Source organism: Bacteroides sp. AM16-24, assembly GCF_003471885.1.
Classification (GTDB): Bacteria; Bacteroidota; Bacteroidia; order Bacteroidales; family Bacteroidaceae; genus Bacteroides.
The window spans coordinates 1-57,671 of the sequence record NZ_QRKI01000023.1 but is presented as its reverse complement, the minus strand read 5'-3'; the positions used below and the strand labels follow the sequence as shown (position 1 = coordinate 57,671).

The window sequence follows — 57,671 nt, the reverse complement described above, 5'->3', positions numbered from 1 at the left end:
TAGTGTAATTCCTAAATATCGTGACTCCAATTATGGAATACCTTATTTAGGTGCATTTGGTGTTACTTTTCTTGTAAAGGACGATGCGCAAGCCGAAGCGTTGCGTGCCGAAATTCAGGAAATTGTCCGTAAGGAAAATCTGTTGCATGCGGATGAATGGCAGGTGAATCTTTGGGAGCAACCTACTTCCCATTTGCAGCGATTGTTTAAACCTTATCCTAGTATGACAACCGGTGCATGGGCACAGATACGTTATCTCCTTTTAATATTGCTGGTGCTCCTGCTGGTTCCTGCCTTGAATTTGAGCGGAATGATAGCGAGTCGTATGGAAAGCCGCTTGTCGGAGATGGGAGTGCGTAAGTCATTCGGTGCCGACCGTGGCGGATTACTTTCACAAGTGATGTGGGAGAACCTCTTATTGACATTGTTGGGTGGTGTATTGGGATTATTGTTGGCGTGGTTCGCCCTGTATACTTGTCGTGAGTGGGTATTTATGATATTGGAAGACTGGGCCGAACCGGTTCCGGAAGGAGTGAATGTGCTGGTTTCCGGTGAGGTGCTGTTTGCCCCGGCGGTATTTGTTGTTGCTCTTTTGTTCTGTATCTTGCTGAATTTATTATCAGCATTGATTCCGGCATGGTATGCACTGCGGAAGCCGATTGTGTATTCATTGAATGAAAAAAGATAAAGAATATGCTGAAACTTATATTAAAGAACCTGTGGGCACGCCGTCGCCGTAATGGCTGGTTACTGGCGGAATTGATTCTGGTCAGTATTGTTACGTGGATTATCCTTGACCCGGTTATCGTGACGACGTATGACCGCAGTATTCCTTTAGGCTATGACACCGACCGCCTTTGTCTTGTTACTCTCAGTACCTTGCAGCCACAAGCGCCCGGTTATGATGAAGAGGCTGAGGATTCGGCCATGATTATGAAATCTTACTTCAATCTGACGCGACTGGTTAAGGACTATCCCGGCGTAGAATCGGCTACTCCGGTATTGGGTTTCGCTTATCCCAATTCTACGGGGAATGCCAATACATCTATTCGTGCGGAAGGTGACACATTGGATTTGCCGGTAATGATTATGGAATTTATACCTCATACGAATTTCTTCGAAACTTATGGTTTTCGTTCCGGACGAGGCAGGACACCGACCGAATTATCGGACTATGACTATACGGAAAATGACATCGTAATGACTGAAAATACGGCTGAACATTTGTTCCACACTAAAAATGCGGGTAATAAGCGTTGTTGGTCCAGAGAGGGGAATGATACAATTTATTCGCCGGTTATTGGTGTAGTGGGAAACTTTAAGGCAACCAGTGATTCCCGTCCGGCTCCTGTCATTTTTCGTCCTTTGATATCTATCGATATGGAAGATGCTTACGATGATATGCGGATATTGCTTTGTCTGAAAGAGAATGTGAGTATGAAGCGTTTCTTGCATGATTTTCAACCGTGGATGGTGAAAGAGTTGCGGGCCGGTAATCTTTTTGCTCGTAACGTCCGGTCTTATGAAGCATTGATAACGAAAAATGAGTCTTATGATGTTACGCCGATGTATCGGCGTAATCTGGCAATGGCGGCATTCTTTTTAATTAATCTTTGCTTGGGTGTTATCGGTACTTTTTGGTTACAGACACGTACTCGCCGCGAAGAAGTGGGAGTGATGCTTTCCTTTGGCGGTACGCCGGGATATATTGTCCGCTTGTTGATGGGTGAAGGAGCGGTGTTGACGTTTGTAGCTGCACTGACGGGCTGCTTGCTTTATTTGCAATATGCTGTCAAAGAAGGACTGGAGAGGGGGAACAATTGGAGGCAGATTATTAATGAATGTTGGGTTACGGATTTCACGCAGCATTTTCTTATCGTGTCGTTCATAGTTTTCTTTATTCTGTTGGCGGTGGTATTGATCGGGATCTATATTCCTGCTCGTAAGATTGGTCGTATTCCACCGACAGAAGCATTACGTGATGAATAAATAAAACACAATATTATGATTAAACTTTATCTGAAACAAGCTTGGACGCTGATAAAGCAGCATCGTCTCTTTACCGGCATCTATGTGGTGGGTACAGGGCTTTCAATAGCTCTTGTCATGACAATGTTCATCATCTTTTATGTGAAGTTTGCGCCTATATATCCCGAATATAATCGCAATCGGATGATCGTATTGAAAATGATGAAATCTTATCCTAAGGATGATGATAAGAGTTGGAATTGCTCCAGCGTCAGTTACGATGTGGTGAAAATGTTACAAGAATTGCCGCACTTGGACGCTATCGGTGCCGCATCAGGCAGCTATCGAGAATATTACGTGGAAGTTCCTGACAATAATGAGCCTATTGGCATTACTCCGCTTTATGCCGATGCAGGATTTTGGCAGGTCTTTACCTTTCGTTTTCTGTATGGAAAGCCTTTCACACAAGCGGATATCGATGCGAAACGCAGGGAAGTGGTAGTTCCGGTAAGTCTGGCAAGGAGGCTGTTTGCTGCAGATGATGTGGTGGGCAGACGCTTTAAGATGGATGCGCAGGAATACCGGGTTTGCGGTGTGGTAGAGGATGTTTCTGCCGCTACGCCTTCTACCGTAGGAGATTTGTGGATACCAATAACGCTTAACTCTTGGATTAATTCGGACAATTCCGAAAAGTTGGTTGGTAGTGCGGATATATATATGACGGCTCCCACTGCTACCGACAAAGAAGCTTTGAAGGAAGAAGTGCGTGAGGTTTTTCGGAAATTTAATCTTGCTGCTCCTAAATATATGAATGACCTTATGGGACAACCCGATGACTACTGGGCCAGCACATTCCGTGTAAATTCTTGCGGAGCCCCTGACCTGGCATCCGAGTTGAGGGGATATCTTTATATGTTGCTTGCTCTGCTTTTCATCCCTGCCATGAACCTGAGCGGCATGATGTCTTCGCGCATGGACGAACGCCTTTCCGAGTTGGGAGTACGCAAAACATACGGTGCTACCAACGGAAGCCTCATAAGGCAAGTGTTGTGGGAGAATCTTCTGCTCACCTGTATCGGTGGTTTGCTTGGCTTGCTAATTTCTTATCTGATAGTGCTGACGGCAAGCGATTGGATACTGACCCTGTTCGACAGTTATACGGATGCCGGGAAGACGCCTTTCCTCTCGTTTGAGATGCTATTTAATCCGATGGTTTTCTGTACGGCATTCGGACTTTGTGTGCTGTTGAACCTCATTTCTGCACTTATTCCTGCAATATGGGCATTGCGCCGCAACATTATTCAATCGTTGAACTCTAAACGTTAAGATGCTATGATAAAGATAATAAGACACCAGTTATGGAATCAGCGCCGGCAAAATGGGTGGATATTTGTGGAATTAGTCATCGTGAGCTTTTTCCTCTGGACGGTAATTGATCCTATCTATGTGCTGACTTCCAATCTTGCCCTTGACCCCGGTTATGATGAAGAACGAGCATACGCGCTTTATATGGATTATTATGATGAACTGCATGGTAAATTTGACCAGACACAAGATAGTGTTGCCATCAGGCAGGAAAATCTTTATCGCATTACCCGCTTGGTAAAGAATTGTCCCGAAGTGGAAAGTTTTGCCTTGGTGACTAATGCTAGTTTCCCAAATTGTAATTCGTGGAATGGCGGACAATACTTCAATGATACACTGAAGGTGCATTCGCAGTATTACCAGTTTGTGCAGGCAGAGGGTGGCGATGTATTCCGTACATTCGGCATGAAAGATGCCAAGAACGGGCAGATCATGTCTTTGCCCGAAGACTGTGCCGCCCGTGAGGGAGTGTTTGTATCCGAACGTATGGCAAAGGAGCTTTTTGGCACTGCAGATGCAGTGGGCAAGAGGGTGCGATATGGCGACAGTACTTTCCATGAGGTGATGGGGGTGTTGCAGGACTATAAACATCGGATTAATGAACAGCCGGGTAACCTGTTGATACAGGTGAATGGCAAGATTCCAAACCATAACTGGATTCAACGGATGTATATGGTCACTTTCCGGTTAAAGCAGAATGTGGATGTTGCTGCTTTTGAGAAGCGCTTCAAGGCGGAAGTGGTTCCACAACTCAACGTCGGTAATTTCTATTTCACGAAGTTGGGACGCTTCGCTGATATTCGTCGTCAATATGAAAATGAGAGTGGGGTGACGAATACCTTGCGCCTGCAATATTCATTGGCGGGATTTGCCTTGCTGTGCGTGTTCCTCGGTATGGTGGGCACGTTCTGGATACGTTGCAATGCACGGAGACAAGACATCGGGCTGATGCGAAGTATGGGAGCTACCCGGAAAGGAATCTGCAATCAGTTCCTTACGGAGGCATGGCTGCTGGTGACGGTGGCATTTATTGTTTCCCTGCCATTGACAATACACCGTGTCTATGCATCCGGTTTTGCCAATCCTACTATGGATGGAAACCCCGATTACTGGCAAAATCAGCCGTATACGCATTTCTTTATTGTCAGCCTGCTGGCTTATGTGGTATTGCTCATAATTGCTTTATTGGGTACTTATGCACCCGTCACCCGGGCAGCGAAGATATTGCCTGCTGAGGCTTTGCGTGATGAATAGGACAGAAGCGGACAATTGAAAACGAACAGGGTGTTCATTTTCGGACACATGCTTGTGAACTTAATTGGCTGATAATGAGTATGTGTCTTTTTTGGCATATCATTTGATTAATATATGTGAAGAACAAATAAATAGCGAATTGAATCAATTAATAACAATTAAATACTTACCATTATGATTAAATTGACTGAGATAAACAAGATTTATCGTACGAATGAGATTGAAACCGTGGCATTGGAAAATGTAAACCTTGAAGTAGAGAAAGGTGAGTTCCTCAGTATTATGGGACCTTCCGGTTGCGGAAAATCTACGTTGCTGAATATTATAGGCTTGCTGGATGCCCCTACAAGTGGTATTATTGAGATCGACGGTACCCGTACGGATGGCATGAAAGATAAGGAACTGGCTGCTTTCCGTAACAAGAAATTGGGTTTTGTATTCCAGTCTTTCCACTTGATTAACTCATTGAATGTGCTCGATAATGTAGAACTTCCTTTATTATATAGAAAGGTGTCCGCAAAAGAACGCCGCCGTTTGGCAGAAGAAGTGCTGGCAAAGGTAGGTTTGAGTCACCGTATGCGTCACATGCCGACACAACTCTCCGGTGGTCAGTGCCAGCGTGTGGCTGTGGCCCGTGCCATTATTGGTAATCCGGAGATAATCCTCGCCGATGAGCCGACCGGTAACCTGGACTCTAAGATGGGTGCTGAAGTAATGGAACTACTGCATCAGTTGAATAAGGAGGACGGACGTACCATCGTGATGGTAACCCACAATGAAGAACAGGCAAAACAGACAAGTCGCACGGTACGCTTCTTCGATGGTCGCCAGGTGGAATGACGGGGCAAATGAAAAAATGAAGGAATGAAAGGAAGGATATAATGATGCAAACTATTCGTCAGGCCTTTACGATTCTGAAGCAGAATCCATTATTGAGCACTATATCCATACTGGGTACGGCTTTCGCCATTACCATGATTATGGCTATCGTGATTACCTGGCAAACGAAATATGCCGATCTGGAACCGGAAGTGAACCGGAGCCGTTGTCTTTATTTCTCTGCTATGCATGTACAGGGAAAGGAGAATAAGGATTGGAACAACTTTGGCAAGCCTTCGGCTGCATTTATGAAGGAGTGTATACAGCCGCTTCCGGAAGTGGAAGCCTGTACGGCTTTCAGTACGGCAGATGTGGCGCTGGTATCTCTGACTGATGGGAACAACCGTTTGAAAGTGGATGCCATGAGTACTGATCTCGATTTCTGGAAAATCTTCAAACTACAGTTTCTTGATGGAAGAAGTTTCACGGAGGCGGAACGGGGAGGAGATATGCAGTCAGTGGTTATTTCCGCTTCTGTTGCCCGTAAGCTGTTTGGAACGACGGAGGCTGCGGGACGGCAGATGTTGCTGAATAGGGAGGTAGTACGCATCATCGGAGTCGTGAAAGATATTTCTGTCACTGCCAAAGATGCTTATGCACAGGTGTGGAGTATGTACCATCCGGGTGAACTGGACGTAACAGGTTGGTGGAGCTATAGCGGAACCAGAACTATTGCCGTATTGGCGCGTACTCCTGATGATTTCCCTGCTATCAAACAAGGAGTCGAGAAACGGGTGAAAGACGTCAATGCTGGTTTGGAGCAGAGGCAGATAGACATTATGGAGCAACCCGATAATATTGTAGCACACGTAAACCACGTATGGTCTAATATAGGACCCAACTTGCCGATGCTTTATCTGCAATATGGAATTGCCTTGTTCATTATCCTGCTGGTACCCTCGCTCAATCTGTGCGGGCTGAGTAATAGCCGCATGCAACAACGTGTCAGTGAGTTGGGTGTGCGCAAAGCTTTTGGAGCTACGGATGGTACACTTGTCCGTCAGATATTGAATGAAAATCTGGTATTGACATTGATAGGAGGTGTGGTAGGTTTGATATTCAGCTACCTTGCTGTTTACGCCATGCGTACGTGGTTGTTTACCAACAGCGATAACATTGGTACGGCGGGCGATTTCAGTCTGAGTATGGGTGCATTGTTTAGTCCGGCGGTGTTTGTGCTGGCCTTTGTCTTTTGCCTGTTGATAAATCTGCTGAGTGCAGGACTGCCTGCCTGGCTTGCCACTCGCCGCACGATTGTGGACTCATTGAACGATAAATAAGAAAAGGAGATCTTATGAAATTTATATTACATAATTTACACATGATTTGGTCGCGCCTGCGCAGTAATGGATGGGTGTTGGCTGAACTCTTCCTGGTATTCATCGTGATGTGGTTCCTTTGCGATTCTCTGGGCTGTCTCAAGTATACTTTCTACCGCCCTTTGGGCTATAGCATAGACCACGTTTACCAGCTAAACACAATTATAGGAGGTGTCACCAGTGACACCACCTTGACGAATGCCGACAGATACTTGCGTGCATTGCGGAAATTGGAGCAGGAACCCAGCGTTGAGGCGGCTGCCCTGTGTTATTGGAGCCTGCCGATGAGCGGAAACAACAGCGGCAACTCACTGGCCGCGCAGGACACCATCGGAGTGAATGCACGCATTATCCTGACTACCGGCGGATATATTGACGTCTTCCGCATGAGTGACGACCCGCAACGCCCCTTTGCCAAGACTCCTGCGGGGGAGAACAACGTGATGCTGAGCCAGGCAGCTGTGGACCGTTTCAAGAAGAGAATGCCGACCTTCTCACTGGATACACCGCTGAGTTACTATGGCGATACCACGTCGGTCGTTACGCAAGGCGGAAAGATAGAAGCCTTCCGCAGCTATCGTTACGGAAGCGATGCCTCGTGGTTTTTCTTTCGTCTGGACGAAAACCTGATTAAAACGCGGTTTGCCGACAATTGGGCGCAAATCGTTTTTCGTGTGAAAGCTGTTGCCGATGGCTCGGACTACCGTGCGAAGTTTATTCGTGAGATTGCACCACGGCTGGATGTAGACGATTTGTTTGTGGCTGATGCCGTGCCTTATACCGAACAACAGTTACAATTTGAAGTCATGAACGGAGATACGGACAAGGTGAACAGTCAGGCAATTGTAGTGCTTTTCCTGTTGGTAAATGTATTCTTGGGATTGATCGGAACGTTTTGGTTCCGTACCCGTCGCCGCCGTGGTGAGATAGCTTTGCGCTTGGCTATGGGTAGCACAAAGAATCAGGTATTCCGCCTCCTGACAGGCGAGGGACTGTTGCTGCTTGCACTGGTGACGTTGCCCGCAATGATTATTTGCTATAATATAGGTATAGCGGAGTTTACCGTCGGACGGTCGGAACTGATTTCCACATGGCCTGTAGAGTGGAGTTTTCTGCGCTTTCTGCTCGGTTCTTTGGGAGCATGGCTACTGATAGCATTGATGGTGACGATCGGTATTTGGTTTCCGGCACGGCAGGCGATGAAGATACAGCCGGCTGAAGCGCTGCATGAAGAATAAAAAGTGTTTGTATAAAGAACGGAAATTTGCAGATTCGTCAGTCTTATTTACTATAGCTACCTCGTTTTGCAATTACTTGATAATCAGTGATGATAAGGTGTGCTATAATCAGTATACGACTGAATCCTATTCAGTATACGAGTGAACCCTATTCAGTGTCGGACTGAATTAGGTTCAATGACGGCCTGAATCGGAATCTTATTTTATTGTAATGAATAAATATCAAATATTAATAGAAACGAAATTAAAGGAGAAAATTCTATGAGAGCTTTATTTATAACCCTGAGTTTATTATTTGCCGCAGTAGCCGGCACAGTATATGCAGCTAACGAAAAAGACCCGCAGGTTAGCGAAATTCGTAAAGTTGAGGCTTTCTCCTCCGTTGAGGTGACGTCCGTAGCGACAGTGTACTTCACGCAGAGCAACAACTACTCTCTGAAAATAGAAGGCAGGGAAGAATATGTGACTACCACGACTACCGAAGTGAAGAACGACCGTCTCATCATCGGCTTCAAGAATAAGAAGGATGGCAACAACAACCGCAACAAAGGTGTGACTATCTACCTGACCGCTCCCGACCTGAAGAACGTGGAATTCAGTGGTGTCGGCTCATTCAATTGCAATGAAGCGTTGAAACTGAGCGATGTGAAGTTTGAAATAGAAGGCGTGGGCAAAGTAAATGTGGAAGACCTGACGTGCAATTCATTGGTAGTGAAGATGGAAGGCGTGGGCAAGGCGGATATCCATGTGAATTGTGACCGTTTGCGTGCCAGTATGGAAGGTGTAGGCAGCGTTACGCTGAGCGGACGTGCGGGGCAAGCCGACATTTCAAAAGGAGGCATCGGTGGTGTGAATACACGTAACCTGAAAGTAGGAGAGTGACTATTGTCATTATAAACCGTAAGTAAATGATATGATTAAACAATATTTTACGCAAGCGTGGGCGCAACTACGCCAACAGCCGATAATCAGTGCTGTCAGCATAGCCGGTACGGCACTTGCCATCTTCCTCATTATGTTGGTGGTGATGATGCAGCAAGTAAAAGTGGCGCCTTTTGCTCCCGAAAGTAATCGTGACCGCTTTCTGCATGCGCACTATATGAGTATTACAAATCAAAATTGGGGTGGCGGAAGCAGTAACGGCCCTATGAGCGCAAAGACTGCACGAGAGTGTTTCCAGACGCTGAAGACACCTGAGGCAGTGACTATTTATACTTGTATGGTAATCTCCACTCCGGTCAACCTTCCGGGACAACCTTCCATAGGTATCGACCTGTTGCAGACGGATGATATTTTCTGGCGTGTGTTCGATTTCTCGTTTATCGGCGGGAAGCCTTATGATAAGGCAACGTTCGATGCTGGGCTACCGGTGGCGGTTATTACGGAAAGTGTGGCAAAGAAACTGTTTCAAAGTACGGATGTTGAAGGACGTGAGTTCCTGCTAAATCATGCACCTTATAAGGTGGTGGGAATAGTGCAAGATGTTTCTACGTTGGCCACATCTGCGTATGGACAAGTATGGGTGCCTTATACTTCAACAGAGATAACAAAGGATACATGGAGTGATGACCACATGGGCATGATGAGTTGTACCATCCTAGCACACGACCGCGATGACTTCGATGCGATCCGTGAGGAAGCCGAGAGGCGCAGACAGGAGTATAATGTGTTGATTGGCGCCGATGGCTACGAGTTGATTTACCGTAACCGCCCGTACGATCAGGAGAAAAGTGCAATAGCCTTTGCTGCCAATCTGGAACCGGACGTGGATCAGGCACGCAGGCAGAGACTGATAATCTTTGTTATCCTGCTGATAGTGCCTGCTATCAATCTAAGTAGTATGACGCAGAGCCGCCTTCGTCAGCGTGTGGCCGAAATAGGCGTGCGACGTGCATTCGGCAGTACACGGTTGGAACTGATGGGACAAATCATTGCCGAGAATTTTGTAGTGACCCTGATGGCTGGTGTACTGGGACTATTGTTCAGTGTGGCATTTGCTTATTTAGGTAATACATTATTGTTTGCGCAGGAGTTCAGTCAGACTCTAAGCCCTCCGGCAGTGGATACCAGCATATTGCTGCATGCCTCCACCTTTGGCTGGGCATTGTTGTTCTGTTTTATACTGAACTTATTGAGTTCCGGTATTCCGGCATGGCGTGCATCGAGAGTAGGAATTGTAAATGCATTGGGCGGACGCCTGCATTAATCACTCATCACTAAACATTAATCACTGAAAGAAATGACTAAGAAACTTCTTACACAGATAAAAAATGAATGGCTCTCAAACCTATGGTTGGCGTTGGAGCTGCTGGTGGTGAGCGTAGTGATGTGGTATGTGGTGGACTACCTCTATACCCGTGCTGCCACTTACCTGGAACCGCGAGGCTTCAACATAGAGCACTGCTATCTCATTGAATTGGGAGAACTGACACCCAAGAGTCCTGATTATACGCCTAATAAGACCAGGGATGATACTCATGCGGATATCACCGAACTGCTGGAACGCTTGCGCCGCCGGCCGGAGGTGGAGGCTGTCAGTCTTTCGCAAAACTCCTATCCTTATAATGGAAGCAATAGTACCGACCTGGTACGTTATGATACGCTCCAGTCACCCGGCTGGACCATCCGTAGAATGGTTACTCCAGACTTTGTGCGTGTCTTCCGCTATCAGGGCACGCAGGGTGAAACGCCCGAACAATTGGCGGAGATGCTGGAACGCGGTGAATTTCTTGCTTCTGATAATCTTTATAGAAAGTACGACCGTAAGTTGACGGAGTTTGTAGGCAAACGTTTCCAGCTTTTCGGTGATACGACCAAGACGTATCAACTGGGAGCTGCCTTGCAGAATGTACGCTATCATGACTACGACCAGGCTCGTTCTTCGTATTGCTTCCTGGCCAAACAGTCTTTCTATTATGCAGATTTGGAACTCTGTGTCCGCGTCCGCGAGGGGCAGGATAACAATTTCATTACAAAATTGAAGGAGGACAGTGAAAGCCAGTTCCGTATAGGCAACCTCTTTATTTCGGAGATTCGCTCGTTCCACGATATACGCCGCAACTTCCAGCAAGCATGGACAAATGATATCCGTAACTACGTGATGGGTATGGGATTTCTGCTGCTGAACATCTTCCTCGGACTGCTTGGAACATTCTGGTTCCGTACGCAGCAACGCCGTTCGGAGATTGCATTGCATAAAGCACATGGGGCAACGGACCGTGCTATTTTCCGCCGACTGCTCAGTGAAGGCTTGTTGTTGCTGGCGGTTGTTACGCCTATTGCACTGGTCATTGACTGGAATCTGGCGCACATGGAACTGAATTCATGGCGTAACGGTACGACGCTGGAGTGGGACAGATTATTGCTCTGCGCAGGTATTAGTTTTGTATTGATGGCGTTGATGATTGCCATCGGTATCGGTATTCCGGCACGTAAGGCAATGAAGGTACAGCCGGCTGAAGCCTTGCATGACGAATAAGTTTTTAAGATAAAACGAAATATTATGATACGACTCTACTTTCTTCAGGCATTTTACCATTTGCGCGAGAACCCAATCATTACCTGGGTGTCCATATTAGGTACGGCAATGGCAATCTGCATGATTATGGTGCTTGTTATTACTTTTCAGGTGCGACTCGTGGATTGTGAACCTGAAGTGAATCGCTCGCGTACACTTTATGTTCCTTATATGTCTGTAAAGCAAAAAGGCAAATCAGACAATGAGTCCGCCAATGCTTCCATGTCTGTGCGCACCGGGAGAGAGTGTTTCCGCGCATTGAGTATGCCCGAAGCTGTAACTTTGGCCAGTGGTGTCTATAGAGTTCGTGCTTCTGTCCCTTCCGGATCGAAAGCGACGGCGGATATGGTGCAAACCGACGAAGCATTCTGGACAATTTTCAGTTTTCATTTTCTGAGTGGCAAGGCGTTTACCAAGGCTGACTGTGATGCCGGATTAACGCGTGCGGTGCTGGATGCTACTACAGCCCGCAGGCTGTTTGGCACTACGGATGCTGTGGGACGTACAGTGCAACTGGATTATGTTGATTATACCGTTGCCGGAGTGGTTGCTGATGTCTCTATGCTTGCTACGGCTGCTTATGCACAGATATGGGTGCCTTATACTGCTGCGGGCGCAGAAGCTATGTCCTGGCAGAATGACACGATGGGGCCTATGCATGCTATTATCCTTGCACGCTCGTCTGCGGACTTCGATGCCATTCGTGAGGAAACTGAGCTGCTGCGCAAAAAGTATAATGACGGGTTGCAGGATGTAGAAGTCTTTTATCGCGGTCAGCCCGATACGCAACTGGCTTATCTTTATCGCCGCTGGTATGCAGAACCTGATGTCCCGGGAGTGATGTTGCGCTATGCTATTGTTGTCATCATATTACTTCTTGTTCCGGCGGTTAACCTGTCCGGCATGACCCTTTCGCGTATGCGTCGCCGTATGGCTGAAATTGGGGTACGCAAGGCTTTCGGTGCTACGGGCGGTGAATTGATGCGGCAAGTCTTTTTTGAGAATCTGGTGTTGACGTTGCTGGCAGGTATCGTTGGTTTGGCTTTAAGCTACGTTGCTACTTTTGCGCTGAACGGTTTTCTTTTCAGCAATTCGATGAATGCTTCTCTGAGTGGTGAGACTGCATTGACACCGGGGATGTTGCTGTCACCGTGGGCATTTATTGCAGCATTTGCATTCTGTCTCCTGATGAACATACTTTCCGCAGGTATTCCTGCATGGCGTGCTTCCCGGATGAATATTACTGATGCTATTAATCAAAGATAGATATGAAGAACCTGCTAACACAAATAAAGAATGAATGGCGGAGCAACCTTTTCCTGCTCGTGGAGTTATTGTTGGTTTTCGCTGTGTTGTGGTATATCGTTGACTGGGTTACGGTTACTGCACGTGTTTATCATACTCCGATGGGGTTCGATACAGAGCATTGCTACAATTTGTCTTTTAATAGCCTGACTCCCAAATCTGCATTATATAATCCGGCTTTTACAGCCGAAGACGATGTGGATGCCCTGCTTGAGATTGCTGAACGTTTACGTCACCGTCCCGGCGTGGAGGGTGTTACTGTTTCACAGAATTGTTACCCATATAATGAGGGGAGTAGTGGAGCATTTTTTTATTTACAGGATACTATCTGTGTCACTGCTCATCAGATTTGGTCCGATCCGGATTTCTATCGCGTTTTTCGTTACCACACTGTTGATGGTGGTGGTCCGGATAAACTCGCTGCTGCTATTTCCGACCAAACTTTAGTTGTTACTTCCAATGTCACCGACAGGTATCCCCAACTGAATATGTCCGATGCCCGTTCTTTGCTGAACAAGGAAGTTTCTTTGACTTATCCCGACCGTGGTTATCATCGGCGTATTGCCGCCATTGCCGCCCCTGTGCGCAGTTCTCATTTTGAAACATCAAATGAGTGGGGTGGAGCATTTATCGGTCATAATCTAAATAGGGATGCCCTTATCAATGATTTGGGCAATGTGCGTTATGCCCAGGTCAGCCTGCGCGTTTCACCCGATGCGGACCATGACTTTGTGGATGCGCTTATGGAGGATGTGGACCGTCTTTATCGGGTAGGCAATGTTTACTTGCTTGATGCGCTTCCTTTCAGTGACATTCGCTACGTCCGGGAACTTGAAGATGTGAATGAGGTGAAGACACAACTTTGCATCCTCTTCTTCCTGATGCTGAATATATTTCTGGGGGTTATCGGTACTTTCTGGTTTCGTACACAGCACCGGTGCCGTGAAGTGGCGTTGCGTATGGCAATGGGATCCAGTCGTCGAGGTGTGTTCTTACGCCTGATGGGTGAGGGGTTGTTGCTATTATCGGTCGCTGCCGTTCCTGCTCTGCTGATTGCTTTCAATGTGGGTATTGCCGAGTTGGTAGACATCAGCAAGATGCAGTTTACATTTGAGCGCTTCTTGATTGCGGCTGTGTTTACGTGGTTGCTTATGGCATTGATGATTGTTGTCGGCATTTGGTATCCGGCTTACAAGGCCATGCGGTTACAACCTGCTGAGGCACTTCATGACGAATAGTATTGTTTTATCAGAAAAAATAGAACTATGATAATCAGACAGGCATTTACACTTTTGCGACAAAATCCGTTTTTCAGCGTCGTTTCCATTATCGGTACGGCGGTAAGTATTGCTTTTGCTATGGTAGTCTACATGGTTTATGACATTCAGACTGCCAATATTCGTCCCGAATCGCATCGTGATCGGATGGTTTATTCTTCTTATGGCTATAGTTATCGTAAGGCAGATCATAGTAATGCGAACACGGGTATGTCTTATCAGGCTGCCAGCCGTGTTTTTGAAAATTTGCCTGGTGCGGAACTTGTTACTTATACCAGTTATTTCACCATGGAGTATTGTGGGGTTTCACCGGAGAAAGGTTGTCGCCGCCAGAAGCGTCGTGTCGATCTGAACTTCTGGCGTCTTTATGATATTCGTTTCGTAGCAGGTCGTTCGTTCGATCAACAAGAGTTTGATGCTTGTGCAGATGTTGTAGTCATTGCCGAGCGGTTGGCACGCGAAGCTTTCGGTTCGGCTGAAGAAGCTATTGGCAAGAGTTATTTTGTTGATTTTCGTCCCAAACGTGTAGTAGGGGTTACGGAAGATGTAAGTTCTCTTTTCACCTTTGCTTATGGCGAGGTGTGGGTGCCTTACTATACTAAAGACCCTGCATGGGGAAGTGAAGGATTACGTGGTGGTTTTGAAGCGATGGTGTTGTGTAAACCAGATGTCAGTCCCAATGAAATGAAACAACAGATAGAGAGTTCGCTGGATAGTCTGAATGCATCACTTACCGAATATGAATTGGTACTTCCTGATTTGAGCACCTATGCTGAGCGCCAGTTCTTCCGTGATGATTTCCTTAACCCTATGGCTACCTGTATCATTTTGGGGCTTATCCTACTCATTGTGCCGGCAATCAATGTTAGTGGACTTATCTCCTCTCAAATGTCTCGTCGTCTGTCGGAACTTGCGGTGCGTAAAGCTTATGGTGCAAGTCGTCTGACCTTGATGACACAGCTGCTAATTGAGAACTTGCTGATGGCATTCATTGGTGCATTGCTGGGATTTCTGCTTTCATGCCTGCTGTTATGGTTGGGGAAAGATTGGATGCTCGCAGGTGGATATACCGATACGAACTTCGAGGTAAGTATCTGGCTTTTCCTACGACCCACCGTATTTCTGACGGTATTGGGCGTATGCCTGCTTTTTAATTTTCTGTCCGTATTTATTCCGGCATGGAATGCTACTCGCCGTCCGATAGCAGAAGTTATCAGTGGAGAATAATTGTTTAAAAACTAAAGAGAAACCATTATGATAAAGTCTATCCTGACCCAAATCTGGAACCAGCGCCGTTCGAACAGTTGGCTCTTTGCAGAACTTCTGATTGTTTTCGTATTGTTATGGTATTGTCTTGATATGCTCTATGCTTTTGCTTATGCAGAACGTCAGCCTAAAGGGTATGATTTGGAACATGTATATAAAGTCAGTATATCCACGAACCCCATGCAGTTGGTACTTTGTTCTTCCGAAGATAGTTTGCAAAATTTCTGGTTTAAGCCTATGGAGGAAGTATTCCGCCGGATCAAACAAAATCCGGATGTGGAGAGTGCTAGTATCTGGCTTGGTTCTGATGCTTATACTCGAAACACTGTATTTCAGGGATACACCACAGATAGCATAAGTGTGAAGGATGCTAATATTCGTTATGTATCTCCTGAATACTTTGATGTAATGCGTATTCCAATACAAGAAGGCACAGGAATGTTTTCTGCTGATATGAATGCCTTTGAAAGTACTTCCGGCTCTTCGCTGTCATTTGCTTCAGCCGAGTGGAATCCTGCTGTCACTCCATTGCCCGCTGTCATTACATTAGAGCTGGCTGACAGCCTTTTTCACGCTCATAACGGAGTATTGGGGAAGGAATTTTTCGATTATTATACAGGTAGCAGTCTCCGTTACCGGGTGACTGCCGTATGCGACCATCAGAAGACAGATGATTATGCCCGCTATGAATCTTTCATTTTAACCCCTCTTCCGAATTGGTTTTACAGAATGCAAGCTATTCCTTTTATTTCCATTCGCGTGCGCCCCGAAGCTGATACGAATGATTTTGCTACCCGCTTCTCCCGTGAAATGACTTCACGGTTGCAGGTTGCACCGTTCTATCTGTTTGAAGTCCGTAGCTATGATGAACAGAAAGCGGAGCGTGATGCATCCGAAGGGATTACTCCGTATATTCGCAGTGCACGGCTTATTGCTATATTCTTTAGCTTCAATGTTTTTATCGGGTTGATGGGGACTTTCTGGTTCCGTACCCGCCATCGCCGTAGTGAAATTGCTTTGCGTATGGCGATGGGAAGCAGTCGTTCCAGAATACGTTCCCAATTGTTGGGAGAAGGTTTGTTATTGTTGATACTGGCAGCTATTCCGGCTTTGATTATTTGTGGTAATCTGGTTATGGCGGAAGCTGTAATGACGGAACAGGCTGACGCTACCGGACTTCGCTTTGTGTTAGTCTCATTATTCACTTTCTTTCTTATGACCTTGATGGTAATTGCCGGTATCTGGTTCCCTGCTGCACAGGCGATGCGGGTGAAACCGGCGGATGCCTTGCACGACGAATAGTCAGATTTTCTTCTATATGGTGCACCTTTTCTTTTGCATAAGGTAAAAGAAAAGGTGCATTCTGTTCTGTATTTCAATATAATCCGTATATTTGCGTGGAAAATTCATAGCACATTTATTCATAAACAGAAGAAAATCGAGATATGAAGAGACGCTTATTCCTCGTGATGCTGATAGGCCTGTTTCCTTGCATTGTTTTTGCCGGACACTTTTATGCTGCAGAACGTACATACAACGTGCTTTTCATCCAGTCATATAATCATCGTACTCCCTGGAATGAACGTTTGACGGAAGGGGTACGTGATGGTCTGTCACGTGGAGGTATAAAAGCGAAAGTTACAACAGAATATTTGGATGCCGATTACTGGACTTTTTCATCAGAGTGTGTCATTATGCGGCGCATTTGCGAACGGGCCCGTCAACGAAATACCGATATTATTGTTACAAGCAGTGATGAAGCTTTCTATACTTTGATGCATTGTGGAGATTCCCTGCCTTATAAGTTACCGGTTGTTGTATCGGGTATTAAATATCCTAATGAAAAACTGATGTCGAAGTTGCCCAATGTCTGCGGGTATACATCTAAGATCGATTTCATACACTTGCTTGAAAATGCACATCGTATATTTCCTAATCGAACAGAAGTCGTTTGTGTTTCAGACAGTAGCCTTTTGGGGCTTAGAGGTGTTTCTGAATTAGAACGTATGTGGCCTGTTTATCAAAAACTTCATCCTGAGTATAAGTTGAAGGTCATGAATGTGCAGGCACAGGCTCCCAATCCTGTTATCGCTTCTATCTGTTATGATTATAACGCATATAACCGTATTGTCATTGCTCCCAAATGGACCCCTTTCCTCTCTTTTATTGGAAAAAATTCTAAAGCTCCGGTTTTTGCCGGACAGAGTCTGGCTTTGACAAACGGCGTATTTTGTGTGCACGATATGGAGCCTTATGAAGGGGCCAGTGCAGCAGGTAAATGTGCTGCACAAGTTTTGCAAGGTGCCACACCTTCTGTAATCGGAGTTATGGATCTTCCGGGTAAAATGCTTTACGACTTCAAGCAGTTGGAATATTTCAGAGTAAATGCGGATAAAGTAAGTGATAGTGGTGTTATCATGAATGCACCTTTGATGGAACGTTACCGCATCTGGTTCGTACTGTTCTATTCTATTATTGTAGGTGCATTAGTTTTCCTCGTAATCTGGCTCTATCGTTTGAATCGCCATGAATCACGTCGTCGTATGCATGCTCAAACACGTTTACTGATACAGAATCGTCTGGTGGAGCAGCGTGATGAATTTGATAATATTTTCTGTTCTATTCGCGATGGGTTAATTACTTATGATACGGATTTCCGTATACATTTTGTTAATCGTGCTCTGATGTTGATGCTCGAACTGGATCCTGATACTCATACGGCACGTTATTACGAAGGTCAGATGGCTGGTTCCATTTTCCATATCTATTCGAATGGGGAGGATATTCTACAGTCTTTACTGAAACAGGTGAGAGCTGAGCGTCGTGTAATACCTATTCCGGAGAAGGCTTTTATGCAGGAAGTTCATAAAGGAACTTATTTTCCGGTTTCTGGTGAGATTGTACCGATTTACTCCAAGAATAAGATGACAGGTATGGCTATTTGTTGCCGCAATATTTCGGAGGAAGAAATGCATAAGCGTTTTTTCGATCTGGCTGTGGATGCAAGTTCCGTATATCCCTGGCAATATGACATACGCACGCATAGTTTCCACTTCTCGGGTGCATTGCTCGATTACTTCGGGCTTCCCGGCAAGCAGACTATCTTGCGGAAAGAATTGGAGCTTTTTATCCATGCGGATGATTTGGAAGAGGCTCACCGACATTTCACGGCCATTTTCAAAGGTGAGGAAATGGATACCCGTATGAGTTTCCGTATGCGTAGCGGAGAAGGTAAATATGAATGGTGGGAATTCCGTAGTGCCTCTTATAACGGTCTGGATTCTGAGGCGCCTTATATGGTATTGGGTGTTTGTCAAAGTATACAGCGCTATAAAACTACCGAAGAAGAATTGATTGCAGCCCGTGACAAAGCTTTGCAGGCTGATACTCTGAAATCGGCTTTCCTGGCCAATATGAGTCATGAAATTCGTACTCCATTGAATTCTATTGTCGGTTTCTCCGATTTACTGAAAGATATTGATGCATTCAGTCCTGAAGAAGTAAAACAGTTTGTAGATACAATCAATACGAACTGTACTTTATTGTTGGCATTGATTAATGACATTCTTGATCTGTCTCGCATTGAGTCCGGTTCAATGGACTTCCGTTTTGCCGGATACAACCTTACGTTTGTAATGCAGCAGATCTATGATTCTCAGCGTCTGAGTATGCCTCCGGGTGTAGAGCTGGTCATGAAATTGCCCGAAGAAAGTAAATCCATAGTAACGGATTCTGTCCGCCTGAAACAGGTGATCAATAACTTCATTAACAATGCCAAGAAATTTACGACTCAAGGTTCTATAACCTTCGGTTTCTTTACGGAAGAACCGGGTTATACGGTCTTCTTTGTAGAAGACACCGGAAGCGGTATTTCGGAAGAAAACCAGCGACGCATATTTGAGCGTTTCTATAAAGTGGATAGCTTTACGCAGGGTGCTGGTCTGGGACTAAGTATCTGCCAAACCATTGTAGAGCGTTTCAGAGGGGAGATAAACGTATCTTCTGAATTAGGAAAAGGTACACGCTTTACAGTACGTGTACCCGATTTTAATGAATAATACGAATCAGTTTCAACCACTGATTTGCATGAATAGTATTATTCAACTCTTTTGCATCCGTTGGCTTGTAGGAATTCATCCAGCAATATTTCGTAATTCCCCTGTATCAGGATATGGTGGTTTCCCAATGGATTTTTGAGGAAATACTCTGCGGGTGTATCCATTTTAATGCGTACCTGTGTGCGACACATATTGATGTAGTTAGTATTCTCGGTTAGTGTACCTGTACTCAGGTAATACTCGTCCAGACATTCTCCGCCACATTTTACCAAAGTTACGTGTCCTGTAGGCAGGATTCCCTGAATACCGATACCCGTCTCTGTTTCAAAGTGGTTGCGGATAATGTATTGTTCGGTTTGTGCAATACCCACGGTGCAGTGTGCAAGTACGATTTCGTTGGTGCGTGCATTGATCATCGAAGGGTTTGCCATGAAAGAAGCTTTGCCAGTCAGCACTTTTACGGCAAGCTGGGTAAAGACAGATTGCAGGTCACCTTCGCAGCCGGCAATGATACCATCATCGTTCAATAGGGAGAGAGCGAGGCATCCGGTGGTTCCGGTTTGTTCTATCAGCTTGAAGCAGCTCAGAGTGAGTGCGCTCAGTTTTTCTTCTTCCACAATCCGCTTAATGGTACGATACAGGCGCATGGCTTTTATCAGATCCTCCGGTGTTGCTTCACGGCAGGCAAGCGCTTTACTGGCAAAAGCGGCGCAGGCTTCGCCCACTTCATCATTTGTGATCTGATTGTAATACTCATAAACGCGTTCCAGTGAGATGTCGGTGTATTCAATTCCCCAACGACGTTTGGAGAGCAGGTAATCTACATTGCTGGCAACAAGCCAGGAAGAGGGGGAACCTATTACGCCGATACGCGATCCGGAGAGCGCCCGTTGAGCTTTGAAGTTACTATGAAGTACGAAGATACGTTTGATGATTTCAGGTAGTTCTCCGTGGAGGATTTCACTTTTCATACCCCTGCCACGTAGCCAGGACGAGATTTCAAGCGCGGCAGCCAGTGAGTTTTGCATACCGTCCGCCAGTAAGATTGCAGGGCGGGGCAGAGACTCAAAGTGCTGGATAACCAACCGTTCTACACCGCCGGTAGCAATGAAAAGCAGACTGAAATCGTCTTTTGTGAGTTTGTTGATGTTTTGATATTCTACAATATTTACAGTGAAATATTTCTCCAGTTCGTTTAATATAAGTTCGTGTGAGCCGAGAATGGATGCTTGTTTATGAAGCAACGATGCAAATGTTATCAGGTTTAATACCATGGCATTGTATATGATTTACGATTTGACAATCAAAGGTACAATTTCTTTTGAAACCATCACTATCTTTTAAGTCATAGCTAGTGTTTTTAAACTTTTTTGCCAATGCTTTCCTGTCATTTCAAATAAAGTGTTACTTTTGCACCTTTGATTGCATATATATGAAAGTGTATCGCCAATCGTTAACATTTATTTGTCAAATTGTAAATACTTAGACATGCCAGCAATATCTATTCGCGGAACGGAGATGCCCGCGTCTCCTATCAGAAAACTGGCTCCTCTGGCTGATGCAGCCAAGCAAAGGGGAGTGCACGTATTCCATCTGAACATCGGACAACCCGACCTGCCCACACCGCAAGTCGCGATTGATGCTATACGCAATATCGACCGGAAAGTTCTGGAATATAGCCCCAGTGCCGGATATCGTAGTTACCGTGAAAAACTGGTGGGCTATTATGATAAGTTCAACATCAAGCTGACGGCAGATGATATCATCATTACTTCCGGTGGTTCAGAAGCTGTATTGTTTTCTTTCTTAGCGTGCCTTAATCCGGGTGACGAGATTATTGTTCCCGAACCGGCTTATGCCAATTATATGGCGTTTGCCATTTCTGCCGGTGCTAAGATACGCACCATTGCCACTACGATAGAAGAAGGTTTCTCACTTCCTAAAGTAGAAAAGTTTGAAGAACTGATTAATGAGCGCACCAGAGCTATCCTGATCTGTAATCCTAATAATCCGACTGGTTACCTGTATACCCGTCGCGAAATGAATCAGATACGTGACCTTGTGAAGAAGTATGATTTGTTCCTCTTCTCCGATGAGGTGTATCGTGAATTCATTTATACAGGTTCTCCTTATATTTCTGCCTGCCATCTGGAAGGTATCGAAGATAACGTAGTATTAATAGACTCCGTATCCAAACGTTACTCGGAGTGTGGTATCCGTATCGGAGCTTTGATTACGAAGAATGCGGAAATTCGTAGTGCTGTAATGAAGTTCTGCCAGGCACGTCTCAGTCCTCCGTTGATTGGCCAGATTGCTGCTGAAGCTTCTTTGGATGCTGATGAAGATTACCTGCGTGATACGTATGATGAATATGTAGAACGCCGTAAATGCCTGATAGACGGACTAAATCGCATTCCCGGTGTGTATTCACCTATTCCTATGGGAGCATTCTATACAGTGGCGAAACTTCCGGTGGATGACTCCGATAAGTTCTGTGCCTGGTGCCTTTCCGACTTTGAGTATGAGGGACAAACCGTATTCATGGCACCCGCTTCCGGCTTCTATACTACTCTCGGTTCTGGTCGGAATGAAGTGCGTATAGCTTATGTACTGAAGAAGGAAGACCTGACCCGTGCGCTCTTTGTGCTTTCAAAGGCATTGGAGGCATATCCGGGAAGAACGGAATAAAGTGATAAGGTGATAGAGTGATAAGGTGGTAAAGTAATAAAGTTATATCATTTTACCATCTTATCACCCTATCACTCTATTGCTCTATCACCCCCTATTACTCTATCGCTTTATTATTTAATTAATTAACCCTATGAGCCTGCCGTTGTTTTTGGCCCGACGTATTTACCGCGACAGAGATGCTGGAAAGCAAGTTTCACGTCCTGCCGTGCTCATTGCCCTGATAGGTGTTGCTATCGGTCTGGCGGTGATGATTATTACGGTGTCGGTGATTGTGGGGTTCAAGAGCGAAGTGCGTGGTAAAGTCATAGGTTTCGGTTCGGACATTCAGATTACGAATTCGGATGCTGCACGTTCCTATGAAACGCGTCCTGTGGTGGTGAATGATAGCGTTATCTCCATTCTTTCCGAATATCCTGAGGTAAAGCATGTACAACGTTATTCCACTAAACCGGGCATGGTGAAGACTGCCGAAGATTTTCAGGGCATGGTTCTGAAAGGGGTAGGACCAGAGTTTGATCCTGCCTTTTTCCGTGAACATCTGGTGGAAGGAGAGTTACCACAGTTCAGTGATACAGTTTCTTCCAATCGGGTCGTCATTTCTAAGGCACTTGCCACAAAGTTAAGATTGAAACTCGGAGATAAGATAGATACCTATTATATACAGGATGATATCCGTGCCCGCCGGTTGCAGGTTGTGGGAATCTATCAGACTAATTTTTCGGAATACGACAACCTCTTTCTTCTTACAGATTTATATCTTGTAAATCGTCTTAATAACTGGGAGCCGGGGCAGGTGAGCGGTGCAGAACTACAGGTACGCGATTATGATCGTCTTGAGGAAACTACCTATCAGATTGCTGCCGACCTGAACGGAATAGAGGATAAGTACGGAGAAGACTATTGTGTGCGCAATGTGGAGGAACTGAATCCCCAGATATTTTCTTGGCTCAGTATTTTGGATGTGAATATTTGGGTAATATTGATATTGATGGCCGGTGTAGCAGGTTTTACCATGGTATCCGGTTTATTGATTATCATCATTGAGCGTACTTCCATGATTGGTGTGCTGAAGTCTCTTGGTGCTAACAATACTACCATACGCAAGGTATTCCTTTGGTTCTCAGTTTTTCTTATCGGAAAAGGTATGTTATGGGGCAATGCTATCGGATTGGCATTCTATTTCCTGCAAAAGTGGTTTGGAATCTTTAAGCTTGATCCTGAAACGTATTATATGGATACTGTTCCTGTATCTTTCAGTATCCTGTTGTTCTTATTACTGAATATTGGCACTTTACTGGCATCCGTTCTGATGCTTTTAGGACCTTCTTTCCTGATTACACGTATCCATCCTGCCAATTCTATGAGATACGAATAGAAATGCCGCATTTCATCGTCCTAAATGCCACACCTCAACAAGTGAAATGTCACACTTCGTGGGTGATAAAGTGTGGCATTTGTTCTATTGAGTTGTGGCATTTGGGACGATGAGCTGTGGCATTTGAAATGCTAACCTTGCGGCATTGGAAAATAGTCATCTTCTTAAGAAATCACTTCTCTTTCTGAACTGGCAATAAAGCTTCCAGCGGAGTGATTGCATCGGCTGTAAAATATCGAATACCGGAAGGGTAAAGAAGTAACGCCGTTCTTCTCCGAGGTCCTTTGCCGTCTTATTGATAATCAAAGCTTGCATAGTGTATCGCAGGGCGAACATCAGAAATGCAATGCCGGCTGTCAGCCAGTGAAAATTCAGTATTCCAATCACCAGGGCTGCTATCCATGCTGCATGGAATAATAACCGTGTTGTAGTTTCAAAGCCAGATAAATAGCGTTGGATACCCCGGTAGAAATGTGCTGTACTCATATAGCTGATTTTCTCTTCCCGCCAGTCTTTGGCGCGGTAAATGGGTTGTACGCGTACCACTGCGTTGGCATCGGTCTCTATCCTCGTATTTTCGGCTGTAGCTGTCCTGTTGATGAATAAATCGTCATCTCCGCGTTGCAGGTTCAAGTGTGCTGAGAACCCTTTTTGGGCATAGAATAACTCTTTCCGGTATGCCATGTTGCGTCCGATACCCATATAAGGCTTTCCTGCCAGTGCATAGCCCAGATAGCGCATGGAAGTGAACAGATTATCAAAAGACACCCGTTTGTGCAGCCAGCCTTTTCCACGTTCGTATCCGCTGTATCCCAATACGATTTGTGCACGGGAGGTAAAGTTACGTGCCATGGTGCGCAGCCATTGGTTGCTTTCGGGCAGACAGTTTGCGTCGGTAAACACAAGCCAGTCATATTTACTTGCCTTTATTCCGAGAGTGATGGCCAGCTTCTTACGGCTGATGTAGCGTGAAGAACTTGGAACGAAGCTATGATACAGGTTCGGGTACTTTTCCCCTTGCAGGGTCAGGTAGTCTTCGCTTTCGTCCGTGTTGCCATCGTTGATGACGATCACTTCGAATTGCGGGTAATCTTGCTCCAGCACAGCAGGCAGATTGCGGCGCAGGTTTTCCACTTCCTCACGGGCATAGATGATGACCGATAAAGGTGGCAACTCCTGTGAAAAATGTATGTCACTTCGCTTTACGGCACGGCTACGGGTATGTATACGATTATAAAGACAAAAGTAATAAAGGAGTTGGATCAGGAAAAGGATACCGACAGCGGCAAGTAATGCTTGTTCTGTAGTATTGAATGTTAATGTTTCCATGTGGTCGTATGACGTTTTTTGTGTTGCAAATGTACACAAAAAATATGATTATACGACAGGTACCACCACAAACTTGCTTTCCGGGAAATACTTATTCAGATACCGGCGGATATACAGCATCGTATCTTCTTGTATTGTAGTATCTTCTACGGTAGGATAGAGATTATACAGCACCGTATCCAGCTGTATTCCTCTGCTTCGGATTGCCTCGAAACTGAGCAATGTATGGTTGATACTTCCCAGCTTGCCGGAAGTCACGAATATCAGTGGATATTGTTTTTCTGCAATGTAATCAATCGTCAGGTAATCTTCGGTAAGCGGAACCATTAGTCCGCCTGCACCTTCCACAAGCACTACATCGTAGCGTCGGGCAAGTTCTTGCGTGGCACGTTCTATCTTTCCGAAGTCAATCGGGCGGTTGTCGATGCGTGCAGCCAAATGAGGGGAGCAGGGATAAGAGAATATCTCAGGCATGGTCAATCCCTCACGATCCTCCTCTGTTATACCAATACCCATGAGGCGGCGGTGCAGGTCTATATCCTCGGAATGCCCGACGTTACCTGTCTGGATGAATTTTTGCGTGATAACACGTTTACCGCTGCCAATCAGTTGGCAGGCATAATAAGCTGTACAATAAGATTTTCCGGCATCCGTGTCAATACCACTGATAAAATAGACATTGTTTTCCATTGCTTTATTTGTTTTTCTTTCGTGTGACAATATAAATAGGATGGTACGTCAGAGTGACGTTGCCATCTTCTCGGCTGAACTGCTCGGTATATCCGTTGCAGAAGGTCTGTAACCGTCCTCGTGTCCATACTTTCTTTTCCGTTCCTGTTACTCCGGTTTCTTTCAGATGTTGCAATACCTGAAGTGGAGTATTAAAGGGGAGAGAAACTATTTCCTCTTCTGCGTATACAGTCTCAAAATGAGGAGCAAGCAGTTCTTTTAAGGTTTCTATCGACAGATACTCAAGTCCATGGCCTGTGAGTGTGTGGATTTCGCGCATATTTTCAGCGCCAAAGGTACTAAAAGCCAGATAACCCTCTTCCGACAGGAAACGATGACAACGGGCGAAGAACGCCTCTGGATCATTGAACCATTGCAAGGTAGAACAGGAAGTGATTAAATCCGTTCCTTCGGGAAAGTCCAAGGCTTCGGCATCCCCCGGAATGAATTGCACCATATTTTGTGAAAGCAAATCAGTAAGACATTCTCTCATTTCCGGACATAAATCATTCAGCAGCAAACTTTCCGGTTGTAGCTTGTCCAACAATAACCTGGAATAACTGCCTGTACCACATCCAAATTCTACGATACGATGAAAGAGGGAAGTATGCTCTGCCAGTAACCGTAACATTTTCTCGGCTACTTGTTGCTGTACCCGTGCTTCGCGTGAGTAGGTATCCCGTGCACGGGCAAATCGTTCTGCAATCAATCTTTTGTCCATATATCCTGCAAATAGTATCGGAACAGTTCAACTTGATAATGAGCATCTTCCGTATAATGTACCCGTATCTTTTTCCGGTTATTCTCTTCTTCTTTACGCCAGGCATTCAGTTGATTATCGGGTGGAATGATACGGTCGTTACTTCCCACTACTACTTGTTGCCAATGGAATGAAGTGGTAGGTTGTGCGAGATACATGCGTTCTATTTCAGCCAGTTCTTCTTTCAATTCTTCCAATGGTCGTCTGGGAGTAATATTCAGAAACTCTTTGAATGCCTCTCCGTTGAAGCACATCCTTCTTAGAAACTTATTTAGGGAAGAACCTGTCAAGCCTTCCAGGGTTCCGTGATAAATAACGGATGGAATGCCACACGTATCATCAATAGGATAGGGAGTACCGTTAATGGCTATGCTATTTTTGATTATGAGAGATGTATCTGCTTCCTGTAATTTATCCATTACCCGAGATGCAGCCCATACACCCATTGACCAACCGATTACATTGATTTCCTGATATGTTTTCAGCAATGAAGCATCAAAATCCAGTGTCCGGTAATCATAACAGAGCATATAGTCACTGTCCGCAGGTTGATAATCTTTGAATGGTGTTTCGTCGGCTCCCCATCCGGCAAAGAATAGCAATAGCCGGGGATGCCTGTCTTTTATTATATAAACTTGTTTCATAATCCTGTATATCTATATAATTATCTTTATCAGTTTCCTGATTTCTTCTTCCCTTATCTCCGCTGTCAACGAAAAACGAATGCGCGATGTTCCTTCCGGAACCGTAGGAGGCCGTACCGGCAAGGCATAAAACCCATGCCGTTGTAACTCTTCCGCCTTTAGAATCGTGTCTGAGCTTTTCCCTACAATCATCGGTACTATATAGCTGTCACTCGGACAAGTATATCCTTTTTCTTTTAAAGCTCTGCGAAGAATATTGCTGATATTTTTTAAATGTATTCTTCGCTCCCTGAATCCGGCCAATCGCCGCACAACAAACAAAGTCCATGCGATATTTACCGGAGGAAGAGCTGTTGTAAAAATAAGTGTCCGCATCCTGTTCACCAGATACTCCCGGATGGTGCGCCGACAAACGATATATGCTCCGGCTGATGCGGCTGCTTTGCCAAAAGTCCCTACCAGAAAATCAATCTCCCGAATACATCCGGCTTCTTCAGCACACCCCAGTCCTTGTTCACCCCGCGCTCCGAAAGCGTGTGCTTCATCCACGTAGAGTAACACATTCTCATACATACGTTTCAGTCGTACCAGTTCTTTCAGATCGGCTATATCTCCGTCCATACTGAAAATGCTTTCGGTGACAATAATCACCTGTCTGTATAACGCATGATTTTCAGCTAATAATCGTTCCAGTTGTTTCAGATCATTGTGCCGGTAACGGATACATTTTGCTGTCGAAAGTCGAATGCCGTCAATCAGGCTTGCGTGTACCAGTTTATCTGCCAGTATCAGGGTCTGTGCGTCGCTCACGGCAGGTAGAATACCTGTATTAGCGTGATAACCACTGTTGAATACCAGTGCTGCTTCAGTTCCAAAGAGTTCTGCGAGCGTCTGTTCCAGTTCCTCATAGATGGTGAAGTTACCTGTTAATAGACGTGATGAGGAAGATGTTGGCAAAAAACTGTCGGCTGTCAGTTCTTTCAGAAACTCCTCCCGCAAGGTCCGGTCTGTAGCCAGTCCCAGATAATCATTAGAGGAAAGATTTAGCATTCGCTGTCCGTTTGCGATGACATCCCGTCCTTCATGGATCAGGTCGGGTAATGTCCGCAGATTACTGCTCTCTTTCAGTTCTTGCAGCTCCTGCTGCATTTGCTCTATTATACTCATTCCATTTCTCCTATAATCTTCAACAATCCGCTTGTCAGCTTCGTCAATTGCTCCGGTTCTATGATAAACGGTGGCATGATGTATACCAGTTTTCCAAAGGGGCGTACCCAAATGCCTTCTTCCACAAATCGTTTCTGCATCCAGGCCATGTCTACCGGATCTTGTACTTCAATTACTCCGATGGCACCCAATACACGGACATCTGCTACCTGCGGAAGTAGTAGTGCTGGTTCCAGTTCACGCCACAACTGTTCTTCAATGCGGCTCACTTTTCCCTGCCAGTCATATTCCGGTGAAGTCAGCAAGCGTATGGAGGCGCATGCTACTGCACATGCCAGTGGGTTTCCCATAAATGTGGGACCATGCATGAAAGCACCCGGTGCGTGATTGGAAATCGTATCCGCTACTTTATTTGTGGTCAGCACTGCAGACAGGGTCATGTATCCTCCTGTCAATGCCTTGCCTATGCACATAATGTCTGGTTCCACGCCTGCATATTCCCAAGCAAACATCTTGCCTGTACGCCCGAATCCAGTGGCTATTTCATCAAAAATCAGTAATATATCATATTCCTTGCATATTCTGGCCGCTTCCCGCAAGAATTGCGGATGATAGAACCACATGCCGCCTGCACCCTGAACGATGGGCTCCAGAATCAGTGCTGCCAGTTCCTCATGATGTTTTTCTATAATATCCAGCAGTTCCAGTGCATCATCCGTATCCCAATCGCCATCGAACCGTGATTGCGGACGGGATGAAAAGTACCGTACCGGCAATGCCGAACCGAATAGGGAATGCATTCCAGTTATGGGATCGCATACGGACATTGCATTCCAAGTATCTCCGTGATAACCGCGTCGAATGGTTACAAAATTACTTTTTTTAGCCAGATGTGCCCAATCCGGTGCCGACTGACTCATGGCATACCAATACTGTACAGCCATCTTCATAGCTACCTCTACAGCTACCGAACCAGAGTCTGCATAAAATATCTTTTGCATGGATGGCGGTACAAGTGGTAACAGTAACTTACCCAGTTCTATGGCCGGGTCATGTGTCAGTCCACCGAACATGACGTGCGACATTTTTTCCGTTTGCTCCCGGAGAGCCTGATTCAGTACCGGGTTATTGTATCCGTGTACCATGCACCACCAGGAAGACATGCCTTCTATGAGCACCTGTCCGTTTTCCAGTGTAATGGTTGCCCCGTCTCCACGTCTCACTTTATATACAGGGAGTGGGTTGGTGGTCGATGTATAAGGATGCCATAAATGCTCCTTGTCGAATTGTGAGTCGCTGAAACGATATCCCGCATCTTCTATCAGCGCTTTGTCTTCCGAAACTTTAGATCCGAGAGTAGTTAGCAAATCTCCCACGATGGCGGAGTTTACACCTATGTACAAGGATTTTTTCACAGCTTCTTTTGTTAACTGAGAACGTCCGCCGGCAAATCGCAGATAAGCTGTCGGATTGATGAAACGGAACAAAGCAATGGTGGTCAGCACTTCTTCTTCTGTCAGTTGAGTTTGGTTTTCCAGCGGTGTTCCCGGGATGGGTTGCAACAGATTCAGGGGAATGGAAGATACTTCCAAATCTCTCAATGTAAAGGCAAATTCAATTCGTTGTTCAGCTGTCTCTCCCATACCGATGATACCGCCGCAACAGATATCCATTCCTACGCGGTGGGCGGCTGCCAGTGTCTGTAGTTTTTCTTCCTGCGTATGTGTGCTGCACAGGGTAGGGAAGTGGCTTGGGGCAGTTTCCAAATTACAATGGTAGCGCGTCACGCCTGCTGTATACAAAGCACGTAGTTCGTCTTCGTTCAGTAATCCCAGTGAAGCACAGAGTTGAATGGAACTTTTTTGCCTCATATAGCGTGCTGCTTCACACAGTTTCTCCATATTCTTTCCTGAAGGTTTCCGTCCACTGGTTACCAATGAGAAGCGTGCCACGCCTTGTGATTCGTTGTGTAGTGCATGACGCAGGCATTCCTCCTTATCCACCAGATCGTAAACATCCGCTTTCGTCTTATAGTGTGATGATTGGGCGCACCATTTGCAATTCTCAGGGCATCGGCCGGATTTTGCATTGATGATAGAACACATATCAAATTCCTGTGATGCCCGTGCGGTCGTAATCTCGTGTGCCGCTTCATAAAGGCTTTCCTTATCCGGCTGTGTAGCCAGCCATTCTGCTTCTGCCTGTGTGATGGGTACATCTTGCAGTACTTTGTTTTTCAATTCTTCTACTGTCATACTCTTACATTGGTTTTAGGAGAATACAAAACACAAATGACGCGGGGTGTGCAAATCTGAAAACAGCATTTGCATGATCCGCGTCATTTGTGTTCCACTCTTATTTATAATAGTGTTTATATCTTTCTTCCCGTCAGGACTGATGGTAGTCGGACACAATACAGACAGCAATCCTTTGAAACCGAAGATTTCAAGCATTGTTCCCAATCCGTTTTCACATCCCAATGGTATGCCTATATCTGTTTCCTGTCCTTTACCGTTATCTGTATCTTCTAGGTTTTGTCCGCCGCTTTTGCAGCCGGCCGATGTCCCGGAATTTTGTTTGGAAAGAGAACAATCTGCCACATTTTTTGGCAGACAACCAATAGTGACACAACGCCCCAGACTGGCAAATGCAGCATAGGCTTTCCGACTCCATTTCCGGAAGCGTATAGTCATTCTATAAAGTTGTCTTTTCCTCATGATATTGGGCTATCGGTATTGAACCGATAGCCGGTATTATTTTTGTTAATCGGCTGCAAATGTAACAAAAATATTTTCGTTTGTGCGACTTCTCGCAGATTACTCTGTTTTATTTAGTCATCGATATCAATTACCCGCATCTTCGAATCGAACTTGATTTCCCAACGATTAGACAGCTTCACTTCATATTCTTTTTTATCTTTCTCTATCTGTACGATCTTAGTATCCGGATAGTTAGTCTTTACATAAGTGCGGATAGCTTCCGGGATGATTTGTGCAGGAACTTCACTCTGCTGGCATTTAACTTCTGTCCATTCTCCCGCCTTATCGAATTCAACTTTTTCTCCATTAGTGAAGACTACATCGTAACTCTTATAGAACAATTCCGTTTCCTGTTTCGCCAATGCTACTTTGTGATCTTTAAAATAAGTGTTGAGGAAGGTCTGAGCCTTTGCTGGAAGTTGATTGATCTGGATGGGTTTATCATTATCTGCCATAACCATTGTGTGCATTGTGAACATACATACTAATAACAAGACTAACTTTTTCATATTCTTCTATTTTTAATAATTAATACTTTGGTTTATTATGATATTGCAAATATAGAAGGAGAATCTGGACAGAAACTGGAATAAATTTTTTTTTTAAAGTTTAAAAGCAGGAACGAATTCACTTAGTTTCCCATTGTAAGTCAGTGTCAATTTATGCATTGCCCTTGTTACGGCTACATAGAGCATACTTTTATCAATAGTTGAGTTATAATTTTTATCATTGACATGAGGAATGATAGCTTCATCAAATTCTAATCCTTTTGCCATGTGAGATGAGGTAACGATGATACCCTTCACAAAAGCGGAACTTTGATTGGATAGAAAATAAACTTCGGCAGTATATGTCTGTAGACTTTCTGCCAGCTCTTTTGCTTGTGCTTCAGTTTTACATACTATTCCGAGTGACTTATAACCGGATTTCTTGAAGGATGAAATCAGGTCGATAATACCGGAACTTTCCTTTTCTGTATTCTCAAATTGTAGGACTGAAGGGAATTCACCATGTCGCATGATTGGTTCTAATTCATTATTCGTTTGAATTTTCTGTGCAAAATCCGTAATCTCAAATGTAGAACGGTAACTTTTGCAAAGCTTCATTACTTCGCCCATAGTGAATGCTTTTCTGATCATTCCGGCAGTTGACGAACCATAAGGATTGACAGACTGGGAGGCATCTCCAAGAATTGTTTTCCGACAGGGATAAAGTTTCTGGATAACTTTGTATTGAATCGGAGAGTAATCCTGCATCTCGTCTATCAAAAGATGCTTGACACAGTATTGGGTAATATTCCCATCTAAAGCCAGATGTAAATATGCTAAAGGGGCCAGGTCAGTGTATTCCAGTATTCTGTTTTTCCGTAATTTGAATAGTTCGGGTTTACCAATCCATTCAAAGAACTCTTTATAAACTTGAAGATCATTGTTACCTGCAAACATTCTTTTTATTTCTTTCTTCAACAGATTCCTGTCGGCGGTGGTAACCGTAAAGTAGTATTGTACCTTCATCATTTCCAGGAGGTAGTCTGTCATCGCCTCAAATCGTTGACGCATGGGATAGCGATTGAAGCGTCTGAATTGCTCTTCAATATATTCAGAAGGGATAGTGATGTGCCTGGTGAGTTTTACGTCTGTAGCTTTGAAATAGTTATTCTCCATATAGAGAATAAACTTATCAAGCTGCGAAATGAAATCAAAGGAGGATTTATATTTTATCCGTTCTATGAAACCCTGAGTCGTTTTCCCAAGTAATTCCGTTACCTGTTCAAAAAAGCTCTGGTATTTGTATTTATTTTCAAGAACTCCCGAAAGAATCTGTTCCATACTGGTTTCAGGCACACTTTCTTCTCCTAACTCAGGAAGGACATTTGAGATGTAATCGCCAAAAACTTTATTGGGTGAGATTATCAGTATGTCTTTTGAAGATATATCCCCTTTCAGTGTATAGAGCAGGTAAGCGATGCGATGTAAGGCGATGGACGTTTTGCCCGATCCAGCAACTCCCTGGATAATTAGTATATGGGCTTCCTCATTGCGAATAATCCGGTTCTGTTCCCGCTGGATGGTAGTAACAATATTCCTCATTTTATCGTCTGCATTACTGCTGAGTTCTTTTTGAAGAATTTCATCGTGAACCGTCAGCGAACTTTCTATCATGTACTCCATTTTACCTTTGCGGATGCGGTACTGACGTTTGAGCGAAACATCTCCACTGATTTCACCGACGGGAGAGGTGTAAGTTGCTTCTCCCAGTTCATAATCGTAGAACATACTGGAAATAGGAGCGCGCCAGTCATATATCAGATTCATCTTGCTTTGAGAATCGTAAAATGTGTGTATACCTATATAAATAGGTAGAATATTGGCACCGTTTTTCTTTTCTTTAAAATCTATCCTCCCGAAATAAGGAATATCCAGTATCCTGCCCAGTCGCCTGCGTTTATCAATCACACTTTCACCCAGTGCAAAATGATTGAGGATACTCTCGCGCATAGAACGGATTTCATGAGGATCAATATCTTTGTTCGACCAGATATAATCTTTATATTCCTGTAAGGTTTCTACATGTTCTTTGACCGAAGTATCAGTGTTATGAATCGTATCATTTATGATACTGATGACTTGTTGCAAGTGTACTCTTTCTTGTTGCTCTGTTTGATAAAGTGTCATAGTTCTTCTAATTTTTTAGCTGAAAAGTTTGGTAAGGGTGGCAAAGTTAGTTCAATTTGTCAGATTATTAAATAGCTATTTATAGCTATATATCCATCCTTTTTTCTACATTTGCAAGTCATTTCAAAAGAAAGAATATGGATATCCTTGATCTTGCCAGGCGAAATCAGCAGAAAGCCTGGAAAATAATAGAAGACACAAAAATCATTCCGACTTGGGAAAGTGTGGGTGCCAGAGTGAATCTCGTAGGTTCTTTGAATACGGGGTTATTGATGAAACACCTGGATATTGATTTTCATATTTATACCCCACAGTTTAGTTTGTCTGACAGTTTTCAGGCGATGGTAAAATTGACAGAGAATAAATCTTTTATGAAGATGGAACATAAGAATCTGTTGGATACTGAGGCGGAATGTGTGGAGTGGCATGCCTGGTATCGGGATGCAGATAATGAGCTTTGGCAGATTGATATGATCCATATTCTGGAAGGTTCCCGGTATGACGGCTATTTTGAAAAGTTTGCTGAACGGCTTTCTGCTGTTCTGACTGAGGAAACAAAGTATGCTATTTTAAAACTGAAATATGAGACTTCTGAGTCGGAAAAGATTATGGGAGTGGAATACTACGTAGCTGTTATTCGGGATGGCATACGCAGTTATGAGGAATTCATGGAATGGAGAATCCAACATCCGGTTACAGGCGTTATGACCTGGATGCCGTAAATAAGGTATTTCTTCCGGGTTAGCTTAGTACCCCCAATTCCAATCCTGCATTGATAGCCTCTATCGAATTTTGTACTCCTAATTTATGCAGAAGGTTTTGTCGGTGAATATGAACCGTATGAATACTTATGCGGAGATTATAAGCTATTTCTTTACTCAACAGCCCTTTTTGGATAAGCTGTAAAATCTCCAGTTCACGCTGTGTCAAATGGATTCGTGGATTCGTAAGTAAGGTAGGGGAGAAAGTCTGTCCATTCTTTAGATTTAATACAGTACAATCTACCTGATCCGAATCTTTTTGATTCGGTGCGATATCCATGCTCCCGAGTATGAGCCATGCTTTCCCGGTACTGTCTTTTTCTAAAACTTGTAGCCTGCTGATAACCCGTACATACTGCTGCCTGGTATTTTGTACCCGGTAACTGTAGATATTGGAATAATCATTCCTCTGCTCCGGAGGCAGACTATAAATGAATTGACTTAACCGAATCTGCAAGGCTTGCAATTGTTGTTGGTCATCGGGGTGGATGCGAGATTCCAAATAATCTCCCTGTCTCTCCAATGTAGCTATCTTATGGCTGTCATAACCCAGTAAGTCTACAAAGTTAGAGGAGGCAAAGGCATATCTGAACTTATATACATCCACCACAAAGGTACAGCTTTGGTTAAGGCGGGACATTTGGTGGAGCATTAATTTATCACGCTCCCAGATGCTATAGTCAATATCGGCAGCAGATAAATTCTGTCTGACCCACATTTCCTCTCTTGTAATGTCGGTTGGTTTCATACAGGATAGTTCTTTGATTGCAAAAGTATAACAAGTAACTGTTTATCCTTGCATGTCTATCCTGCTTTTTTGTTATTTTCCCTATATTTAAAGGTCATGCGTAATTATTCATTACTTTGATATTCAAAGAAGTCAGTCTTCACTGACGGAATTAGGACGTACATTAATAATCAGCTTGCCATTTTCTAGTTGATACCATTTTTCAAAAGGTGTTCGTAGAAAGTTCCAACAGAAACGCAATGAATCCTCATCAAATTCGTCTCTTACCGGTTCTTTCTTAAATACTACAGGGGTTAATTCGGTAGCTTTTTCAGTAGCAAGTACACGTCCTACTGTTTGAATGCTTCAATCTGTCTTTCATTTGTAGTTGGGAAGGACGATTTAGTACATATCCTATTTGCTGCCAATACATCAGGTCTTTACTGTGAAAGACAGGAATTCCGGGGAACCATTCGAAGCTGGAAGCTACCAAGTAATAGTCGTTTCCTACTCGGCAGATACTGGGATCGGGATGAAATCCGGAGACGATAGGATTCTTAAAAGTGGCTGTTTCATGATTCTGTCCTTTCATCGATATTGGCCATCCGGTAAGTGATCCGATAAAAATAAGAAGAGAAAGATTTTTTTATATTGTCATTATGTATTATTTAATCTGAAAGCAAATGTAAGGGGAAATTTGGGACATGGAATAGTAGTCATTTGTCTAAAAATAGCTCTATTTGATTATTTTTGCTATATTTGGCGTGTGAAATTCAAATAAAACGATTGTTCAACTTATGAAGCACCAACTCTGTATATAGCTACGCTCCACGAATAGCACCTTCCAATAAAAGCTATTCTGCTATTTGACGGATTTCTGTAGTTCGTCACAGAGTTTTCATACCTGATTTATTTATATCGAGTGGCATGCGGCTATGTATATAGTTGTGTGGCATGCGCTTATTCTAGTGGAATAATGAATTATACCTATAAACAAATATGTCTCATCAATTTTCCTGTAATGATGAGCATGCTGATGGAGCAATTAATCAATATTACTGATGCTATTTTTCTGGGACATGTGGGCGAAGTGGAGTTAGGAGCTTCTGCACTTGCAAGTGTTTATTATCTGGTCATTTATATGCTGGGATTTGGTTTCAGTCTCGGTTTGCAGGTCATGATTGCCCGCAGGAACGGGGAGCAAAGATACAAAGAAACGGGAAAAACCTTTTTCCAAGGTCTATTCTTTTTGAGCGGGTTGGCCGTATTCTTAAGTTTTACTTCCTATGTGTTGTCACCTGTTATCTTGAAGTTTTTTATTCATTCTCCAGAGATTTATAAAACTGTGGTCGACTATCTGGAGTGGAGATGTTTCGGCCTGTTATTCTCTTTTCCGTTTCTTGCATTTCGCGCTTTCTTTGTTGGGATTACGAAAACGAGAGTATTGTCGTGGGCAGCTACTCTCGCAGTTCTTATCAACATCCCATGTAATTACTTGTTTATTTTCAGTTTTAATTGGGGGATTTCAGGGGCGGCAATAGCTTCTTTACTGGCTGAAGCCAGTTCTTTATTGATATTGGTTATCTACGTCTTCTTGCAAATGAACAAAGAGAATTGGGGGTTAAGACTTGTTTACGATGGGAAACTATTAAAGTCACTTTTTCATTTATCTGTATGGAGCATGATGCATGCTTTCATTAGTGTTATTCCGTGGTTTCTCTTTTTTGTGGCTATTGCACGGTTGGGGGAAGTACAATTGGCTGTATCCAATATAATCAGAAGTATTTCTACTGTTTTCTTTGTGATAGTCAATTCTTTTGCAGCCACTACCGGTTCGCTGGTCAGTAACCTGATTGGTGCGGGAGAGGGGAAAAGCATGTTCCGGCTTTGTGGTAAAATCCTCAGATTAGGATATGCAGTTGGCTTTCCCCTAATAATTATTGCTCTGTTATTAAATAAGCAAGTTGTCGGATTTTATACAGATAATCCTGCATTGATAGAGTTTGCTTATTATCCGTTTATTGTAATGTTACTGAATTATACATTTGCTCTGCCCGGTTATGTTTTTATGCATGCAGTAACAGGTACAGGCAATACCCGGATTGCATTTATTTTTCAGATATCCACTATAGCTTTCTATCTGGTTTACCTATATCTGTTGAGTTATAGTTTCATTGCTACCCTTCCGGTATATCTGATGGCTGAGTATCTGTTTGTGATTCTCTTGGGTGTACAATCTTACATATACCTGAAAATGAAGCAGCATCGATAAAGATCAATATCTCTATTTGATGGGTAGAGTAACAATCATTCGTGTACCTTCCTTATATGCAGGATATATTTTTATCTCTCTAGCAAGCCGTTTTGTGATGAGCCGGCAGAGATACAATCCCAGTCTATTGCCGGGCATAAAAGTGTCAAACTTGGAGAAGCGATTGAAAACTTTTAATATCAAAAAGATGTGTGCAAAAATGCTAAAAGCAAGAAAAGAGGGCATTACTGTTGCTAAATCTATGTTTATTGGACTATTTATACCCCGGTACAATTGGAAAATAACAACTTGTTACCAAATCAATGAGAAAAAAGTCGCATAGGCAAAAGAAAAGATAACAGGACTATAAACTATAAAAAATGAGGTTGTGCCAGCGTTTTGACACAACCTCTTTTTCTTGAAAGTGGTGCCACCAGCAACCGAAAGTCGGTTTGTATGACACTATTTCTCAATAAGTTATATCTTTATCACGATGTTAGTCCCTTGAATAAGGTTTTCACAGCTTTGCACCGTTCGACATCAGTTTGTATCTTGGGTACGATTTCTGAATGCAAAGTTAGTGATTTAGTTTAATATTATACTATGAAAAGAGTCTTTTATTGTTAAAATCCATACGCTATCATATCATAGTAACAAACAAGCTTTCTATAATAGCTTTTATATTTACCGTTATTAATCATATAATAATCAAAATTTTCAACAAGAAATTCTCTGATTAGCTTAATATCGTCTGGTCTTATTTTAGCATACATAACAAAAAAACAAATTTTGTCTTTATCAAATTGTTTGATTATATCAGATACATTTTTTTTACTATATTTTTGAAGATACATTTTTTTATAAGCTTTGCTTTCTAATTTTTCTTTCTTGTATAATTCGAGCCCTTTATATGGTGATTTTTTCATTTCCTCAATCGAAGAAATTCCTACATCTCTTAGGAACTTGAACTTAGGAACATAACCTGGACATTCGGGTATCGATATTTTTAAGATATTATCCGAATCTAAATGTGCTTTGTTTATACCTAACACATCTTGTATGATTTCATTTATGCCAATAGATGTATATCCAATAGAAGAAGGTTGATTAGAAACAACACCAACTCCCCATAAAAATTCAATATCAAACGTATTTTCTATATTGTTACCATCGATTACTGCCATCTTATTCTTTGGGTCTTGTGTTAGAATTAGTTCGTAGAACTGTTCTTTGCAGAATCTTAGAACTTTTGTTGGTATTTTTCTTTGTATTGAATTTATAGCATAATATATTGGTTCATAGTCAAATGCAGAAATAATAGTTATAGGAAGATTTATATCTCCAATAACCATAGATGACTCACTAATTACAGGGATTGCATTGGGGGTTTCATTGAATTCCACAAAAATGAGATTGTTCTGTAGTAATTTCATTTTTTCAGAATTTAAGCATAGTACTATAGAGGAAATTAGCGCTATAATATTAGGGTCATTTAAAGAGTATCCTATGAATATTATGGGATGTTCGACAAAAAGAGTTATTAATTTAGCTGCTAGATAAGGATTTTTATTAGCAAACATATCATAGTCTTTTTGAGTAACAACTAACGATTCTGGTATAGTAATAGAACCATGTATTTTGAAGATTTCTCCCATTAACATACTATCAGAAAATAATAATTCTTCTTGTCCGATGTAGATTTTATAGTCAGGGAATACTTGGTCAATAAAGGTGTCCCAGTTAGTCGTGATTATGCCATCTATGTTTAGTTTCTGAAGTATTTCAATTTCTTTTGTTAGGGTTTTATAATCTGATAAATAGGGCTTTATCTTAGATTGGAGATATTCAGAAATTGCATATTTAAATGCTGACTCTTCAGAACAAAACATATCTCCATATTTCTGACAGAAATGAGAAAAGACATCATCCTCCCATATTTTCTTTTGGAAATCTTTTGCTATCAATGTGGCGACTAAAGGTAATACACCATTAGCATTTGAATTATAATAACCATATGGTTTACCTATCTGTTTAGCAAAAACTTTCAATAGTTCATCCCATTTTTCTAGGCCTATATATCTTCTGGAAAATCCAGAACCAAGGAAAAGAAAAGGTGATGTTGCCTTTTTTGATAAAATATTTATTAGTTTATTTTCAAAGTTCATAGTAGTATATTTTATTTTAAATAGTATCCACCATTTTTTTGTGCTCCTCTAAATTCTATCAGTCCTAATTTCACCAAAGAATTTAAATAGCGTTTAGCACTAGGAATACTCTTATTTATTAATTCCGCTATCTTGGACGAATTAAGTCCCGGATATAGTTTGATAATGTTTAGTACTTCTCGTTCCTTTAAATTTATAGTATCATTTACGGTATCATTTACGGTATCATTCTTGATGCTGACTCCTCTTTTAAACACTGCTGTAAACATTCCCTCTGTGTGAAATTCTGGTTCGGGCAGATTCGCCTCCTTCATGGCTTCCTGCATACGAGGAATACCGGACGCAACTCTTTCAACCAAGTGCATACGGGTAAATAACCCAAATATTAGAGGGTTACGTGTCATGCTTTTATGCCCGAAATCTTTAGCTACAACAGGTAAAAGTCCTCCGGGATTGGAAATCTCTACCCGGTCATCAAACATTTCTATCATAATGCTTGCGCCTTGTTCGTAGTAATCACGGTGCGACAGTGCGTTTATAATGGCTTCTTTAAATACAGTCAGAGGTATTTCCCAAATTTCCTCTCTTGGTCCTGCTCCCTCTATTTTATAAGCTACTTGCAGTTTGCTTTCCAGCCAAGACATTGCCTGTAAATACTGTTGGTACAATGAACCTCCGAAAGCTTTATCATCTATAATATAGACTTTATTCGTCCCCTTGAAAAGAACACACCTTGTAATAGCGTGTGGAAACTTTCGTTCAGGTTGTTTTCCAAAGAACATCGCCGCACCGTTCTTTGCCGTTCCATTCTCGGTAAACAGTTCCAAGTTCTCAAATATTTGTTTGTCGGGTGTGGACGGACTTAGTTTGGCTTCTGTTCGGAAATCCTTAATCATCTGTTCGTCTGCATCCATGTAGATATTGAACCAATGGCAGGGTATATGGTCGAAAAAGATTTTGTTACACTCCTGAAAGAAGCTGCGCATTTCTTCGGCTGTGTGAAGTTTCTGTGAGTTTGCCCCCTCACGGACATAGATAGAACCGGAAAATATATAAGGTTTATCCTTGCCGGACGGAACATCAATCACCCAAACAGTTTTATTCACAAGATTTACGGAATACAATTCACAGTGAAGTGCAGGAGATATTTCGCTGATAGAACCTTGAATGGCAGAACGCTTATCGTTTTCTAAGTTAGTATCTACCACTTGCCCGTTATCATCTACTCCAATAAGCAAATATCCTCCCTCTGCATTGGCGAAAGCACATATTTCCTCTGTCAGTTCACGAACCTTTGAAGGAACACGAACTTTAAACTCCACATTATAGCCCTCTCCACTGTCAATGAGTGATTGTATGGTTTCTGTATTCAGCATAAGTTTTTATGACGATGATACAAAATTAGTTATTATGAAAATTAATCAATTCTCGTTTTCTTCAGCCATTTTTTTATATCCCCAATCAACCAAATATTTAATGAATGGAATAAGCTCCTTGCCTGTCTCGGTTAAAGAGTATTCGACTTTTGGGGGAACTTGGGGATACATTTCACGATGAATCAAATTATCCATTTCCAACTCTCTCAAGGTTTGTGTGAGCATCTTTGTACTTATGTCGGATATTTCACGGCTCAGTTCACCATATCGCATAACCGTATGTTTTGACAGAGCCCAAAGAATACGTCCTTTATATTTCCCTCCTATCCGTTGGAAAGCAAAATCAAGCACACAAATATCTTTTTTAATGTTCTTATTCATTTTTATTTGAGCACATTAATTTGATAATCAATATTCGATACCTTTTAGTCTGTATCATACTAAATTGTACATACTTGATACAAAGATAGTAAACATTTAACTTTGTGGGAAATATTAAAAGCATAAAAATGAAAAAACAGAAAGCATTAATTCTTATAGACCTCCAAAATGATTATTTTGAAGGTGGATTATATCCACTGGTAGGCAGTTTGGATGCTGTATTAAAAGCGCAAAAACTTATACATTATTTTAGGTTAAATTCCCTACCAGTTATATATATACGGCATATTTCATCTAGACAGGATGCAACTTTTTTTCTACCTGATACTATAGGGGCAGAAATACATAGCAGTGTTGCTCCGATAAAAAACGAAGATATAATTATTAAACATTCTCCGAACAGTTTTTATCAGACAGAATTAAATAATTTGTTACAATCTAAAAATATCACAGATGTAGTTATTTGTGGTATGATGACACACATGTGCGTGGATGCTACCGTAAGAGCAGCTAAAGACTTGGGATATAAATGCACTATAATACAGGACGCTTGCGCTACTAAAGCTTTAGAATTTCAAGACTTTAAGGTAGAAGCAGAAAAAGTGCAAGCTGTTTTTTTAGCTGCATTAACACCATTTTATGCCACTGTTAAATCGACTGATGAGTACATAAAATCATGTTTAACACTTTAAATTAAAGAAAATGAAAAGAATCCTTGAATTGAGTATATTTCAGTTGTTATCTGAATATACTCAACACAAAGCATCTGTTGCAGAGTTGACAGATGCTATCAATGAATTGACTGCTTATTTGGTAGAAATAAGTACAGTAGAACAGGATTATGCAGTTCTATTACGTTATTATTCAATGGGATTAAACAGGCTCAAATTGTATCGTATGCAATTTGGGCAAAAGGAAAATACCCTTTATGCAATTTATTGATGAAGCAATAGGAATAATAAATACAGAAATTTATATTATAAGGTTACGAATTAAATATCCCGAACAGTTTAGGACACATTTTAATACACAACAACTATCTCCTCTCTACTTGGCTGATAAAACAAACTTGATTGACATCATGGAAATGGTAAGCGGTCTGTTCCTCTCCAAAGACATCGTGTATCAGAACGGTAAGCCCGCCTACTTAGTGGACTTGGCGAAAGCCTTTGAATGGCTGTTCAACATCAGGATAGGCGACTGTTACCAAAAACATGAGGACGTGATAAAACGAAAGCCGGGCAAACTGACCGGGTTTCTTAATGGATTGGTAGAACTTATCAAAAAGGAACATGACAAGAAAGGATATAGATAATCAGTAACTTATGATTTATTTATAGGGGATTCCATTAGTTCCCCCGTAATTTCTTTGCGCCTGTTTTCTGAACTTTGCTTCATCAATCGATTGACAGACCATAATGTATAATCAGAAAAATGAAGCAATCATGTATATAGAGAATGACGATTTCAGCGTATGGATGCAGAAGCTGTACGCCAAACTGGAAGAACTCTGCAAGGATGTACGGGTACTGCGCAATGCCGACAGGGTGCTGCCCGAAGATGACAACCTGCTGGATAATCAGGACTTGTGCCTGCTGTTCAAAGTAAGTATCAAGACCCTGCAACGCTACCGGGCTATCGGTGCGCTGCCGTACTTCACAATCAGCGGAAAAGTGTACTACAAGGCTTCCGATGTCCGGGAGTTCATCAAAGAACGGTTCAGCGTCACCACGCTACGCCAGTTCGAGAAAGAACACTGCACGAAGAAAAAGAAGTGAATTAGAAAGCCGGGGCGGTTCTGCTCCGGCTTCGCTTTGGGTTTATGGTTTGCCCAGCTTGTCGGCTTGCTCCTTTAGCTTGTCGGCTTGCTCGTTTAACATCCTTGCCCGTTCCAACGCTTCCGCCTGTTTCCTGCTGCGGTATTCAAAGCCTTTCACCGAATCGGTCAGGCTTCGGATGAAATCGTTGTCCCGTTCCCGGCTGAACTTCGTTTCCAGCAAATCAAGGCTGCTGCCGTCTGCCTTTCCTTTCATCAGGATATAGCGGTATCTTATATCGTTGTCCTGTAACCGCTGCATTCTTTGTATAAAACGTACATTCAACACAAGCGACACAAGACAAATGATTATCCCTGCTGAAAGAAGAAAGAACTTGGGTTTCAAATAGGGAGTTACCCGGTATGTCAGTTTGCCGTACCATGAAACGGGCGTTATTTCTCCGGCTGGTGTATCATCAGCCGGGAACAACACCTTTAACCGCTCCTTGAAATATCGGTGCGAGGTCACGATAAGCCCCTTTATATCTTCAAGGTCTTGTTTTTGTTTCTCGGACTGCCCTTTTCTGATATTGCCGATTTGGTTTAGAATCTCCTGCACCGTATTTTCAGTAATGCCGGATTTGCCCTGCATTTCCGAAATGCGCTGTTCGATAACGTCCAGTCGGTTAATCGTTTCCTCCCGGCTGGCTGGCGTTACCTGCTTCTCCTGCTGTTCTTTCAGTTCCGTGACCATGGAGAGAAGCCCCTCCAAAATTAAGTTATTTTCCATGTCCCTATAATTTTAAGTGTCGTTTCTTTTTCTTCTTTTTTCTTTCACCGGGATTGTCGGGCGTTTCATCAGCCGGAGAGGACGGGGCGGAGAACAGACCACCCAAGCCTGCCAGTAACGGACTGTCGGCTTTGCCCGGTGTCTGCGCTGGTTCCTGAACAGGTGCGGAAACCGTCTGTCGGTTGCTTCCGGCAGTGTTCAGCCCCACATCCCCGAAGCATTTATCCAGCTTGGAGAAACAGAAACTGCGGTCTATCTCCGAACCCTTGAACGTGTATCCGCCTTTGGAAAAGGATATGCCCTGCACTTCGCCAGTCTGTCCCCTGTACTTGAAATGAATCCCGATACCCTTTTCTGCCAGCCGGGTTTGTAACTGCCGCCAGTTCCTTGATTTCCCGATTTCATCCTTTACGGCATTGTAAATCTCGTATTTGGATTTGTCCGGCTCTCTCAAACTGTGCTGCTTTACATGCTCCTTGCCTTTAGCGAAATAAAGCCCGTGTTTGGCTTTCAGCTTCTTGCATACCTGCTCGTTGCGGTACATGTCGTTCCTGTCCGAAATGGTCTTGCCGTTGTTGTCTATGCGGTTGAACACGATATGCACGTGCGGATGTTCCCGGTCTTGGTGGCGCACGATGATGTACTGCGTATCGATGATTTTCATTTCACGCATGTACTCCTGCGCAAGCTGTACCATTTTCCCGTCTGTCAGCTTGGGTGCGTCCACCGGGGAATAGCTTAGCGCAATATGTCCGACAGGCTTTTTCAGGTCGGGGTTCATCCCGGCTTGCAGAATGAAACTGCGTATGATGTCCCGGTTGCTTTCCGCTAACACCCCCTCCGCATGAAGCAAAGCTGCCTGTTCCTTGCCGAGTACATAGTTCACGCAGCCTTTAAATCCGCTTCCCTTTTTTATTTTTCCAATCATCCGACAGTTGGTTTATGATTTCGACAATCCTGTTCTTGAGTTTCACCAGTTCCACCGCTACCAGTGCGAAACCTCCGGCATTCGCCCGGTGCGCCAACTGGTTGATGTTGTTGGCTTCGCCCGCCAGCCTGCGGATAGTGTCCGCATCCTGCCTGTTCAGCCGGGGCGTTACCTCTGCCGAAACGACCGCCTGCCGGACGTACTCGCTGACGTGCAGCCCGGCTTCGGTGGCTCGCTTCCTGATTGCGTAGAACTGTAACTCGGTCAACTTCGTGCTGACTACCCGGTTCTGCTTGTCTATCCGGCTTTTTGCCGGGCGACCTCCCGGTTTGTTCCTTATCCCTGTCATACGTTTTTGCTTTTAGGTGGTGTCTTAAAAAATTGCGACCAACGGGAGAAATTTTCTTTGCTGCCAAGCAAAGCAAGGTGTTTCGGTCTACCGAAACATAACCTTGCTCTCCCTAATCACACCGCCTGCCGTCGGTTCATGCCGCCAGCCTTGCAGGTCACATCCTTAGCCCTCTCTTTCTTTTTTCACCCGGATTTTGTCTGTTATCATGCTCCGGCTGGGGCTTGTCGGTAACTGTCAAATCTTGGGATTGCTTCACTTTAAGGCTACGCAGATAGTCGTTCAGGTCATTGTGACCGCTGTACAGGTGTGATGCGTCACGTACACGCCATTTGTATTCCTGCCTTATGGCTTCAACCGCTTTCCTGCCTGCCTCGTCATTGTCAAGCATACAGTGTATATGCCCGTAACCAGCCAGCGGATATAAGGCTTTATCTACGTTGGCGGTGGAGTTCAGGATAACGTAGTCCTGCCAGTCGGTACAGGGCATACCCGGGCTTTCCCGCTGCCGGATAGTTAGGAATGAAAGATAGTCCATAAAGCCCTCGAACACGAAACAGGTATCTCTCGGCTCTCCCTTTTGCTTTATGTGGGTGATGTCTTTCGATGTGCTGCCCTTGAAACAGGGATTGCGAAGCTCGTAACCTCCTGAATCATTCCTGAACGCCAGCGCAAAATAAGGCTTCCCACCGATGCGGTAATACATTTCCTGCACGTATGGGACTGCCGTTCCGGGGGAAATCCCCCTTTCCTGCAAGTAGCGCATGAGTGCCGGATTCTGTAACGGCTGGATTCTGCGTATTTCTATCGGGCTGGCTGCTTGCCTTTTCGTGTCCCTTTCGGGCAGGTCTTTCCCGTGAAAGGAAAAAGAGGCGGTGTTGCCCTGTTCTAGTCGGCAGATAGCGCCGTAGGCGTTGCACTGGTGCTGCTTCATCACAAGGTCGATGAGCGTCCCGCCCTCGCCAGTTCCGTAGTCACACCATAGATTGGCGTTATAATCCACCTTGAAACTCGGCGTGTTGTCCTCCCGTAAGGGGCTGCGGTACATCCCGTAGCTTCCCTTTTCCGTGACGGGCTGGATTCCCAAAGAGTTCAGGTAATCCTTGATACTGATATTGTTGGCTTCCTTATAGATCATAATCTTTATTTTTTTATTTAACGATAGTAATAATGAAGCAAGAAGCGAGTAAGAAGAAGCACGGGACACTACTACATCTATCTTTTTCTTTTTCAACGGATTGTAGTACATGTAGTAACATAGTAATTATTTATCCTTTAAAAAAGGAATAAATATATTCTATATATTAGACATTATATCGAATAAGGTTTTAGGATACTGATAATCATAAGCCCTGTTCCTTATTCTGTATAAACTCTATTATATTGCCGTTTTTTCTTTTTCCCGGATTTTCCAAAAGTTTGGGATTCTATCTTACTTCATACTACATAATTGGTAAACTGTTGTTTATTAGATTATTATATGTGTATCAGACAATATGTAGAAGCTACTACATTCCGGTTCTACCCGTAATCATCCCCTGTACGGGAAGCCGGAACGGGCTTTATCCTGTACCCATATACCGGATAATGGTTGTTGTTGATGCGCTTCTGTACCCGCTTGAAACCGATTTTCCGCAATGATTCGCCCAGCCTTTTTTCGGATAACTGGACGGGGGATATATTACGCAGGTATGCGAGTACCTGTGCCGTTGTCATGAAGAACAGGGCTTCTTCCCCCTCTGTCGGCTTCTCAAAGTATTGTGTCAGCATCTCAAACTCGATTGTCTGTACCTCAAATTCCGCATTTGTCAGGTGCAGTTCTTCAATCTCCGCATCATTGAACCAGTAGCGCACGCCCTGACGGTACAGGTACATGATTTCGGAATAGACGTTATCCATGCGGATGCTTTCTGCCGTGGGCTTGTCTATGCGCAGCACCTCGAACGGCAAAAAACGCCTGCTGCCTGTCGGGTCGGTCAGGAACTCGTTGCCGTTCACCGAAGCCATGAAGCTGGCGAGGTGGGGGTATTCCTCTATGTAAACATCATACGGTCTGCGGTACTTTACCGCCGGGGTGGTGATAAGGTTCTTCAATGCGTTCTCGTTCTGCTTGTTGAGTTCCTTTAGCTGGTCGTCAATGTTGATGAACAGGTATTCGGCTATCAGTGTCAGGATGTCTTTGCCCTGCGGGTCTATCTTCCCGGTGAACAGGTAGTTCTTAAGCGGTGTCGGGCAAAGGTTGTCCAGCCACCACGATTTGAACTGCCCCTGCCTGTCCCCGGTCAGTACCAAACAAGTATGGTTCTGACACCCCGTGTCGTTCATCGCGTTGGCTACCACACCGATAAGCCATTTCGTGAAATATTCCTCCCATTTGCCGGGGTTGGCTACCTGTACCGTGTTCAGAAGCCTGCCGATATGCCCGTGTTCGGCAGGATTCAGTAAGGGCAGGGCGTTGAAGTATTCCCGTATGGGATGTACCTTTCTTGCGAAATCGCTTTCCAGTATGGTACGGATGTTCTCGGCAGAGGTGACAATACCAACGGTTGCGTCCAGCCTGCGCCTGAATGAGTTCAGAACGAATTTTGTAACGGGCTGGTACAAGCCCGAAGAACTTGCAGCCCGGTATTCCGTCCGGCTCTTTACGGTATTGAACCGGAAATCGTACAGGACGTTCAACAGGCTTTCGATGCGCTCGTTCTTTGACTGCCAGCCCTCGATATGCCGTGCATCATCACTTCTTTTCTTTTTCATCAGGAAGTCTGTTAGAAGCCGGGACATACTGCTGTTGCATCCACTTTTTGAGTTCCTCCATGTCGAAACGCAGGGTACGCCCACGCTTGACACACGGTATCATCCCCTTACTGGCTAAATGATACAGGTAGTTGACCGAATACCCGGTTATGCCACTGGCAACGGATATTTTGACTAACACAGGCTCTTTTCCGTCCTGCCGTTCTTCGGGCTGTGCGCTCGTGACCGGGGCAATCATCTTTTCGATGTTCTCCAGCCGCTTGAAAATTTCTTCGAAAGGATTGTTCATAGGTGCTTATTTTTTGAATTAGCACCACAAATAAAATAAGAAAAATCGGTAAAAAACAAAGCGTCAGCCGTTTGGAATCGCTTTGCTTCGCTCTGCACCAAATTAATGTCGGCAAATAGAAAACGTTTTTGTGTTCATTACCTTACTTATTTAGGGAGTGGAGAAAAAACAGGTTTTTTGTTATCGGTTCGTTTCTTTCGTGTTGTTGGGCTGGCAGTGGACATTCTCGGACACGCAAGGTTATTTGCGGACAGGAAGAAACAACCTGTCATTCAGCCTTATATATTTGCACCAGTGAAGAAAAACGGAGTATTGACAAGAATAAATATATCGGTTATGGAAATAGTGACGATTGAAAAGAAAACCTTTGAACTATGGAAACAGAGGTTTGAACATTTTGTGGGTCGTGTGGATGCTCTCTGCGTGCCTTTACGCAGGAAGCGTGACAAATGGCTGGATAACTGCGAGACTTGCCGTTTGCTGAATGTTTCAGCCCGGACGATGCAGACTTACCGTGATATGGGAAAACTGCCTTACTCGCAGATTAACGGCAAGATTTACTACAAGGCTTCGGACGTGGAAACATTTCTGCTCAACCAAGTAAGGGACAATTCTAAAAAGTAGGCGTATGGATTTGATAACGAAAGATTCCGAAACCACGCTGGTACTGTTTTCTTCCCTCGACAGGATATTGGAAAACGTGGAGTACGTGGTAATGAACTATCGCCCGGTATTGAACGGTGAACACTACCTAACGGGCGAGGAAGTGTGCAAGCGGCTTTGCATCAGCAAACGGACTTTGCAGGATTACAGGGACACGGGGCTGCTGGGCTACGTGCAGCTTCCGGGAAAAATCATCTACCGGGAAAGTGAGATTTTAGACTTGTTAGAAAGGCATTACAGAAAATGAAATCTTGCTTTCTTGAAATATAGCTATCTTGTTTGATTGATTGAAAGCTAACAATCACGGTTCCTTGAAAACTATGTTGTTGGCTTTGATTATTAATAATGATGTTTTTCAAAAGTTTGACCTCGTACTGCTTAATATGTTCAATTGAATTTGTATCTTTGCTTTCATTTAACTTTATAGTATTTATGGAAAATTCTATTAAATTATTTATTTCATATAGTTGGACTAACTAAGACCATGAAACTTGGGTTCTTAACCTCGCTAAAGAATTAGTAGAGAACGGAGTCCATGTCATAATTGATAAATGGGATTTGAAAGAGGGGCAAGATTCCTATTCTTTTATGGAAAAAATGGTTAGCGATACAGAGATTCAGAAAGTCTTAATTATTTCTGATAAGAAATATGCAGATAAGGCGAATGGAAGAGATGGGGGCGTTGGTACTGAAACACAAATAATTTCTGCTGAAGTTTATAAAAATAGACAACAAGAAAAATTTGTTGCTGCTGTCGTTGAACGAGATGAAACTGGTGAAGCTTATCTGCCAGTATATTACAAATCAAGAATCTATATAGATTTTTGTGAGCCAGAAAATTATGCAGATAGTTTTGAAAAATTACTTCGTTGGATATATGATAAACCTTTATACAAACGCCCTCCTATAGGGAAACAACCTGCATTTCTTAATGAAAGAGATGATATTGCTTTGGGAACCTCATTTCTATCTAAAAGGGTGCTATTGGGATTGAAAGAAGCAAAACCGTATGTAAATGGTGCAATTGAAGAGTATTTGGTTACCCTCTCAACAAATATTGAAGCTTTGAGAATAGATTGTAAACCGGAAGAATATGACGATAAGCTGATTGAAAAAATAGAAGCTTTTATACCTTATCGTAATGAATTTATTCAAATTTGCATTTCTGTTTGCCAATACTCTGATGATATAAAAATTGATAAATTCTATCATTTCTTTGAAAAATTGATACCTTATTTTAAAAAACATGGAACTGGTAGCTTTTATGAACATGAGTTTGATGTCTTCAAGTTTATAGCTTATGAACTGTTTTTGTACTATATTGCTATATTATTGAAATATGAAAAATTTATAGATTTGGATGAGTTTTTAGATAAACAATATATGGGAAGTGAAGATAGTTATGGCTATGATGTAGAGGGGTATTTGATATTTTATAATTATTTGGAGTCATTAGATTATAGAAATAAGCGGCTAAATTGCCGGAAATTGTCTTTGTTTGCAGATATAATAAAAGAAAGAGCAAAACATTTGAGTATTGACTTTTCTGATTTGATGCAAGCTGATTTTGTGCTTTTTTTGCGGGCGGAACATTTAATACACAATGATTGGAGAAGATGGTATCCTCAAACATTGATATATTCGGAATATAGAAGAAAGCCTATGGAAATTTTTTTTAGAGCGCAATCCAAGAAATATTTTGAAAAAATGAAATGTGTTATTGGTTTTGATGATGTACAAGAATTAAAATCTTTTATAGAAGAATATTATACGCAGAAAAGAGATATACCAAGGTGGCAACATTGCTCATTCAGTCCTAAAAGCTTGGCTAATAGTGATAATTTATGTTCAAAAAGATAAAAAGGAAGAGGACAAAAATAGTTCCTCTTCCTTGGAGTATTTAAAGTGCAAGCCGTTCCTCGACAGCTTGCATATCCCTAAGTATCGTTTGGTCTAATACCTTTGCATAGTGTTGTGTCATTCTCGTAGATGAATGCCCCAGCATTTTAGCCACGTTCGGCAGTGACACGTTGTTAGCCAGTGCGATAACCGATGCGAAACTGTGCCGGGCTGTGTGCGTGGTCAGGTTCTTTTTGATACCGCACAGGTCGGCAATCTCTTTCAGGTAGCTGTTCATCTTCTGATTGCAGGGAACGGGCAACAAAGTTCCTTTATCCATGCAGTAGGGGTTATCCTTATACTTCTCAAGTATCTGTTTGGGAATGCTCAAAAGTGGGATGTTACAAAGGTTGTTTGTCTTTTCACGGGGTTTCACTATCCACAGGTTGCCGTTGCTGTCCTCTGAAACGTGTTCGGGGCGCAGGTTATACACGTCTATGAATGCCAGCCCGGTATATACGCAGAAGATGAAAACATCCCGTACCAGTTCCAGCCGTTCAATCCTGAACTCTTTCTGCCATATCCGGTTTATCTCGGCTTGGCTTAGAAACTGTTTGTTTACCTCCACCTCGTGAAACTTGATTCCTGCAAACGGGTTCTTTGTGAGCCACTCGTTGGCAATGGCAAGGTTTATCACTTTCTTGAAGCATTTCATGTACCGGATAACAGTATTCTGTGCGCAATGCTTTTCTGTCTTTAGGTATAAGTCGAATTTGCGCACCAGTTCCCCGTTTACCTCACGCAGTAGCATATCATCTACCTTGTAGTCACGTTTAACCAGTTCCATGAGATATTTAAGACAATTATCGTAACGTCTTACGGTGATGTCGGCATAGTCCGTCCCGATTAGCTTCCGGCAGTTGTCGTTATGTTCCTTGAATACATTATACAATGTCTTGAACGTTTCGTCCTTTCCCTGATAGCGGTTCACTATGGCACGTGCGGAGATAATCTTTCCCTCCAGTTCCAAGTCTTGGTAAATCTGATAGAATTTCACACGCAGGGCGTCAATGTAATGGTTAAGTTCGACAGAATTTCGGTCTTTGCCTGTCGATTTCTCTTTTTCCTGCGACCAAAGTGGGACTTTTACGCTCCGTTTTAGTTGAAGTTCCACGTATAGGCGGTCATAAGTGACACGCACACGCACGGGTGCTTCCCCGTTTTTTAACAGTTTGCTACGCTTGATGAAGAACAACACGCTGAATCTTTTTCTTTCCATACGGCTCAATTTTTAATGATACAAAGTTAGGAAATCGAACCGAGAACCCTGTTATGTAAAATAGTGCAACGTGCTGTAAAAGAATGAAGTAAATACCTCGCAGTGGAACATTCCGGGCTTTTGAAAACAGTCCCTTGAATAAAGACGTATGGTTTGCTTCAATCCCACTAATTTTGCCTATTCTTGGAAAAGAAAAATCCCCGAACTTCTTTGAAATTCAGGGGATTTACATCGTTTTGCCTTCTTAAAAAGTGGTGCCACCAGGAATCGAACCGGGGACACAAGGATTTTCAGTCCTTTGCTCTACCAACTGAGCTATGGCACCATTGTTTCTCTTTTGCGGTTGCAAAGGTAGTGAAACTTTTGGACTGTGCAAGGGCTTTGGGGATAAAAAACGCTGATAATTGCCTATGTGGCTAAGTATCAGCGTTTATAATTTAATAAAAAAAGTGTTTTTTTATTCTTCTCCCTTTTATTCTTCTGCATTTTCGGTCGTTTCGTCTTTCAGTGGGTTCCATCCTTGGGCTTTTAACTCAAATTCCTGGCCGTCGCGGGTAATCAAAGCACAACCCAGTTCCGGTTTCGTGATATGACCGATCAGTTTCACACCCTCCATTTCAGAAATCCTTTCGTGGTCAGAGATGGGGACGGTGAATAGCAATTCATAATCCTCGCCACCGTTCAGTGCACATGTAGTCAGGTTCATGTTGAACTCCTCTGCCATGACAGCTGTCTGGTAGTCAATAGGAATATGCTCTTCGTAAACACGGCAACCTACTTTACTTTGCGTACAGATATGCAGCAATTCAGAAGATAAACCGTCCGAGATATCCATCATGGAAGTGGGCTGAATCCCTTCTTCCGCTAATTTCTTGATGATATCGCGACGTGCCTCCGGTTTTAGCTGACGTTCCAGAAGATATTCTTTTCCGGAGAAATCAGGCTGCACATCAGTCTTCCCTTTTAATGCCACCTTCTCTCGTTCCAATAGCTGTAAACCCATATATGCCGCACCCAAGTCACCGGTCACACAAACTAGATCAGTCTCTTTGGCACCATTCCGGTAGATAACCTTATCCTTATCTGCCTCACCAATACAAGTGATGCTGATTGCCAGTCCTGTAAGCGAGGAAGAAGTGTCACCACCTACGATATCCACATCGTACTCCTCACATGCCAGGCGGATACCTGCATATAGCTCCTCCATATCTTCTACGGAGAAGCGTTTGGAAAGAGCCAGGGAAACGGTTATCTGCTTCGGAGTACCGTTCATGGCATAGATGTCGGAGAAGTTCACGACAGCCGCCTTATAGCCTAAATGTTTCAGTGGGACATAAATCAAATCGAAATGCACACCTTCCATCAGCAAGTCGGTAGTAATCAAAACCTGCTTTTCGGTAGGATAGGAGAGTACGGCGGCATCGTCGCCTACACCGTACTTGCTCGATTCATTCTTCAGTTCAATGCCTTCGGTAAGGCGGCGGATAAGACCGAACTCACCGAGGCTTGATATTTCTGTTCTCATGATTACGCTCTGTTTATCAATTCTCTCATAATTTCCGTCATCTTTGGTTGTGCAGCATCGGCAGCTTTCTGTACTTCCTCGTGCGTTACTTCCACAATCTTACCTTCCACACCGAGGTCGGTAATCACGGAGATACCGAACACTTTGATGCCACAATGATTGGCAACAATCACTTCCGGCACTGTAGACATACCTACTGCATCCGCACCGAAGATATGGAATAATTTATATTCGGAAGGAGTTTCAAATGTCGGGCCTTGTGTACCGACATATACGCCATGTTGCACTTTAATTCCTTTTTCTGCTGCAATAGCATTCGCCTTACGGATCAGCTCTTTGTCATACGCCTCACTCATATCCGGGAAACGCGGGCCATACGGAATGTTCTTGCCACGCAACGGATGTTCTGGGAAGTAATTGATATGATCCGTAATAATCATCAGGTCGCCGATTTCAAAATCAGGATTCGTACCACCGCTGGCATTTGAAACGAACAGGGTTTTGATTCCCAGTTCACGCATTACACGTACGGGAAATGTTACTTCTTTCATCGAGTAACCCTCGTAGTAATGGAAGCGTCCCTGCATTGCCATGATATCTTTGTTGCCTAACTTTCCGAATATAAGTTTTCCGCTGTGTCCTTCTACCGTCGATACGGGGAAGTTCGGGATTTCCTCATATTTTATTTCATACTTCTCAGTGATTTCGGTGGCGAGACTGCCTAAACCGGTTCCGAGGATAATTGCTGTCTCTGGTTGTGTGTGCATTTTACCTTTTAGGTAAGCTGCTGTTTCTTGAATGAGCTCTAACATAGCCAATAATATTCTGGTTAAATATATGTTGTTGATTTTGTAAAAATTCTATCTCAATAGGCAAAACGTATAGATACGGTTTCAATGCTTCGGCCAATGCCAGATGATGTTGCAACCTTGTCGCATCCTTTTCTGTTGTGATTATCAGCTTCTTATCTCCTTCCAGACGCTCAAAGCGTTCTTTGATCATTTGCAGATCCTTGTTACTGAAATCATGGTGATCGTCAAACTGGCATATGTTCACATGCGGCGTATACGCTTCCAGTTTTTCTACCAAGGGTGCGGGCGAAGCGATTCCTGTAACCAGCAACACCCGTTCGTCTTTTTCTAGCGATGTGAGTGTTCTCCGCTTCTTGCCGAAAAGCGGTGTCAGTGCTCCATATCGGAATGAGGAGAAATAAAGTTGTTGGTATGGGTACAGTTTTAGCCTTTTCGTGATGATATTGAAATCTATTGGTTTGATATCTTCCGGACATTTGGTTACGATCACGATATGCGCCCGGTTTTTGCCATCTTCCGGTTCACGCAATCGTCCTGCCGGAAGCAGGGTGTCATCTGAGAACAACCTGTGAAAATCAGTCAGCAGTATATTCAGTCCGGCCTTTACATGCCGGTGCTGGTAAGCATCGTCCAGTAACACCACATCCACTTTGGGATTGTCCAACTTCATCAGTTGTTCGATACCATGACAACGATTCTCGTCTACAGCCACCCGGATATCCGGGAATTTGGTTTTTATCTGATATGGTTCGTCACCGATGCGCTTTACGTCTGTTTTCTCCGTAGCCAGCACATATCCCTTGCTTTTCCGTTTATAACCGCGGCTCAGCATGGCAACGTTCGCTCCTGTCTGTTGCAACAGCTTGATAAGATACTCCGTGTGTGGCGTCTTGCCTGTTCCGCCTACAGCGAGGTTTCCGACGCATACTACAGGTACGTCAAAACTCTTTGACTGGTAATATCCCCAGTCAAAGAGTTTATTTCTCAGGTATGCTCCTATCCCGTAAATCCACGAGACGGGGTATAGCCAATAGTGTATCTTAACCAGCGGTTCTTCCATCCACTCCTTTCTTTAATTGATGTTCAACTCGAACGGAACACGTGCTTGAATCTTATCGTAGTTCTCAAAGTTATTCAGCCAATCGAACTGATTGTAAAGTTCACCTACTTTGCCTTTCAGCATACGAGATTGGATATATCCACCCGGATTCGTATCCATCAGCGTTTCGAAGAAACTCTTCTTGCCGGGGTAAGACATTACGGTGTAAGCATCCAGTCCGGCTTTTCCAATAGCCATTTCCAATGCTTTGTCCAGCCCGCCCAGTTCGTCTACCAAGCCCAGTTCTTTGGCTTTGGCACCTGTCCACACACGACCTTCGGCAATCTTCTTGATTTCGTCTGTAGTCATGCCGCGACCTTCTGCGCAACGTTTCACGAACAGTTCATAACCCTCGTTCACCATATTTTGCATCAAGGCCTTTTCACCATCATTCAGTGCACGTCCCATCATTCCGAAGTCAGAATATGTATTTGTTTTCACAACGTCGAATGAAAGACCGATTTTGTCTGTCAGCCCTTTCACATTAGGAAACATGCCGAAGATACCGATGGAACCGGTCAGCGTGGTCGGGTCAGCTACGATGCTGTCTGCATTACAAGAAATATAATAACCACCTGATGCAGCATAGTCACCCATAGATACAATCACCGGTTTTTCTTTCTTCAACTCGGTTACTGCGTACCATATTTGTTCTGAACCGAAAGCACTACCACCCGGAGAATTCACGCGCAGTACTACCGCTTTCACGTCTTCGTCTTCTTTCAGTTTGCGCAAGTCGCGGATCACCTCATCTGAATAGATGTTGCTTTCGTTGTCTGTACGGGAACTTCCACTGTAGATGTCTCCGTAAGCATAATATACAGCAACAATATTTCCGCTTTTATCTTTGGGAACATTCTTTTTTACATTTATCATATCTTTCAAAGTCAGTACCGGCATATGGTCCTTTTTATCTATGCCTATCAGAGTTTTCAGATAGTTGCGTACATCATTCTTATATATCAAGGTATCTGCTAGTCCATATTCCACGCAGTCTTCTGCAGGATAGAACATCAGCATCTTGTCAGCAACTTCATTCAACTTTTCTTCGCTTACACTTCTTGATTCGGAGATGTCACTCAACATTTGTCCCCAAATGCCATCCAGGAATACAGCTACCTGTTCGCGGTTGGCCGGACTCATTTCAGTGGAGATAAATGGTTCTACAGCCGATTTATAAGTACCTACTTTGAATACCTGCATTTCCACGCCAATTTTAGACAGCAAGTCCTTGTAGAAAATCGGAGTAGAAGCCAGACCGTACCAGCCGATTGAACCTTGTGGATTCAGCATTATCTTGTCGGCTACACTTGCCAAGTAATACAGATGCTGTGAATATTGGTCACCGTAAGCTACTATAAATTTGCCGCTGTTTTTGAAGTCAGCCAATGCTTTGCGTATTTCTTCTATAGAAGCAAAACCTGCACCCATTGAACCGGCCTGCAGATAAATACCCTTTATGTTTTCGTTTTCCTTAGCCTTTTGAATGGACGATAAAATGTCATCTAAGCCATAAATGGTTTCATCTTCACTCAGGAACATGTCAAACGGATTGTCCTGACTGCGTTCAGAGAGCATACCTCTCATGTCGAGCATCATCACAGAGTTTTTGCGCACTTGTGTTTCAGACTCCGACGAAGACAGCATACTAAACAGTATTAAGATGCTGACGAAGAACAACACAACGCATGACACGATAATACCTGTGATGGTGGCAAGCGTAAATTTAAAAAAATCTTTCATTGTAGTTATTGTTTTTTGTATGCTAACTTATAAAAGCTAACAAAGATAAATAATTGAATTGATATTTACCCTATCTGTCGTAAAGTTTTTCATTTTGTCACACTGTCTCTTGAAAAATATTGTTGTCTTTATGTCGTTTGGAATTGGAAGTAGAGCAAATTATACGTATATCTTGCGAACATTTATGTTGTTTGCAGGAAATGAAAGGATTCTTAGGGAGGTTTTGGAAGAAGCACAATCATTCTACTATTTGCTTTTTATAAGTAAGCACAAATAATCGGTAGAATCCCTCTTTTCTTCTTAGTTCCTTTTTGCTTTCTGCTGTTTTCTTCCTCTTTTCATATCTTCCTCTTCTATCTTTCTTCTTTTCTTTTTTTTCTCTTCCTTCCAGTTTTCTCCTTGCTAAATATCTCTTTTCTCCGTATCAAATTCGGTTTAAACTATCAAAATTATCTCTTTAACCGAATTTGTACCGAGTTAACACCGAGTTTGTACCGAATTATCTTTGTATAGTCTCTGGCTGCAACAATGTTTGAATCTCCTTCGTATCCTTTTCTCCTGCCTCGCGCGTATGTATATATATAATGTGTACCCTTCCGTGCCCGTCCA

General features: G+C 43.3%; 51 protein-coding genes, 1 tRNA gene and 2 pseudogenes (1 of these 54 running past the window's edge). 26 read left to right on the top strand and 28 right to left on the bottom strand.

Annotated elements, in window-relative coordinates; genetic code table 11:
- The 15 genes from DW182_RS20175 to DW182_RS20105 form a co-directional block, all read left to right on the top strand.
- On the top strand, positions 1 to 688 hold the 3' portion of the coding sequence (locus tag DW182_RS20175) for an ABC transporter permease (protein ID WP_007664738.1). It extends 629 nt beyond the left edge of the window; only the last 688 of its 1,317 coding nucleotides appear in the window; its start codon lies beyond the left edge, outside the window; the stop codon is at positions 686 to 688.
- Positions 689 to 693: 5 nt separating this feature from the next.
- Positions 694 to 1,989 carry an ABC transporter permease gene (locus DW182_RS20170; protein ID WP_118296615.1) on the top strand — a complete coding sequence of 432 codons (1,296 nt, stop codon included), beginning with the start codon at positions 694 to 696 and terminating at the stop codon, positions 1,987 to 1,989.
- 15 nt (positions 1,990 to 2,004) lie between these two features.
- Positions 2,005 to 3,294 (top strand): ABC transporter permease, encoded by a 1,290-nt coding sequence (locus DW182_RS20165; RefSeq protein ID WP_118296614.1) that lies wholly within the window; start codon positions 2,005 to 2,007, stop codon positions 3,292 to 3,294.
- A 6-nt stretch (positions 3,295 to 3,300) separates the two neighbouring features.
- A complete protein-coding gene (locus tag DW182_RS20160; protein ID WP_118296613.1) occupies positions 3,301 to 4,587 on the top strand; it encodes an ABC transporter permease in 1,287 nt (428 codons plus the stop codon).
- A 174-nt stretch (positions 4,588 to 4,761) separates the two neighbouring features.
- The gene (locus DW182_RS20155) at positions 4,762 to 5,427 is read left to right on the top strand and encodes an ABC transporter ATP-binding protein (protein ID WP_007664733.1); all 666 of its coding nucleotides are present in this window, start codon (positions 4,762 to 4,764) and stop codon (positions 5,425 to 5,427) included.
- Between the two features lie 44 nt (positions 5,428 to 5,471).
- Complete coding sequence (locus DW182_RS20150) at positions 5,472 to 6,746, top strand: ABC transporter permease (RefSeq protein WP_199678633.1); 1,275 nt, start codon at positions 5,472 to 5,474, stop codon at positions 6,744 to 6,746.
- 14 nt (positions 6,747 to 6,760) lie between these two features.
- Complete coding sequence (locus DW182_RS20145; protein ID WP_118296611.1) at positions 6,761 to 8,023, top strand: FtsX-like permease family protein; 1,263 nt, start codon at positions 6,761 to 6,763, stop codon at positions 8,021 to 8,023.
- Positions 8,024 to 8,284: 261 nt separating this feature from the next.
- Positions 8,285 to 8,905 carry a GIN domain-containing protein gene (locus DW182_RS20140; protein ID WP_118296610.1) on the top strand — a complete coding sequence of 207 codons (621 nt, stop codon included), beginning with the start codon at positions 8,285 to 8,287 and terminating at the stop codon, positions 8,903 to 8,905.
- Positions 8,906 to 8,936: 31 nt separating this feature from the next.
- A complete protein-coding gene (locus DW182_RS20135) occupies positions 8,937 to 10,229 on the top strand; it encodes an ABC transporter permease (protein WP_118296609.1) in 1,293 nt (430 codons plus the stop codon).
- Positions 10,230 to 10,262: 33 nt separating this feature from the next.
- Positions 10,263 to 11,501 (top strand): ABC transporter permease, encoded by a 1,239-nt coding sequence (locus DW182_RS20130; protein WP_118296608.1) that lies wholly within the window; start codon positions 10,263 to 10,265, stop codon positions 11,499 to 11,501.
- Between the two features lie 24 nt (positions 11,502 to 11,525).
- Complete coding sequence (locus tag DW182_RS20125) at positions 11,526 to 12,806, top strand: ABC transporter permease (protein ID WP_118296607.1); 1,281 nt, start codon at positions 11,526 to 11,528, stop codon at positions 12,804 to 12,806.
- Between the two features lie 2 nt (positions 12,807 to 12,808).
- Positions 12,809 to 14,083: an ABC transporter permease gene (locus tag DW182_RS20120; RefSeq protein WP_118296606.1), complete on the top strand. Its 1,275-nt coding sequence runs from the start codon at positions 12,809 to 12,811 to the stop codon at positions 14,081 to 14,083.
- 27 nt (positions 14,084 to 14,110) lie between these two features.
- Positions 14,111 to 15,349 carry an ABC transporter permease gene (locus DW182_RS20115; protein ID WP_115502725.1) on the top strand — a complete coding sequence of 413 codons (1,239 nt, stop codon included), beginning with the start codon at positions 14,111 to 14,113 and terminating at the stop codon, positions 15,347 to 15,349.
- Between the two features lie 27 nt (positions 15,350 to 15,376).
- Positions 15,377 to 16,690 carry an ABC transporter permease gene (locus DW182_RS20110; RefSeq protein ID WP_118296605.1) on the top strand — a complete coding sequence of 438 codons (1,314 nt, stop codon included), beginning with the start codon at positions 15,377 to 15,379 and terminating at the stop codon, positions 16,688 to 16,690.
- A 143-nt stretch (positions 16,691 to 16,833) separates the two neighbouring features.
- Positions 16,834 to 19,446 (top strand): HAMP domain-containing sensor histidine kinase, encoded by a 2,613-nt coding sequence (locus tag DW182_RS20105; RefSeq protein WP_118296604.1) that lies wholly within the window; start codon positions 16,834 to 16,836, stop codon positions 19,444 to 19,446.
- 38 nt (positions 19,447 to 19,484) lie between these two features.
- On the opposite strand, the gene DW182_RS20100 is transcribed toward DW182_RS20105, so the two are convergent.
- A complete protein-coding gene (locus DW182_RS20100; protein WP_118296603.1) occupies positions 19,485 to 20,720 on the bottom strand; it encodes a fucose isomerase in 1,236 nt (411 codons plus the stop codon).
- Between the two features lie 214 nt (positions 20,721 to 20,934).
- Here DW182_RS20100 and DW182_RS20095 point away from each other — a divergent pair, with 214 nt between their 5' ends.
- Together DW182_RS20095 and DW182_RS20090 are read left to right on the top strand one after the other, a co-directional pair.
- Positions 20,935 to 22,134 (top strand): pyridoxal phosphate-dependent aminotransferase, encoded by a 1,200-nt coding sequence (locus DW182_RS20095; RefSeq protein ID WP_007664710.1) that lies wholly within the window; start codon positions 20,935 to 20,937, stop codon positions 22,132 to 22,134.
- Between the two features lie 133 nt (positions 22,135 to 22,267).
- Positions 22,268 to 23,512 carry an ABC transporter permease gene (locus DW182_RS20090; RefSeq protein WP_117707758.1) on the top strand — a complete coding sequence of 415 codons (1,245 nt, stop codon included), beginning with the start codon at positions 22,268 to 22,270 and terminating at the stop codon, positions 23,510 to 23,512.
- A gap of 156 nt (positions 23,513 to 23,668) precedes the next feature.
- Here the strand turns inward: DW182_RS20090 and DW182_RS20085 are convergent, their stop codons facing one another.
- The 9 genes from DW182_RS20085 to DW182_RS20045 all read right to left on the bottom strand — a co-directional run bounded on the left by DW182_RS20085 (position 23,669) and on the right by DW182_RS20045 (position 33,575).
- Positions 23,669 to 24,841 carry a glycosyltransferase gene (locus DW182_RS20085; RefSeq protein ID WP_118296602.1) on the bottom strand — a complete coding sequence of 391 codons (1,173 nt, stop codon included), beginning with the start codon at positions 24,839 to 24,841 and terminating at the stop codon, positions 23,669 to 23,671.
- A gap of 48 nt (positions 24,842 to 24,889) precedes the next feature.
- Positions 24,890 to 25,531 carry a dethiobiotin synthase gene (gene bioD / locus DW182_RS20080; protein WP_007664707.1) on the bottom strand — a complete coding sequence of 214 codons (642 nt, stop codon included), beginning with the start codon at positions 25,529 to 25,531 and terminating at the stop codon, positions 24,890 to 24,892.
- A gap of 4 nt (positions 25,532 to 25,535) precedes the next feature.
- Positions 25,536 to 26,291, bottom strand: a complete 756-nt coding sequence (bioC, locus tag DW182_RS20075) for a malonyl-ACP O-methyltransferase BioC (RefSeq protein WP_044534357.1) — start codon at positions 26,289 to 26,291, stop codon at positions 25,536 to 25,538.
- Positions 26,276 to 26,974, bottom strand: coding sequence for a pimeloyl-ACP methyl esterase BioG family protein (locus DW182_RS20070; protein WP_118217050.1), 699 nt, complete (start codon positions 26,972 to 26,974; stop codon positions 26,276 to 26,278). Before DW182_RS20070 ends, bioC begins: the two co-directional genes overlap by 16 nt.
- Before the next feature lie 12 nt (positions 26,975 to 26,986).
- Positions 26,987 to 28,141 (bottom strand): 8-amino-7-oxononanoate synthase, encoded by a 1,155-nt coding sequence (locus DW182_RS20065; RefSeq protein ID WP_044534359.1) that lies wholly within the window; start codon positions 28,139 to 28,141, stop codon positions 26,987 to 26,989.
- Positions 28,138 to 30,396 carry an adenosylmethionine--8-amino-7-oxononanoate transaminase gene (gene bioA, locus DW182_RS20060; RefSeq protein ID WP_118296601.1) on the bottom strand — a complete coding sequence of 753 codons (2,259 nt, stop codon included), beginning with the start codon at positions 30,394 to 30,396 and terminating at the stop codon, positions 28,138 to 28,140. Before bioA ends, DW182_RS20065 begins: the two co-directional genes overlap by 4 nt.
- Positions 30,397 to 30,411: 15 nt before the next feature.
- Positions 30,412 to 30,858 carry a hypothetical protein gene (locus DW182_RS20055; protein ID WP_118296600.1) on the bottom strand — a complete coding sequence of 149 codons (447 nt, stop codon included), beginning with the start codon at positions 30,856 to 30,858 and terminating at the stop codon, positions 30,412 to 30,414.
- 113 nt (positions 30,859 to 30,971) lie between these two features.
- Positions 30,972 to 31,409, bottom strand: a complete 438-nt coding sequence (locus tag DW182_RS20050; protein ID WP_118296599.1) for a PepSY-like domain-containing protein — start codon at positions 31,407 to 31,409, stop codon at positions 30,972 to 30,974.
- 93 nt (positions 31,410 to 31,502) lie between these two features.
- Entirely contained in the window at positions 31,503 to 33,575 is a 2,073-nt protein-coding gene (locus DW182_RS20045) for a UvrD-helicase domain-containing protein (RefSeq protein ID WP_118296598.1), read from the bottom strand.
- A 137-nt stretch (positions 33,576 to 33,712) separates the two neighbouring features.
- Between DW182_RS20045 and DW182_RS20040 the strand changes: the two genes are divergently transcribed.
- Entirely contained in the window at positions 33,713 to 34,297 is a 585-nt protein-coding gene (locus DW182_RS20040) for a nucleotidyltransferase domain-containing protein (RefSeq protein ID WP_118296597.1), read from the top strand.
- 19 nt (positions 34,298 to 34,316) lie between these two features.
- On the opposite strand, the gene DW182_RS20035 is transcribed toward DW182_RS20040, so the two are convergent.
- The 3 genes and pseudogenes from DW182_RS20035 to DW182_RS20030 all read right to left on the bottom strand — a co-directional run.
- Positions 34,317 to 35,084, bottom strand: coding sequence for a response regulator transcription factor (locus DW182_RS20035; RefSeq protein ID WP_199678629.1), 768 nt, complete (start codon positions 35,082 to 35,084; stop codon positions 34,317 to 34,319).
- A gap of 132 nt (positions 35,085 to 35,216) precedes the next feature.
- Positions 35,217 to 35,324, bottom strand: coding sequence for a hypothetical protein (locus DW182_RS22825; RefSeq protein ID WP_158580822.1), 108 nt, complete (start codon positions 35,322 to 35,324; stop codon positions 35,217 to 35,219).
- 115 nt (positions 35,325 to 35,439) lie between these two features.
- Positions 35,440 to 35,655, bottom strand: a pseudogene (locus DW182_RS20030) (family 43 glycosylhydrolase); the annotation flags it as partial.
- A 384-nt stretch (positions 35,656 to 36,039) separates the two neighbouring features.
- On the opposite strand from DW182_RS20030, the gene DW182_RS20025 reads away from it, so the two are divergent.
- Positions 36,040 to 37,335, top strand: a complete 1,296-nt coding sequence (locus DW182_RS20025; protein WP_118296595.1) for an MATE family efflux transporter — start codon at positions 36,040 to 36,042, stop codon at positions 37,333 to 37,335.
- Between the two features lie 602 nt (positions 37,336 to 37,937).
- Here the strand turns inward: DW182_RS20025 and DW182_RS20015 are convergent.
- Genes DW182_RS20015 through DW182_RS20005 form a run of 3 tightly spaced genes read right to left on the bottom strand, consistent with a single transcriptional unit; the run spans position 37,938 to position 41,236 of the window.
- The gene (locus DW182_RS20015) at positions 37,938 to 39,479 is read right to left on the bottom strand and encodes an SIR2 family protein (RefSeq protein WP_118296594.1); all 1,542 of its coding nucleotides are present in this window, start codon (positions 39,477 to 39,479) and stop codon (positions 37,938 to 37,940) included.
- A gap of 11 nt (positions 39,480 to 39,490) precedes the next feature.
- Entirely contained in the window at positions 39,491 to 40,855 is a 1,365-nt protein-coding gene (locus tag DW182_RS20010; protein WP_118217043.1) for a helix-turn-helix domain-containing protein, read from the bottom strand.
- A 45-nt stretch (positions 40,856 to 40,900) separates the two neighbouring features.
- Positions 40,901 to 41,236 (bottom strand): helix-turn-helix domain-containing protein, encoded by a 336-nt coding sequence (locus DW182_RS20005; RefSeq protein WP_022401675.1) that lies wholly within the window; start codon positions 41,234 to 41,236, stop codon positions 40,901 to 40,903.
- A 128-nt stretch (positions 41,237 to 41,364) separates the two neighbouring features.
- Between DW182_RS20005 and DW182_RS20000 the strand changes: the two genes are divergently transcribed.
- The 4 genes from DW182_RS20000 (at position 41,365) to DW182_RS19985 (ending at position 43,014) form a co-directional block, all read left to right on the top strand.
- On the top strand, positions 41,365 to 41,928 hold the full coding sequence (locus DW182_RS20000; RefSeq protein ID WP_229101468.1) for a cysteine hydrolase family protein: 564 nt from the start codon (positions 41,365 to 41,367) through the stop codon (positions 41,926 to 41,928).
- 10 nt (positions 41,929 to 41,938) lie between these two features.
- The gene (locus DW182_RS19995) at positions 41,939 to 42,178 is read left to right on the top strand and encodes a hypothetical protein (protein ID WP_117652745.1); all 240 of its coding nucleotides are present in this window, start codon (positions 41,939 to 41,941) and stop codon (positions 42,176 to 42,178) included.
- On the top strand, positions 42,165 to 42,551 hold the full coding sequence (locus DW182_RS19990; protein WP_118217041.1) for an RteC domain-containing protein: 387 nt from the start codon (positions 42,165 to 42,167) through the stop codon (positions 42,549 to 42,551). Before DW182_RS19995 ends, DW182_RS19990 begins: the two co-directional genes overlap by 14 nt.
- Before the next feature lie 130 nt (positions 42,552 to 42,681).
- Positions 42,682 to 43,014, top strand: coding sequence for a helix-turn-helix domain-containing protein (locus DW182_RS19985; protein WP_005646002.1), 333 nt, complete (start codon positions 42,682 to 42,684; stop codon positions 43,012 to 43,014).
- Positions 43,015 to 43,056: 42 nt separating this feature from the next.
- Here the strand turns inward: DW182_RS19985 and DW182_RS19980 are convergent, their stop codons facing one another.
- The 6 genes from DW182_RS19980 to DW182_RS19955 all read right to left on the bottom strand — a co-directional run bounded on the left by DW182_RS19980 (position 43,057) and on the right by DW182_RS19955 (position 48,102).
- Positions 43,057 to 43,782, bottom strand: a complete 726-nt coding sequence (locus DW182_RS19980) for a hypothetical protein (protein WP_118296593.1) — start codon at positions 43,780 to 43,782, stop codon at positions 43,057 to 43,059.
- A 4-nt stretch (positions 43,783 to 43,786) separates the two neighbouring features.
- A complete protein-coding gene (locus tag DW182_RS19975) occupies positions 43,787 to 44,710 on the bottom strand; it encodes a relaxase/mobilization nuclease domain-containing protein (protein WP_118296592.1) in 924 nt (307 codons plus the stop codon).
- Positions 44,676 to 45,059, bottom strand: coding sequence for a MobC family plasmid mobilization relaxosome protein (mobC, locus tag DW182_RS19970; protein WP_118217038.1), 384 nt, complete (start codon positions 45,057 to 45,059; stop codon positions 44,676 to 44,678). Before mobC ends, DW182_RS19975 begins: the two co-directional genes overlap by 35 nt.
- A gap of 157 nt (positions 45,060 to 45,216) precedes the next feature.
- The gene (locus DW182_RS19965; RefSeq protein ID WP_199678631.1) at positions 45,217 to 46,197 is read right to left on the bottom strand and encodes a toprim domain-containing protein; all 981 of its coding nucleotides are present in this window, start codon (positions 46,195 to 46,197) and stop codon (positions 45,217 to 45,219) included.
- 383 nt (positions 46,198 to 46,580) lie between these two features.
- Positions 46,581 to 47,813, bottom strand: coding sequence for a VapE domain-containing protein (locus DW182_RS19960; protein WP_118217036.1), 1,233 nt, complete (start codon positions 47,811 to 47,813; stop codon positions 46,581 to 46,583).
- The gene (locus tag DW182_RS19955; protein ID WP_118217035.1) at positions 47,794 to 48,102 is read right to left on the bottom strand and encodes a helix-turn-helix domain-containing protein; all 309 of its coding nucleotides are present in this window, start codon (positions 48,100 to 48,102) and stop codon (positions 47,794 to 47,796) included. The genes DW182_RS19960 and DW182_RS19955 overlap by 20 nt, the downstream gene beginning before the upstream one ends.
- 336 nt (positions 48,103 to 48,438) lie before the next feature.
- Here DW182_RS19955 and DW182_RS19950 point away from each other — a divergent pair, with 336 nt between their 5' ends.
- The 3 genes and pseudogenes from DW182_RS19950 to DW182_RS19940 all read left to right on the top strand — a co-directional run.
- Positions 48,439 to 48,726 carry a helix-turn-helix domain-containing protein gene (locus DW182_RS19950; protein WP_118217034.1) on the top strand — a complete coding sequence of 96 codons (288 nt, stop codon included), beginning with the start codon at positions 48,439 to 48,441 and terminating at the stop codon, positions 48,724 to 48,726.
- A gap of 4 nt (positions 48,727 to 48,730) precedes the next feature.
- A complete protein-coding gene (locus tag DW182_RS19945) occupies positions 48,731 to 49,012 on the top strand; it encodes a helix-turn-helix domain-containing protein (RefSeq protein ID WP_118217033.1) in 282 nt (93 codons plus the stop codon).
- A 248-nt stretch (positions 49,013 to 49,260) separates the two neighbouring features.
- Positions 49,261 to 50,625 (top strand): annotated as a pseudogene (locus DW182_RS19940) (SEFIR domain-containing protein); the annotation flags it as partial.
- 40 nt (positions 50,626 to 50,665) lie between these two features.
- Here DW182_RS19940 and DW182_RS19935 read toward each other — a convergent pair.
- The 6 genes from DW182_RS19935 to sppA form a co-directional block, all read right to left on the bottom strand.
- Positions 50,666 to 51,883, bottom strand: a complete 1,218-nt coding sequence (locus tag DW182_RS19935) for a site-specific integrase (protein ID WP_118217032.1) — start codon at positions 51,881 to 51,883, stop codon at positions 50,666 to 50,668.
- Between the two features lie 252 nt (positions 51,884 to 52,135).
- A tRNA-Phe gene (locus tag DW182_RS19930) sits at positions 52,136 to 52,208 on the bottom strand.
- Positions 52,209 to 52,355: 147 nt separating this feature from the next.
- Positions 52,356 to 53,408 carry a thiamine-phosphate kinase gene (thiL, locus tag DW182_RS19925; RefSeq protein WP_117694514.1) on the bottom strand — a complete coding sequence of 351 codons (1,053 nt, stop codon included), beginning with the start codon at positions 53,406 to 53,408 and terminating at the stop codon, positions 52,356 to 52,358.
- Positions 53,409 to 53,410: 2 nt separating this feature from the next.
- Positions 53,411 to 54,220 (bottom strand): purine-nucleoside phosphorylase, encoded by an 810-nt coding sequence (locus DW182_RS19920; RefSeq protein WP_118296590.1) that lies wholly within the window; start codon positions 54,218 to 54,220, stop codon positions 53,411 to 53,413.
- Positions 54,177 to 55,280 (bottom strand): tetraacyldisaccharide 4'-kinase, encoded by a 1,104-nt coding sequence (gene lpxK / locus DW182_RS19915; RefSeq protein ID WP_118296589.1) that lies wholly within the window; start codon positions 55,278 to 55,280, stop codon positions 54,177 to 54,179. Before lpxK ends, DW182_RS19920 begins: the two co-directional genes overlap by 44 nt.
- A gap of 12 nt (positions 55,281 to 55,292) precedes the next feature.
- Complete coding sequence (gene sppA, locus DW182_RS19910; protein WP_118296588.1) at positions 55,293 to 57,062, bottom strand: signal peptide peptidase SppA; 1,770 nt, start codon at positions 57,060 to 57,062, stop codon at positions 55,293 to 55,295.
- Positions 57,063 to 57,671 lie beyond the last annotated feature (609 nt).

What these genes read in the sequence shown, in the direction of transcription:
- DW182_RS20000 (WP_229101468.1), top strand. Translation starts at nt 41,365, where the DNA reads ATGAAAAAACAGAAAGCATTAATTCTTATAGACCTCCAAAATGATTAT.
- DW182_RS19920 (WP_118296590.1), bottom strand. Translation starts at nt 54,220, where the DNA reads ATGTTAGAGCTCATTCAAGAAACAGCAGCTTACCTAAAAGGTAAAATG.
- DW182_RS20055 (WP_118296600.1), bottom strand. Translation starts at nt 30,858, where the DNA reads ATGAGGAAAAGACAACTTTATAGAATGACTATACGCTTCCGGAAATGG.
- DW182_RS20140 (WP_118296610.1), top strand. Translation starts at nt 8,285, where the DNA reads ATGAGAGCTTTATTTATAACCCTGAGTTTATTATTTGCCGCAGTAGCC.
- DW182_RS20045 (WP_118296598.1), bottom strand. Translation starts at nt 33,575, where the DNA reads ATGACACTTTATCAAACAGAGCAACAAGAAAGAGTACACTTGCAACAA.
- mobC (WP_118217038.1), bottom strand. Translation starts at nt 45,059, where the DNA reads ATGACAGGGATAAGGAACAAACCGGGAGGTCGCCCGGCAAAAAGCCGG.
- DW182_RS20165 (WP_118296614.1), top strand. Translation starts at nt 2,005, where the DNA reads ATGATTAAACTTTATCTGAAACAAGCTTGGACGCTGATAAAGCAGCAT.
- DW182_RS19950 (WP_118217034.1), top strand. Translation starts at nt 48,439, where the DNA reads ATGGAAATAGTGACGATTGAAAAGAAAACCTTTGAACTATGGAAACAG.
- DW182_RS20005 (WP_022401675.1), bottom strand. Translation starts at nt 41,236, where the DNA reads ATGAATAAGAACATTAAAAAAGATATTTGTGTGCTTGATTTTGCTTTC.
- DW182_RS20150 (WP_199678633.1), top strand. Translation starts at nt 5,472, where the DNA reads ATGCAAACTATTCGTCAGGCCTTTACGATTCTGAAGCAGAATCCATTA.
- DW182_RS19935 (WP_118217032.1), bottom strand. Translation starts at nt 51,883, where the DNA reads ATGGAAAGAAAAAGATTCAGCGTGTTGTTCTTCATCAAGCGTAGCAAA.
- DW182_RS20050 (WP_118296599.1), bottom strand. Translation starts at nt 31,409, where the DNA reads ATGAAAAAGTTAGTCTTGTTATTAGTATGTATGTTCACAATGCACACA.
- DW182_RS19960 (WP_118217036.1), bottom strand. Translation starts at nt 47,813, where the DNA reads ATGAAAAAGAAAAGAAGTGATGATGCACGGCATATCGAGGGCTGGCAG.
- DW182_RS20160 (WP_118296613.1), top strand. Translation starts at nt 3,301, where the DNA reads ATGATAAAGATAATAAGACACCAGTTATGGAATCAGCGCCGGCAAAAT.
- DW182_RS20065 (WP_044534359.1), bottom strand. Translation starts at nt 28,141, where the DNA reads ATGAGTATAATAGAGCAAATGCAGCAGGAGCTGCAAGAACTGAAAGAG.
- DW182_RS19955 (WP_118217035.1), bottom strand. Translation starts at nt 48,102, where the DNA reads ATGAACAATCCTTTCGAAGAAATTTTCAAGCGGCTGGAGAACATCGAA.
- DW182_RS20170 (WP_118296615.1), top strand. Translation starts at nt 694, where the DNA reads ATGCTGAAACTTATATTAAAGAACCTGTGGGCACGCCGTCGCCGTAAT.
- DW182_RS19985 (WP_005646002.1), top strand. Translation starts at nt 42,682, where the DNA reads ATGTATATAGAGAATGACGATTTCAGCGTATGGATGCAGAAGCTGTAC.
- DW182_RS20015 (WP_118296594.1), bottom strand. Translation starts at nt 39,479, where the DNA reads ATGAACTTTGAAAATAAACTAATAAATATTTTATCAAAAAAGGCAACA.
- sppA (WP_118296588.1), bottom strand. Translation starts at nt 57,062, where the DNA reads ATGAAAGATTTTTTTAAATTTACGCTTGCCACCATCACAGGTATTATC.
- DW182_RS20155 (WP_007664733.1), top strand. Translation starts at nt 4,762, where the DNA reads ATGATTAAATTGACTGAGATAAACAAGATTTATCGTACGAATGAGATT.
- DW182_RS20095 (WP_007664710.1), top strand. Translation starts at nt 20,935, where the DNA reads ATGCCAGCAATATCTATTCGCGGAACGGAGATGCCCGCGTCTCCTATC.
- DW182_RS20135 (WP_118296609.1), top strand. Translation starts at nt 8,937, where the DNA reads ATGATTAAACAATATTTTACGCAAGCGTGGGCGCAACTACGCCAACAG.
- DW182_RS20040 (WP_118296597.1), top strand. Translation starts at nt 33,713, where the DNA reads ATGGATATCCTTGATCTTGCCAGGCGAAATCAGCAGAAAGCCTGGAAA.
- DW182_RS20025 (WP_118296595.1), top strand. Translation starts at nt 36,040, where the DNA reads ATGAATTATACCTATAAACAAATATGTCTCATCAATTTTCCTGTAATG.
- DW182_RS20090 (WP_117707758.1), top strand. Translation starts at nt 22,268, where the DNA reads ATGAGCCTGCCGTTGTTTTTGGCCCGACGTATTTACCGCGACAGAGAT.
- DW182_RS19945 (WP_118217033.1), top strand. Translation starts at nt 48,731, where the DNA reads ATGGATTTGATAACGAAAGATTCCGAAACCACGCTGGTACTGTTTTCT.
- DW182_RS19990 (WP_118217041.1), top strand. Translation starts at nt 42,165, where the DNA reads ATGCAATTTATTGATGAAGCAATAGGAATAATAAATACAGAAATTTAT.
- DW182_RS20145 (WP_118296611.1), top strand. Translation starts at nt 6,761, where the DNA reads ATGAAATTTATATTACATAATTTACACATGATTTGGTCGCGCCTGCGC.
- DW182_RS20035 (WP_199678629.1), bottom strand. Translation starts at nt 35,084, where the DNA reads ATGAAACCAACCGACATTACAAGAGAGGAAATGTGGGTCAGACAGAAT.
- DW182_RS20070 (WP_118217050.1), bottom strand. Translation starts at nt 26,974, where the DNA reads ATGAAACAAGTTTATATAATAAAAGACAGGCATCCCCGGCTATTGCTA.
- DW182_RS20110 (WP_118296605.1), top strand. Translation starts at nt 15,377, where the DNA reads ATGATAAAGTCTATCCTGACCCAAATCTGGAACCAGCGCCGTTCGAAC.
- DW182_RS19980 (WP_118296593.1), bottom strand. Translation starts at nt 43,782, where the DNA reads ATGGAAAATAACTTAATTTTGGAGGGGCTTCTCTCCATGGTCACGGAA.
- DW182_RS20085 (WP_118296602.1), bottom strand. Translation starts at nt 24,841, where the DNA reads ATGGAAACATTAACATTCAATACTACAGAACAAGCATTACTTGCCGCT.
- bioD (WP_007664707.1), bottom strand. Translation starts at nt 25,531, where the DNA reads ATGGAAAACAATGTCTATTTTATCAGTGGTATTGACACGGATGCCGGA.
- bioA (WP_118296601.1), bottom strand. Translation starts at nt 30,396, where the DNA reads ATGACAGTAGAAGAATTGAAAAACAAAGTACTGCAAGATGTACCCATC.
- DW182_RS20105 (WP_118296604.1), top strand. Translation starts at nt 16,834, where the DNA reads ATGAAGAGACGCTTATTCCTCGTGATGCTGATAGGCCTGTTTCCTTGC.
- DW182_RS20100 (WP_118296603.1), bottom strand. Translation starts at nt 20,720, where the DNA reads ATGGTATTAAACCTGATAACATTTGCATCGTTGCTTCATAAACAAGCA.
- bioC (WP_044534357.1), bottom strand. Translation starts at nt 26,291, where the DNA reads ATGGACAAAAGATTGATTGCAGAACGATTTGCCCGTGCACGGGATACC.
- DW182_RS20010 (WP_118217043.1), bottom strand. Translation starts at nt 40,855, where the DNA reads ATGCTGAATACAGAAACCATACAATCACTCATTGACAGTGGAGAGGGC.
- DW182_RS19965 (WP_199678631.1), bottom strand. Translation starts at nt 46,197, where the DNA reads ATGATCTATAAGGAAGCCAACAATATCAGTATCAAGGATTACCTGAAC.
- DW182_RS19975 (WP_118296592.1), bottom strand. Translation starts at nt 44,710, where the DNA reads ATGATTGGAAAAATAAAAAAGGGAAGCGGATTTAAAGGCTGCGTGAAC.
- DW182_RS20120 (WP_118296606.1), top strand. Translation starts at nt 12,809, where the DNA reads ATGAAGAACCTGCTAACACAAATAAAGAATGAATGGCGGAGCAACCTT.
- DW182_RS20115 (WP_115502725.1), top strand. Translation starts at nt 14,111, where the DNA reads ATGATAATCAGACAGGCATTTACACTTTTGCGACAAAATCCGTTTTTC.
- DW182_RS20130 (WP_118296608.1), top strand. Translation starts at nt 10,263, where the DNA reads ATGACTAAGAAACTTCTTACACAGATAAAAAATGAATGGCTCTCAAAC.
- DW182_RS19995 (WP_117652745.1), top strand. Translation starts at nt 41,939, where the DNA reads ATGAAAAGAATCCTTGAATTGAGTATATTTCAGTTGTTATCTGAATAT.
- lpxK (WP_118296589.1), bottom strand. Translation starts at nt 55,280, where the DNA reads ATGGAAGAACCGCTGGTTAAGATACACTATTGGCTATACCCCGTCTCG.
- thiL (WP_117694514.1), bottom strand. Translation starts at nt 53,408, where the DNA reads ATGAGAACAGAAATATCAAGCCTCGGTGAGTTCGGTCTTATCCGCCGC.
- DW182_RS20125 (WP_118296607.1), top strand. Translation starts at nt 11,526, where the DNA reads ATGATACGACTCTACTTTCTTCAGGCATTTTACCATTTGCGCGAGAAC.